Here is a 57671-nt window from a genome sequence, read left to right as displayed (position 1 = left end):
GGTAATGCCTTTATACTTCTTCCTTTTTTACAAACCAGCTTTATCCAAAATATACGAATGTTTGCTGCCACCTGTTAAACCAGTTGCAAGAATTGTTAAACCAAGTTCATCATTTATAAGATAGATCTGCTATTAGCAAAAAGAGTACTTAACTTTAAAGACAAAGAACGGTTTATTGAAAAGTTATTATTTTAACTAACATGATAAAATCAATAATTATAGATGATGAACAGCATTGTATAGATGCGCTTAAAGCCGATCTTGATAAACATTGTGGCAATGTGGAAATTTCGGCAACCTGCCTGTCAGGTAAGGAAGGCGTACTTGCCATAAAAAAAATTAAGCCCCGCCTTATTTTTCTGGATGTGGAAATGCCCTGGATGAATGGCTTTGAAATGCTGGAAATGCTGGACCACATTGACTTTTGCATCATCTTCACTACTGCTTACGACAAGTTTGCAGCAAAAGCATTTCGCATCAGCGCAATTGATTATTTATTAAAACCCGTAGATGTAAATGATTTAAAAATTGCGATAAAAAAAGCAGAGGAAAAAATTCTTGCTTCAGAAGGTACTATCAATATTGAAAACTTATTGCACAATATCAGGCAGCCCGCACAGCGCCAAAAAATTGCTTTTCCACAGCGGGAAGGTTACGAGTTTATAGCCGCTGAAAATATTTTATACTGTCATGCAGAAGGAGCATACACCAATATTTATCTTAAAGAAGGAAAAAAGATGCTCGTCTCTAAAACATTGGGAGATGTAGAAGAAATGTTACCGGCAGATATTTTTCAGCGCATTCATCATTCCATTGTTGTTAATCTCGAGCATATAAGCAATTTTATCAGGTCTGATGGCGGTTATGTGCAAATTGATAATGGTGAAAAGCTTTTAGTTTCTAAAGCTAAAAAAGAAATGCTGCTGCAACGCCTGGGTTTGAAGAAAGAATAAGTATTCGGGTTTTGCAATTGTTGTACGCCTTTATTCACCACTTAGTTTATGTGTTCAATACCGTTAGGTAAAAAAGGTACTGGTAGAAAATAGTAATATTTATAATAACCAAAAACTTCAGCCCCTGGCAAAGCTTAGCAAGCATGTAGCAGGCTTTAGCTTAAGTGCACATTTTATTTTCCGCAATATCCTACCCTCCTCTTCATGTGCACAAGCCAGGGGGACATCATTTTAATTCAAAAACTCATTTATCTCTCTTCATTCAAAAATCAAATGAACTCAGGTGCTGTTTAAACATACAATTCACCCCACTCTAATCAGCCTGTCCTTTGTTACCGCTGCCCACGAAGTACAACCTGCCAAACCTAAAGTAAGATCAACGTCCGCCAGTAAGTTACTTACTACTTCTTTTATACCTTGCTCACCACCAAGCGCGAGTGCATAAGCATAAGGGCGTGCAATAAGCACTGCTTTAGCGCCCAAGGCCATAGCTTTAAATACATCGGCACCACGGCGAATACCACTATCAAACAAAATAGTTGTTTTATCGCCAACTGCATCTGCTATGCAGGCGAGCGTATCTAATGCGCCAACGGCACCATCCAACTGCCTGCCGCCATGGTTTGATACAATGATGCCATCGGCTCCGTGGTCTATAGATTTTTTTGCATCATCCGGATGCTGAATGCCCTTTAAAATAATAGGCAGCTTAGTACAATTGCGAATAATTGTAAGATCATCCCAGGTAGAAGCAGGATTGGAAAAACAATTACCAAAAATTGACAATGCTTTTATCATATTTTTTGCAGGATTATTGCCCACCTGCGCCACGAAAACAGGATCGGAAAAATAATTTGCCAGCCCTTCTCCAAATAAAAAAGGCAGATACGCATTTTGAATATCCCGCTCACGCCATGCGAACAGCCTGGTATCCAGTGTTACTACAATGGCACTATATCCTGCCCGTTCTGCACGGTGGATAATACTACGGGTAAAATCGTTATCAGCGCCCCAGTACAATTAGAACCAATGGGCGTTATCGCCATTTGCAATGGCTATTTCTTCTATTGTTTTTGATGAAACCGTACTTACCACCAGTGGCACGCCTAATGCTTTAGCAGCGCGGGCTACCGCCAATTCCGCTTCGGGGTGAGCTATGGATAAAACGCCCACCGGGCCAAGTAAAACCGGTGAAGAAAATTTAGTACCAAACAATTCTATAGCCATACTGCGCGTAGCTATATTACCAAGCATACGAGGCACAATCTGCCATTTATTAAATGCAGCTATATTATTCAGCATTGTTGTTTCGGCACCTGCGCCACCAGCTATATATGCAAAGGCTTCGGGCTTCATTACTTCACGGGCCTTTTGCTCCAGCGCTTCATAAGATACCGGCAATTGCGGTTTTATATTTTGTGTGCCTGCAAAATAAATTTGTAACTGGTATTGCATTCCGCCGGATAGCTTTGTAATATTTGGTGTACTCATGCGTACTATTGTTTATGGCTGTACTAATTTATTATAAAAGTCTGAATGGCATTATTTTTAACCCTTAATCTGTATGATACTACGCGAGCTTACCAATGTTTCAAAAGAGGCTTATGCCCATTTAAAAAGCCAGAACCCTTTGCGGCTGGCAGGTGCCACGGCTTTTTTTACCACCTTTGCACTGCCACCTACACTCATCATTATTATTCAAACATTTGGGTTGTTTTACAGCTCCGATGCAATGCGTAAAGGCGTGTTTGCACAGCTTGCAGATGTTTTAGGCAAAGAAAGCTCTGTTGACCTGTATCAAATATTCTTCCGCTTTCAACAACTTGCAGCAAACTGGCTGATTGCTGCTGCAGGCTTTGTTTTTTTACTGTTTGTTGCCACTACTTTGTTTCATGTGGTACGCGGCTCGGTGAATGATATCTGGTGCATTAAGGTGGCTCAACATGCAGGTATAGGCTACTATTTAAAAATGCGGATGAAATCTATTATTATTATCCTGCTATCTGGCCTAATCTTATCCGTGCAACTATTTGCCTCCGGCCTGCAGGCTTTGTTAAGCAACTATATTGATGCTATATGGAGCGGTTATAGTTCTATATTGTATAAAATAATCTCACAGCTTGTTTTTGTAATCATTGCTGTTGGCTGGTTTACGATGTTATTTAAATATCTTGCCAATGCACATCCTAACTGGAAGACGGCTTTTGCTGGCGGCTTCTTCACCGGCGTATTATTCACGATAGGAAAAATCATCTTAGGCTTGCTGCTTACGTTTAGTAGTCTCAAAACCATATTTGGCGCTACCGGCAGTTTTGTGCTGATACTGTTATTTGTATTTTATACTTCTTTTATTTTTTATTACGGTGCTGCATTTACTAAAAAATGGAGCGAAAAAAACGGCAACAAAATGCGGCTGGAAAAGCACGTGTATGAATACAAAGTAGAAGAAGTAAAGCCGTAAACGCCGCCTTCCGGTAAATGTTTTTGTTAATGCTAATGGTAGTTTCAATTTCAAAAGCTTGCATTTACCAGCAAAAACAAGCTCAACCAAACAACATAAATATTTATTTAAAATCAACGATAAAGCTGTATATTTATTCCTCTTTCTAACTTCTAAATTGCTTATTATGATCAACATTATTCTTAACAAAAAGAAACTTGCTTCTTTATTGGTTGTTGCTTTTATAGCTATTGGTGCTAATGCACAACAAGGCACTTCAACCATCACTGGCGAAGTGTTGGATATGGCTTGCTACATGAAATCGGGTGCGCATGGCGACGGGCACAAAGAGTGTGCGGCAGGCTGCATTAAAGGCGGCTCGCCCATGGGTATTCTTACCAGCGATAATAAAGTGTATTTACTGGTAGAAAACCATGATAAAGCAGATGCCTATGCCGAAGCGAAAAAACATGCCGGCGAACAGGTAACGGTAACAGGAACCCTGAGTGAAAGGAATGGCATTAACGCTATTATTGCCGACGATGTAAAAAGCAAAATGTAAACTTTGTTCTTAACGCTAATACCCTTTTAAAGGAAGCTATGTGCTTCCTTTTTTTGTGCCGTAGTTACAGCATCTTCTATCTTATCATGCTGTACATCCCCTATTCTTCTAAAATTTCTTATATTTATAAATGGCTTTGGAGAATCAGAAGTTTAGAGATAAACAGGCGCAACTCAATGCAACAGATCAGTTAACATTTAAAGACCGGCTTTCTTCGCTCAGTAACCTGCCGCGCTTTTTTAAATTAGTTTGGCAAACCAGTAAAGGACTTACAATAGCCAACTGTGCCTTGCGCATAGCACGATCGGCTACACCGGTAGCTACTTTATATATAGGCAAGTTAATTATAGATGAAATTATCCGCATTAGTCATACACACGGCAGTGCCTCCCATACGCATTTGTGGACGTTAGTAGCAGCGGAATTTGCACTCGCCATTATCTCCGATGCGTTAACGCGCGCCATTACGCTGATGGATAGCTTGCTGGGCGATCTGTTTTCCAATCATACCTCCGTAAAAATAATGGAGCATGCCGCCACCCTTGATTTGGACCAGTTTGAAAATTCAACTTTCTACGATAAGTTGGAAAGGGCAAGACAGCAAACCACCGGCCGCACTGCATTGCTATCGCAGGTATTAAGCCAGGTACAGGATTTAATAACGATGGTTTTTTTGGCAGCAGGCTTACTGGCATTTAATCCATGGCTGATACTCTTGTTGCTGATAGCTATTATACCTGCTTTTTTAGGTGAATCGTATTTCAATGACCGTTCGTATGTTTTATCACGCAGGCAAACGCCGCAGCGCCGCGAATTGGATTATATGCGATACATTGGCGCCAGCGATGAAACAGCGAAAGAAGTAAAACTGTTTGATTTGTCCAGCTTCTTAATACAACGATTTCAAACATTAGCCAATCGCTTTTACACCGATAACAAACAACTTTCTATACGCCGCAGTGCATGGGGTACTTTCTTTGCCATGTTGGGTAGCGCCGGCTATTACGGTGCTTATGTATTCATTATTGTACGGGCAATTAGTGGCAGCATTACGATAGGTGATGTTACTTTTTTAGCTGGTTCTTTCCGTCAGTTGCGTACCTTGCTGGAAGGTATTTTAATTCGATTTACCTCCGTATCGCAAGGGGCTGTGTATCTGACCGATTTTTTTGATTTTTTTACTATAAAGCCACACATCACACAACCGGCAAAGCCGCTTCCTTTCCCAAATCCTATCAAAGAAGGCTTTATTTTTGAGAATGTTGGTTTTAAATATTCCAACAGCAGTAAATGGGCAAACCGGCATTTATCTTTCACCCTGCATCCAAACGAAAAACTGGCGCTGGTAGGTGAAAATGGTGCTGGTAAGACCACCCTGGTAAAACTGCTCGCGCGCCTGTACGACCCAACAGAAGGTCGCATTTTATTGGATGGAATTGACTTGCGCGAATATGATTTGAAGGAGCTGCGAATCAACATCGGCGTCATTTTTCAGGACTTTATACGCTACCAGATGAGCGTGGCGCAAAACATTGCTGTAGGACATATTCGAGAGCAAAATGACAGACCGCTTATTGTTTCCTCTGCAGAACAAAGTTTGGCGCATCCAATGATAGAAACGCTGCCTGAAAAGTACGACCAGGCATTAGGTCGCCGCTTCAATCAAGGTGTGGAATTATCGGGTGGCGAGTGGCAAAAAATAGCTTTGGCAAGAGCTTATATGAAAGACGCACAGCTATTGATTTTGGATGAACCAACAGCGGCTTTAGATGCGCGTGCCGAGTATGAAGTATTCCAGCGTTTTGCCGATTTAACAAAGGGCAAATCTGCAGTGCTTATTTCACACCGCTTTTCAACAGTGCGTATGGCAGACAGGATTTTGGTTTTAGATAAAGGGCAACTGTTAGAGATAGGCAGCCACGAAGAATTGCTGGCAAAAAATGGAAGATATGCAGAGTTGTTTCACTTGCAGGCAATGGGTTACAGGTAGTGCAAATTGTAATAATGCCAGGTTCAATTAAGTCATCTTTTGTAAACTGCAAACGACAAGCTGCAAGCGGTGAACTTCGGACTGCACACTTTAAGATAAACGTATATTATGTACTTATTTGAAAATGGTATGAAACATCCAAAAAGAATAAAAGAGCACAAAAAATATTATCTATCTTCTTCTTTGTGCTCCTTTTTGTCTTAGCGACTTTGTGGTTTAAATAAGGTTTCCACAAGTGCCCTTTTATCTTGTAACCGATACCGCTATATTCGCCGCAGGCCAATGCCTGTGTAATGCTGGTGGGGCAGGCAGGTGCGGGATAACTGTGTATATCCGTTACATCGCCTACACCAAAGCGCTCACCGCCGCTTGCCTCGTTTATCAGGCGCGAAGAATCGAGTTAGCGCAGTCCCGGCTTGCAGCCTTTGATAAGGTTGCCTGATTGAATCTGGTGTTACGTATAGATGCGTATATACCTTTCGATGGAAGCCTTCACTGCAGCCTTTGCATTATGGGTAATGTATTTTCCAAAGGCACCATACATTACATTATAATCTACATGCTCAATAGCCTGTTTAATTTGTACAATGTCTTTTTGCTGCAATGGAATCATATTAGGATAGCTATACATAAAAGAAACATCGTTACAGCCGGGTGTTACCTGTATAGTATCGCCAACAAACAATGCGCCCTTACCCACAGGAACATACATCACAGCAGCACCGGGAAAATGACCACCACAGCGTATCAGTTTTATATTATCCCATAAATGCAGTTCTTGTTCATTCCAAAGCTGTATAGCCGGTGAGCGCCTTGTCAACCAATGTTCATCCAGTGCATTTACATATACCGGCACATCATCAAATGCTTTACTCCATTCTACAATGGTAGAGAAATAATGCGGATGCGAGATAGCAATAGCTTTAATGCCTCCCAATGCATTAATAATGGCAATAGTGCTTTTATCAATATTGGTAATGCAATCCCACAAAATATTACCATCAGGCGATTGTACTAAATGCGCCCGTTGACCTATAGCAAAAGAAGGGGTAGTATAAATGGCATACACACCTTCCGCTATCTGTTCTATTATATTTTTGTATTGCTGGTTAATGCGTTGCAAAGTTGTCCAGTGCTGCCCCGAAGGCAATACATATTGCCGGTCGTCTTCGCAAATAATACATCTTTCAGGTACTTTTTCCGCCGGCGGATACTGCACGCCGCAAGTAGTACATATAAAATCCTGCATATATTTTAGTATTAAAGATAAGAAAGAGTATGAGAGCAAAATTGCATATTCATACCATCTATTACCTTCATTTAAATCCTGTTATTTACTGTTTGCCTGCGCTTGCTCTGCCGCTAATAAATAAATTAATGAAGCAGTGCCATCCATTGTAGGTTCATTGGTGCTGTAGTCACCGTAATCATCATGATACACAGCAAGATCGCTTTGAAAAGGTGCATACTCATCTTCGTTGTACAATTGTATGCCAATGAGATTTTTATAAATAGAAGTATATACCGGGCCATCAACCAATCCACCATCAATAGGATAATTTTTTAAGTGTGTAAATGCGGAGTGCGGATCCGTTGGTGCATCGCCCCACGATGGCAATCCATACACCATACTGGTGCCCCAGGGATTGCAGCCAAAGATCCAATCAAAACAAGCCTGCTCTACTTGTTGATATGTAGTATCGTATGAGAGCTGGCGATACCAATAGCATTGAATGGCAAAACTCACGGTGAGATTATTGCTGCACCAGATAAAAGGAATACCCCGGTAAAAAGCATTCTGTTTCGCTTTCCGCCACACTCTGTCAATGCCTTCTTTATAAAATTGAATGAGTGTATCTCTTCTTTTATCGTGCAGTGCTTTTGCTAACTCGTAATGCCCGGGATTGATAAATGGATACCATTGGTAGTGCCTGGCTGTATCGGCACCCAACCAGGGTGTGATAGGCTCTTGTAGGGCATATTTGTAAGCAATATTCATGTAAACCGTATCCGGTTTTGAATGTGCAACATAAGACTCTTCATTTTTTGTCCGCTCATAAGTAATCACATCATGTGCAAAGTTTGCTGCACCAGCCAGCTCCATATCATCCACCCAATTATCTTCTGCATAAATATAAGGTGATACTACAGAAGCTGTTTGACAAGCGCCGGGCTTTCTCAAACCCAATGAAAATGCAGTAATTGCTCTTTCATCCAAGCTATCTGCGTAGTTTTTGTTGATAGTATAAAATATACTGCTGCCTAATGCAAACGCACTGCTGAACTTGCCCGCAGTAGATGCCGCGCCGGTAGTATTATTCACAAACTTACCTCGCTGTTGTGGCAAGCCGCTGCAGAAGTACACGGGGCGCTCCAAACCTTTGCCGTAAAAATTAGTATCCTCTTTAGGTATGCGCATACCACGATGGTCCCGGTCATCACCCAATTGGTTAAACAACCAATCCGCTTTCGGATGCATTTTCATCAACCAGTCCAGCCCCCATTTAGCTTCGTCCAGCACATCGGCAATGTTATTTTTTTCATCCAAACCATTGGCGCTTTTTTCATCTCCAAACACCGTTGGAAAATCGTGGTAAGCAGCCAGCAAGTGATAGGTAGCATTGGCTGACGTGGTGGAATATTGCAGGTAATCACTCGCATCGTGCCAGCCGCCTACCACATCAATGTGCGTACTGTCGGGCACGGGTGCATACAAGGTATAGCCATCGTGTGTGTGGCAGGAGTCTTTCAAAAAAGGATTAAAACCACTGCGTTGCTGCCGCATATAACGCAGGCAAAAATCGGCTGTGCCGTTATATACATTGTCATTAATATTGAATGTTGGTGAAATAGCATTGCCTGCCTGTAAATAGTATTTGCCCCTTTTTTTATAAAAAGAAAAATCGAGCCGGTACGTATTGGTAAACGGTCCGTACTTGCCAAATGAACTGCCCGTACTGCCTTCAAAAACAGGTTGCTTTGTAACTGCATCCATGAGCGTAAAATGCTTAAACACTTCCGCATTTGTACTGCCAAGCACTGCCACTTTTATACCTTTTAATGGATACCCCAATTGATTGATGCGGATGTATGCAGTGGTTTGCGCATTTGCCAAAAAATACACGCAACAAATCACCAGCAGGCAACTTATTTTCTTCATATTCTGTACTGATGAGGGCCTAAGATAAGACTTACTCAGGTGCAATAAAAGGGCTGTTGCAAATAACACTTCTGCTGGAAGTGATGCGTTTTTAAGATAAAAGGGTTTAGGGAAGAAACTTATTAGTAACAGGCTAACGCCTTAAAAGCAATAGTAAAATGTATGGTGCAAATTTTCCATTTATTATCGTTCCAAACAATACCCAATTCAGGTGATTTTTTTAGCTGTATATATTAATGAAAATAGCTGCCAAACTTTGCGGATAACTCCGGGCGGCTATGGATATTCAGCTTGCTATAGATCTTTTTTACGTGTGTGGAAACAGTATCTAAGGTTATAAAACATTGTGCTGCTATTTGCTTGTAGCTGAGTCCTTCTACCAGCAACTGCAGTATTTCCTGCTCGCGCCGGCTTAAACTATATCCCTCCAACGAACTTTTACGTAAAGGGCGGTTGAAGTATTCCAGTACTTTCCGGGCTATTTTCCCGTTCATTACACTTTCACCATTCTTTACTTTAATGATTGAATCGAGAATAAGCTCAGGCTTATCTTTCTTTAATAAATATCCTACAGCACCGGCTTTCAGCGATTCAAAGATGTTATCCATGTCCTCAAATACGGTAAGCATAAAAATGTTCAGCGATGGAGATTTTTCCTTTAGCCGTATTACCGACTCAATGCCATTAATACCCGGCATTTCAATATCCATAATTACTACATCGGGCTGGATAATTTGAACAATTTGAATTAGCTTATAGCTGTTTTCATCCGAGAATATCAGCTCTATCTCAGCAGAAGTGCTGATAAGCGCTTCCAGCGATTTGCGGAATGCATGGTTATCTTCTACAACAGCTACCCGTATCATATTGCAATTGGGATTATGATAGTTTATGTAATTATTTTAATGAAGGGAATTGTTATGTCCTTATGTATTTGGATTCCTGTATTTAAAGCAATCTTCCCGTTTCACAATTGCAGCAGGTTGCTTTTAACAGACAAAAGTGAACATTTTGTGCAGCAATTGCAATACCCGGTTTATGTGATTTTAAATGTTTCCAAGGTTACATACTAAGGTTATCTGAGTACCTCTACCAGGTTCACTAAAGATGCTAAAACGTCCTTTAATTTTTCGCGCACGGTCTTGCATACTGCTTATACCATTGCGATGCAGTGCAGCCGTAGCTGCATCAAAACCATTGCCATCGTCTTTTACTGACAATGTTAGCAGTTTTCCTGCCTGCAAAATGTGAATATCGCAGTGGCTGCATTGCGCATGTTTTATTACATTATTTATGGCTTCTTTAAATATCATGTAAACATCGGTGCGCACGTTTGGCAGTAATATTTTATTCTCTTTTTCTACAGTAACATCAAAGTGGCAAACAATGTGGTTATCGCTAAGCAAAGGAACGGCAAACATCTTCATTTTATTGATGAGTTGCTCCAGCAAATCGTATTTTGGATTGATATTCCAAACCAACTCATCCAGGCTGTTCATTACCTGTGCGGTATTGGCTTGTATCATATCAATATAATCTGTTGTACGCTGTCCGTTTTTCAACAGCTGGCTGTATATATTAATGCTGCTAACAGTAGAGCCCACATCATCGTGCAGATTGCTGGAAATTTCTCTTCGCAATCTTTCCATCTTCAATAGCTGGTTCACCCGGTATTTATACAAGCCAAACAACAAGGCTGTAAGCACAACAGCTATCAGTAAATAAAACCACCATTGATTATACCAGGGTTCAATAATGGTAAAGCGATAAACAAGCAGCGAGGATGCAAGCTGAAAATTACCGTTGATGCCAGCCCGCATAGTAAGCATGTAAGTGCCCGGTGCTAAAGCATTCAGTTGAATGATACGTTCATTACGCTCTAAATTATACCACTGCATGTTGTCTTTGTGATCGTTATTTGTACTGGCAAGCCTGTAGCGGATGGCTACATTGCTGTATTTGTTATACCATGGCGTAGCGGTGTAAAAAGAGAGATTGTTTTGCGAATGCTTTAATCTTGCCCCGTTATCAAAAATTGTATCCTGGTTGTTAACGCTTACGTACTGCAGGTATAAAGACGGGGGATGAATACGCACCGCTTGCTGCACCTGGATTTTATACAAATTTCCTATTGTAGCGAGATAAATATCCTGCCCTACTTCGGTAGCATCCCATACCTCGCTGCCGTCGAGGTATGGGATGTTTTGATTGTAAATAAAAGTTTCCTTACCAATATCAAAGGTGTTTACTCCAAAGGCATTGAATATCCATAAATGATTTTGATACAGCTTCATTCTTATAACAGCACTATTAAAAGTATATTTTTCAAACTGGTACTTGCCGGAAGTATCCTCCTGAATCACTATCAGGCTGCCCGAAAACGTACCTGCATATATTTTACCACTGCTATACTCCAACGAAGAAGCATAGATAGGCAAACCATTATATAAAACCGGCTCCAGCTTGTTTTTGTGCCATCTATATAGTCCATCTGTATAAGCTATCCATAAAGCACCCGTAGCTTTATTATACTTTACTGCACGGCAACGCTGCTCTCCTTTAAGCATTAATCTATAAGAAAAATTCAACACAGCACCGGTAGCCGTGTCTATTTTCTCCTGCAGCAAACCTTTAGACGTCCCTATAAGTAAGACGCCCTGGTTGTATGCCATATCTTTTACAACTAAAATTTTGTGAAGGCAGCGCAGGTAGCCTGTAGCAGGTTGCAGCAGGTATAATCCTACAGATGCAGCTATTAAAAAAGTATTTTTCGGTAATAATTCAATTTTATCAATTGAACCTGCGCCTGCAGGCAGTGCATATAGCTTTGTTGATTTTTGCTTCTTGTCTTTTACTAACAACACACCCTGTTGACTGCCTGTCACAAAGTAATCATCACTTTGCCTTATAGATTTTATAAAATCACCCTTAGTCAAAGCGCTGTCTTTTACAATACTCCAAGACTGATGTGCATAGCTTACTAACAATCCCTTATCCAGACTGCCATACCAGGTGTTTCCATCCTTGTCTTTTAATATGCACGATAAATTGTATCCTTTTATACTTTTCCCGAATGTAAGCAATCTGCTTTCTGCTTTAGTATGTACCCATGCTTCTCCATGCCTTATAGTAACTGCATTTACAAAGCTGTTACATTGCTCAATATTTTGCAGCTTAAGTTGGTTATTTAAAAAAGTAAATGTAATAAGCAGTGCGCCAGGGTTGCTTATTGCATATATCGTATCTCCTTTAGCGACAGGCTGCAATGTAAAGTTGTCCGTACTGAGATTAGCAGAATGCACTTTAACTGCCGGAAATTGAGCAAGCCCTTTATCTTTACGATACATGTACCAAAGGCTGTCACCATGCAGCACAGCCGTATTATTCATTACGCAAAGAGAAGATGTGCCAGACACAGAGGTCATAATATATCTATACTCCATAGTTTTTGTATTGCAGACAAACAACCCCTTGGAGGTTGTTGCCAATAGTTCATCACCGCATATAGCAATCCGCGGAAAAAATCTTTCTGCAGTACCGTCGTATGCACTCAATAAATGCATTTGCTCATGCTCTATATAGAAAATCTGACCACTAAAGTTGTGGCACCATATTCTTCCCTGTTTGTCCTCTACCAAATCGGTCATACTCATAGCCGCCTGCAGTGGATGAGAATAGTTGGTAAATGCAACACCATCGTAGCGCCTTACGCCCAACTCATCAGCTATCCATATAAAACCTTTGCTATCCTGCAACAAGTCGTATATTTCTTTAGATGGAGTAGTTACAGTTTCGTCTATAGATATGCTTTGTGCAAATACAGGACAAACGGCATAGAGCAAAACGATTATAAGCCATGTGTATTTGTTCATAAGTAAGAATGCTCTAAAATTACAGTAAGCCGGTGAAATACTTAATATCCAAACCAATGATTTTTGAGTATGTAAATTTTATGAAGCTATTGCGGTAAAAGCTATTACCATTAGCCTTTTACCTACGCTATAATCATAAAACAATACAATACACGCCAACCCGCGTAACAGATAGAAAAGCATTACCTGCTTTTAATACTAAAATATCTTGTCAGAGCACCCGTTTCTACACTGCAAAATGTAAGCAACAAAGCTCTGAACAGCATTCATTTTATACAGTTATTCTGCCGGCGTAAGTTATTTACTCCCAAAAAGTAACCATTTAAAAATTGATATGAAACGTGAATAGCATAATTGTTGAAGTATATTTTTAGAAAAATCTGATTATTATGGAAACTCCTGTTTTAAATAGACGGCATGTAAAGGAATATTTTATATACGGCATTATAGCTGCAATCTTGTATCTGATACCTGTTATTTACTTATTGTTTGCAAATAAGTATCAGAATCTATACCTGCTTTTTGTTGGTAATGCGCTGTTTATGGCAGTTATATTTTATTACAACTTTCATTTGGTAAAGCATCCATACGATGGTGAAAGGGCGGTATCTATGCTTATGGCAGGGCATTTAGCCACACTTGTAGGCACTATCATATCTGCCGTAGTAGTAACTATATTAATGTTCATCTTTTTCCCCGGTTTATTCTCTGCACATCCGGCAAACGAAGTACTGTCGCAGGCTAACTCCGCGGCAAGAACACCTTATCCCTCAGGTTTTTTATTTATGATATTGCTGGATGTAATATTGGGTAATGCCAGTGTGGGTTCATTTGCCACTATAATCACCTCCTATGCTAATAAAAGAAACCAAATGCGGGATAAGCCTGCTGATGTTGAAAACCGGGTACCTATAAAAACGCATGATAAAGCATAGCGCTGAATATAAAGCAGAAACATAGAACGGTTCTCAAAAAGTAAGCGGTTCCCACCTTAAGGCTGGGAACCGCTTTGTATATACATTACTGTAATTTGGGAAGCTATTTTATTTAAATGCACAACAATCAACATATTTGTGCGTGCGTAACCTGTCAGGCTCTTGAACCGTGACAGGTTACGCTGTCAAAAACGAGTGAGGCAATATGCACTTAGTTTCCCATTATTATTAAGGGCTTATTTGATTGTATTACCACCTACAGATTGCTTCGCAATGATGAGGTTTCCTGTTTTTTCATTTTATAAATCTTCATTCCTATCTGCCGGCAGCCATGCATTATCCAAGAGTTTTTAACTCATTGTATTCCAACATTATGCTAGTTATTGCTATTTGAATAAACCTTTAAAAAATAACTTATGACAAATTTGGGTAAAGAAAGCTGCCAACAAGCAGGTTAGTGCCTTTGGGATTAAAGAAACTACAATCTTCCATTCTTTATATCTTCCACCACCGCAGGATCGAGAAGCGTAGTAATATCGCCTACGTTTTGCAAATCGCCTTCAGCTATTTTGCGCAAAATGCGCCGCATAATCTTACCACTGCGCGTCTTGGGCAAGCCTTTTACAAACTGTATTTTATCGGGTTTGGCAATCGGACCAATAATGCGGCTTACGGTAGCTGTAATATCTTTTTTAGATAATTCCAGATCGTGCGAACCGCCGCTGAAAATAACATACGCATAAATGCCCTGTCCTTTTATGGTGTGTGGATAGCCTACCACGGCACTTTCTACCACACCTGCGTGCATATTAATGGCGTTTTCCACTTCGGCAGTGCCTATGCGGTGACCGCTCACGTTGAGCACATCATCCACACGGCCGGTAATACGATAAAAACCAGTTTCATCGCGCAGTGCACCATCTCCGGTAAAGTATAAATTGGGGTACGTGCTGAAATAATTCAGGCGGCAGCGCTCATGGTCACCATAAGTAGTGCGCAAAATACCCGGCCATGGCGCTTTAATGCAGAGATTGCCACTTACATTATTACCTTCTACTTCATTACCATTTTCATCTACCAAAACGGGTTGCACACCTGGCAGCGGCAGCGTAGCAAACGTAGGCTTGGAGGGTGTAACGCCCGCTAAGTTGGAAATCATAATACCAGCGGTTTCGGTCTGCCACCAGGTATCTACTATAGGGCATCTTTTTTTACCTACATGCTCATCATACCAATGCCAGGCTTCTTCGTTGATAGGCTCGCCAACGGTGCCTAATACTTTCAAAGAAGACAGGTCTTTACCATCGAATGGCTGTAGTCCAAAACCCATGAGGCTGCGGATAGCCGTAGGTGCGGTGTATAAAATATTTACTTTGAATTTATCTACAATATCCCAAAATCTGCCCGCATCAGGCCAGGTTGGCACACCTTCAAACATGAGCGAGGTGGCACCTACGCTCAGTGGGCCGTAAAGGATGTAGCTGTGTCCGGTTATCCAGCCAATGTCTGCCGTGCAAAAGTAGATTTGGCCGGGCTGGTACTGAAACACATTGACAAATGTGTAAGCCGTATAAACCATATAGCCGCCACAGGTATGCACTACACCTTTGGGCTTGCCAGTGCTGCCCGAAGTATATAAAATAAACAGCGGATCCTCGGCATCCATTACTTCTGCCGGACAAGAGACCACGCCTTCTTTTTCCACCTGCGTTTCTGCATATTCCATTTCATCTTCCCACCACACATCTCTTCCCTTCAGCATCGAAACAGGCAGCCGGGTACGGGTATAAACAATTATTTTCTTTACTGTTTTATTGCCAATCAGTGCATCATCAACAACATCTTTCAGCGGAATTACTTTATCGCCACGATAAGCGCCATCTGCCGTTACAATGTATTGTGCCTGTGCATCTTCCAGTCTGTTGGCAATGCTTTGTGCCGAAAAGCCACCAAACACTACACTGTGTATAGCACCAATACGTGCGCAGCCCAGTACTGCATACGCCAGTTCTGGCACCATACCCATGTAAATACATACGCGATCACCTTTTTTTACACCGTTATTTTTTAGTACCTGTGCAAACTGGCAAACGCGCTTGTGTAGCCGGTTGTAAGTAACAACACGTACACGATCTTCGGGGTTGTTGGGCTCCCAAATGATAGCCGGTTGTTCCCCCATTGTTTCCAGGTGTCGGTCTATGCAGTTCTCGGTAATATTAAGTTTGCCACCGGCAAACCATTCCGCTTTTGGCTCCGTAAAGTTCCAGTTGAGCACTTTGTTCCATGGCTGGCGCCAGTAGAAATGTTGCGCAATATCTCCCCAAAAACCTTCGGGGTCATCTACACTTTTTTGATACGCTTCTTTGTATTCTTCAAATGTTTTTAACTGATAAGGATAAGACATGGTGCAAGCGATTTTTTTTGAGTGCTTAAAAATACAACATCTGTATGTATGGAAGATGGTTTTTACACTAACTAAAAGTTTAGGAGTATTTGCTTAAAACATTTGCACCTTTCTCTATTGTTATGTTTTAACCAAAGTAGCACTTTTATAAACTATGTAGTATTATGATAGGAATAAAGACATTGTACGTCAAAGGTTTTTACACAGTTTTTACTAAAAAGAACTATCGTGTTTATTAATCTTGCATGCAGGATTGAATACAGTACACGAATAATTCACCGGCACACATCTTTTTATTCTATTGCTATAAATGATAAAATGATTCAGGTAAGCAATCCTGACCTGTCTCCTTTATCTTTGAAAATCAAATACAGCGCATGTCTTTAGAAGTTAGCCACTTACTTAAAATATACGGTACGCAAAAAGCAGTAAACGATGTATCATTTCAAATAAGCAAAGGTGAAATCGTAGGTTTTTTAGGTCCCAACGGCGCGGGCAAAAGTACCACCATGAAGATGATTACCGGCTACCTGCAGCCCGATGGTGGTCAAGCTATTGTGTGTGGTATAAATACCATTGCAAATCCGCTTGCCGTAAAAAAGAAGATAGGCTACCTGCCCGAAGCTAATCCGCTGTATTATGATATGTATGTAAAAGAATACCTGCAGTTTGTGGCAGGCGTCCACCAGCTAAAAAACATAAAAGAGGAAGTAAACCGTGTAATAACACTCACCGGACTAACGCCTGAAAGTAAAAAGAAAATAGGGCAATTATCCAAGGGTTACAAGCAACGTGTGGGGCTGGCAGCCGCACTTGTGCACCACCCCGAAGTGCTGATACTGGACGAACCTACCAGCGGTCTTGACCCCAACCAGATTGTGGAAATAAGAAACGTGATTAAAGAGCAGGGAAAAGATAAAACAGTGCTATTTTCCTCACATATTTTACAGGAAGTGCAGGCTATATGCGACAGAGTGATTATCATTAATAAAGGTCAACTGGTAGCCGATGATACATTGCATAATTTACAGCAAGGCACGGGCAATGCGGTGCAGGTTACATTTAAAGAGGCAGTACCGGCAGCAGCTTTCAGAAAAATTCCATCAGTAATAAAAGCAACACCTGTTAATGAATATAGCTGGCAACTAATCACCAACAATACCACCGAAACACGCCGTGCTTTGCTGGAGTTGGCCTTGCAAAACAATCTCAATATTGTATCGCTGCAAACTGCCGGCAGCAATCTGGAAGAAGTATTTAAATCGCTGACGGGAAATGTGGCAAATAGTTGAAAAGGGTAACAGATGACAGTTGTTCGTTGACAAATGATAGAGGAACAATTTAGAATTATTTTGCCTTCTGCTGCAGGCTTTTAGCCTGACGTCTGCAGCTCGTAGCTAATAATTAAACTATATACATAATTAAAAGCCCGCAGCTCAAAACGCATCGTGGCAGTTTTAAAATAAAAATCTATGCTTCAAAAATCCACGCTCAAATTTTTAAAAGTTTTAAAACAAAATAACGAAAAAGAATGGTTCGATGCCCACCGGACCACTTATGATGCGGCGCGTGCAGACTTTACCCATTTTATAGCCAATGTGATTGAGCAATATGGAAAAGAAGATGAAGCAATTGCAGCGCTGCAAGCCAAAGATTGCCTTTTTCGCATCAACCGTGATGTACGCTTCAGTAAAAATAAAGCGCCTTACAAAACCAACTTCGGTGCAAGCATAGCACACGGCGGCAAAAAGAGCATTTATGCCGGCTATTACATTCATATAGAGCCGGGTAATGAAAGCTTTGCAGGCGGTGGCTTATGGATGCCCGAGGCAGAACAACTAAAGAAAGTACGGCAGGAAATTGATTACAATTTTGCAGCATTTGAGCAACTTGTTACAGCATCATCATTCAAAGCAGTGTATGGTGGTTTATATACCGGCGAAGACAGCAAATTGAGTCGCCCGCCCAAAGGCTACGACGATAGTAACCCGGCTATAGAATATTTAAAATTTAAAAGCTTTATTGCCTTGCACCCGCTAAAAGATGGGGAGGTTACAGATAAGGATTTACTGTCAACCATACTGCAGGCGTTTAGTGCATTACACCCTTTGGTTATTTTTCTTAATACGGCTGTAGAAGGTTAAACAGTGTATCCTATTGAATTTAGAGATGCATTGCGCTATCATTCCGCAATGGCGCACGATGTAGAATATTAAAATTGCTTACAACTTACGAGCGTTTTCCCGATAGATTAGGAAAGTGATCGCTAATTGTAAGTAAAGCAAGTACATAGTGGTGCAATTGCGGACTGACGGACTGACTCGCATCTTCTATTTTAAAGAGCATCTTATAATACATTAAAAATACGTCTGATCATCACTTCCGCATCGTAAATATCCTAAATTCAATCAGCGAACAATTGCTACTTTTTCAAAACAGCTACCTTTGCGCTCCTTATGACACAATTTGCGCATGATAAAGTAGTGCCGTACGAAAACAGTAAGCTGAAGAAGAAAGAACAGGTTGCCGAGATGTTCAACAGCATTGCTTTTCGCTACGATTTTCTCAATCGTTTTCTAACCGCAGGTATAGATGTGCGCTGGCGCAAAAAAGCCATTTTATTGCTGAAGGGCATTCAGCCACAAACAATATTGGATGTGGCGACAGGCACTGGCGATGTAGCACTGCTTACCTATGAATTATTACATCCTAAAAAAATCATTGGTATTGATATATCGGAAGGCATGCTGCAGTTGGGAAGGCAAAAAGTAGCAAAGGCAGGTTTGGAGGGAGTAATAGAACTAAGGAGTGGCGACAGCGAAATAATAAACTATCCAAACGATACATTTGATGCAATAACAGTGGCTTTTGGCGTACGCAACTTCGAGAACCTGGAAAGAGGATTAGCCGAAATGTTGCGTGTACTACGGCCGGGCGGCAAACTGGTTGTACTCGAATTTTCGAGGCCAAAAAATATCATTTTCCGGGCGATGTGTAATTTTTATGAACATATAATTGTTCCTGCCGCCGGGAAATTATTTTCCGGCAACAAGAACGCTTATGCGTATTTAAACAGGTCGGCAAAGGTTTTCCCGGAACGAAAGGACTTTACAGACATTTTGCAAAGAACAGGATATAAAAATACTTATTACAAACCGCTTAGCTTAGGAATATGTTGTATGTACTGCGCCGATAAGTAACTTAGTAAAACAAGCATAAATAAAAAATACCATAGCAATGAAATCCTGTATCTAATGGGCTTTATTCATTTTGTATTTATTTTTATTTTGCAGAGCGTGAGCCGGGCAGACATCCAGAGGATAATGTGTTTAAGGAATCTTGCTTTAACCGCTTCAAAGCAAACTGCCGCAAAATGGTGCTTTTCAAAACAGCAAAGATGTCAAACGGAGATTTCTGAGTTCATAGCGATATACTACAACACAAAACGGAGGCATTCTGCTTGATTTCAAAGCTTAAATGCAGATAACTTACTCGCCTAATATATCTAACGGATTAACCGTCCGCTGTTCTAATTTTTCAATTTCTTCCGCACTTAAGGTTTTACTGTCTGATTGCTGTTCAGAAGCTGTATCAGTATTTAATTGCAGATTATTTATATCCTCATCTGTTATGCGATCGTCTGGATTTTTCATGTGTCGCAGAATCAGTTCACGAGGCGTTAATCCTGCTTTATTTTCATCTTCACTGTTTTCTTGTTTATTTGGGGTATTGTGTTCCATATGGCATTTGTTTATACAAAGTAAAACAAAAATACAAGTATGTATTATCCTTTCCGATTATCAAAAAAGAGTTTACAATTATTTAATAGCGCCCTTTTAATGCAGTTACCTCGCACCCCTTATAAAAGCAATGATTAAACCCTGGGGCATATGAATAGCCATAATGGTCGCAAGATCATCGGTGGTGTGTATGAAGTGGTAACTTATTTAAGCAATTTGGTAATCAGGTAGTTAATGTTATAGATCACACGATAATGGGAAAAATAAAGAAAGGTGAAGTTTCGGGAATACATTATTTCAATCTCAACATTCACAAGATTATTAAAGAAACAAAAGCAGCCGAATGCCCAAAGGTATGGTAAGCAATAATTGCTAAAAAGAACAGCCGCAATAACGCCTGGATTGAAAAAGAAAAGCCATCTACCTTTTTTCCTAAAGATTGGAGTAAATCTCAATTGCTGTTAGAAATAACAGAAGCATATGAGAACAAACAAATGATCACGCCTGCTAAGGCAATTGGTATAACTTTCAACAGTATTAAAGTAGTGTTTAGCATTAAAGGAGCAAAGGTATTTTTAGTGTATCCTGAATATGAAGAAACAAAATTATACACTTAAGTAGAGTTTAGCTAAGATAGTTTATAAAATAAAACAATCACTAAACCGTTAGTATTGCAACGTTTATTTCCTGGGCGTGAATAGGTGGTTAAAATAATTTCGCTCCCTATTTGTACCAAAGCAATTCAAATTAAGTATAAATGGTTGGGATTAAATATATTATAATAATAGGCAATTACTTACTGCGGCGGCAAATAGTTTTTTTTACCTTTATTTTTTGTTGTTTATCGGCACAGGCACAGCGTGAGCAAAACCGTCCCAACCACGATTTGTTGCCTTATTATTTTGGACTATCGCTTTCGTACAACAACACGTATCTGCATCCCGAAAAGCATCCGATGTTTTTGCAAAACGACAGTATTTTGAGCGTAGAGCCGGGCACCAGCGGCGGCCTGGCATTAGGGCTGGCAGCTACCGCCAACCTCGCCAAACATTTTGAATTGCGTTTTATTCCACAGCTTATTCTGGGCGGTTCTAAATATTTTACGTATCACTTAAAATATCCAACAGAACTGGAGCCGGAATATCAAAAGAAAACTATTCCTTCTACCATCGTATCCTTTCCGCTACAGCTTAAATTCAACTCAGATCGTATTGACAACTTCCGCGTGTATATGATGGCTGGACTTAAGTACGATTACGATTTAGCCAGCAATTCCAGCGCACGTAATGCAGAGAATTTAGTAAAACTCACCAAGAGCGATTTTGGTTATGAAGCAGGCATTGGCTTCAACTTTTTTCTGCCGGTTGTTACCATTTCACCAGAGATCAAAGTAAGTAACGGCTTAAGCAATATACACAGCCGTGATGTAAACCTTAAATACTCCAATGTACTCGATAAACTGCAATCGCGCATGTTGGTTTTTAGTATAATATTGGAACAGTAGCTCTTTTAGTTTAAAGTTTAAGACTTAACGTTTAAAGTTGCGCCGGTAAGACAACGCGAATGTTGATATTAATTGCATGTTATTAACAGCATTGCAAGGCTGCAGTAAAGCAGCTTTAAACATTAAGTCTTAAACTTTAAATCTCGAATATTCCTTCTACTTACAATTACTTTCCATTTGTTTGTACATGCCTGTTTCGGGTATTTTGTTTCTTAATCCTTCGAAAAAGCAATAAGTAGTAGCAGCTATAAAGTCGGCATTGCTGACATATTCTAAGGGTCCATGTCCCTCCCCTTCATAAATATGCACAACCGCCGGCACATCAAAGCTGGTAAGTTGATTGTACATATACTCCGAGCCATATAAAGTTTGGTAATTGGGGCATTGCAAATAGGTACCCACATTTACCGGTATAACATCATCCGCGCTGCCATGATAAAAGATCGTGGGAATTGCATTGGATGCATTAATGAGATCGGAATCGAAAATACCGCCCCACATGCTGCAGATACCTTTAATCTGATACGTGTTGGTCAGGTTATTATCGGCAGTAAACAAGCTACCCAATTTATTATATGCTTTGCTGAAGCGCACACTGGCATAAGCATCGGTTAAGTAGGCACTGTTAAGTGCCGCTACCGCACCAGCACTGGTGCCGCCGGTAAATATCCATTCCTTATCAATAAAATACTTATCCGCATTAGCTGTTAAAAACCGCAACGAAGCATTGAGGTCCTGCATGGCACGGTAAGCCGCATTGTTGAGCGAAGCCGTATCGCCCTCACAATCTGCCGTACCGCGTGCATCCCAGCCCAGCCGGTAGTCAATAGACGCCACAATCATCCCTTTTTGCGCAAGTGCACCGCATATATCGGCAAGGCTTTCTTTGTTACCAGTTATAAAGCTGCCACCGTGCAACAATACCAGCAAGGGATACCTGCTTTGCGCAGAGGCGCCTTTAGGTGAATATATGTCCAGCATCAACGTCTGGCTGCCACCAAGCCAGGAAGCATTGCGGCCGTATTCGATATTTGTTGCAATGTTTACGTTATACCTATCCGGCTGCCGGGCACGCACACCCGTTTTTTTGGAGCACGAAACCATAGTAAGTACAAACAGGCAGAGTACGAATAAAAATCTATTAATCATGTATCATTATATTTTATAAATCCTTGATTGTTTTTATAGAATGTCCTGAAAGCACCTATCAGCGGCGCAAATCTCAGGTAGCTATTTGTAAAAGAATTGATAAATATTGTACCAAAATATACAGCAATAAGCACTTATATTTGTTAATTACCGTTTTAAGGAGAAGATTTTTATATAGCAACCAAAACAAGCATATACCTCCTCCATACATTTTATTCAGGTACAAGTAATACACTAAACTAAACTCATAAGCAAAGCTACCAAATGCACGCATACAATTATATTAGTCTGAAAAGCGCACCAGCTGCTCGTTTACTGGCGGCATTGATTGCAGGCATTATACTACAATGGTATGCTGCATTGTCTTTTGCGCCCCTTCTTACAATCAGCATTGTAGTAGTAGTCTTAAGCACAGGTTTTTTCTTTTTATCCCGGTATAAAAAATATACGCTGCAGTGGCTGCAGGGTATATTGGTATTGCTCTTGTTTACTGTTGTTGGCGCTTTGCTTACTTATGTGAATAATATTCAGCATCAGCCTTATTGGTTTCAGAATAATTATTCAAAAAACACCATCCTTATTGCTACTATCAATGAGCCATTGGTAGTAAAACCCAATTCTTTTAAAGCAGTTGCAAAGGTAACGGCGGTACAAAACAATCATACAATACAACAGGCAACAGGCAGCATCATTATTTACTTCAAAAAAGACAGCACTACAACAAATGGGGTTACTTATGGTTCACAGATTGCTTTTTCCAAACCGGTGCAACCCATTCAAAACACCGGCAATCCCGGCGGCTTTGATTATGAGCGGTACCTGTTATTTCAGGGCCTCACAAGCCAGGTGTATTTGCAGGCTGCTGATTATGTGGTGCTGCCGCAAAAAGATGCGGCTGCATTTTCAATCTTTCTGCAGAAAACAAGAGCATATGTGATTCGTACATTGCAGCAATATATTCCGGGTAAAAAAGAGCAGGGTGTTGCGGAAGCCTTGCTAATAGGTTACCGCAACGATTTAGATAAGCAATTAGTACAATCGTACAGCCACACCGGCGTAGTGCATATTATTGCCATCAGCGGCTTGCATTTGGGTATGATTTACGGTGTATTGGTATTGCTTTTTAAACCATTCAAAAACCGACGCTGGCACCGGTTTGTAATGCCGGTAACAGTATTAATAGTGCTGTGGTTGTTTACCTTCATTGCCGGCGCAGTGCCTTCTATCGTACGCTCGGCAGTAATGTTTAGCTTTATTGCGCTGGGCGAATGTTTGCGCCGCAAAGGCAACATTTTTAATACACTTGCGGTTTCCGCATTATGCCTGCTTATCTACAATCCATTTTACCTGTGGGATGTTGGTTTTCAATTATCGTATGCAGCAGTATTGAGTATTGTCGTATTTATGAAACCTATCTACAACTGGCTGTATTTTGAAAATAAAGCAGTTAAATTCTTTTGGAAATTAACGGCAATCAGTTTGGCAGCGCAAATATTTACACTACCTATTGTACTGTTTTACTTTCATCAGTTCCCATTACTGTTTTTAATCACCAATTTACTGGTGGTTCCTCTCTCAACCATTATTTTATTCATAGAAATATTCTTAGTGGTCATCTCAGCATGGACCTGGCTCGCAGGAATAACAGGCAAACTTGCTTACTGGCTATTATGGTTTATGAACAGCTTTATTGAGCACATAGAAAAGTTGCCTTTTGCTTTATGGCAAAACATTAAAGCCAATGTATTTCAAACTATTATTTTATATACCGTTGTATTGCTTTTAACAGTATGGCTGTTTAATAAAAAGACGAAGGCATTATTATATGCATTAGCTGCTACACTCCTTTTTACCATTTATACAAGCATTGATATATATACAACAAAACAGCAGCAAAAATTAATTGTGTATAATGTGCCAAAATCAACTGCTATTGATATTATACAAGGCAACGAATGTAAAACGCTGCTGTCTAAGGTTATTGCACAGGATACATTGCTGCAAAATTTTTACCTGCTGCCAACACGCCTGCTTTATCGTACTGCGCCCAGCCAAAGCAACATACTTTCTGCAAATAATTACCTGCTGCATGTAAATGATAAAACACTATTAATTATCGACAAATCACTTCCGGCAATATCCCACTCCGGCAAGCTGGAGGCAGATGCGGTAATTATCACCGGCAATCCAAAATTGTATATGAGCCAGATTGATGCACTTGTCAGGTGTCACGTCGTTGTTTTTGACAGCAGTAATCCGGCATGGAAAATTGAAAGATGGAAGAAAGACTGCAACAGCCTACATTTGCGCTTCCATTCGGTAGCGCAGGAAGGCGCTTTTGTAATGGATTTGTAGTAACGTACAATAAATCTGCTAATCGTAATCTCATGCAAAAGAAAATTCAGTCTGCACTTATTTCCGTCTTTTACAAAGATGGACTGGAACCACTCGTAAAAGAATTAGACCGTCAGAAAATCACTATTTATTCCACCGGCGGCACGCAACAATTTATTGAAAGTTTAGGTATTAATTGTGTGCCGGTAGAAAGCCTTACCTCCTATCCCGCTATCCTTGGCGGACGCGTAAAAACGTTACATCCACTGGTATTTGGCGGCATCCTCGGCAGGCGCGATGTGCTGCAGGATATTGATGAAATGAAGCAATACAATATTCCGGAAATTGACCTCGTTATCGTGGATTTATATCCTTTTGAAGAAACGGTGCGCACCACTACCGATGAAAAATCCATCATCGAAAAAATTGACATCGGCGGACCATCCATGATACGCGCGGCTGCCAAAAATTTTAAAGATGTAGTAGTGATTGCCGATAAAAGTGATTATGAAAAGCTGGAAACATTATTACACAATAATGTTGGCTATACCAGTGTCGAAGAGCGCAAAGCATTTGCTGCCAAAGCCTTTGAAGTAGTAATGAATTATGATATTGCTATCTCTAATTATTTCAACAAGGATAAGCCTAATAAGTCGAACGCTAAACAGCCGTTGCGCTATGGCGAAAACCCGCATCAGAAAGCTGTGTTTTATGGCGATTTATCGGAAGTGTTTGAGCAGTTAAATGGAAAAGAATTATCGTATAATAACCTCGTGGATGTAGATGCGGCTATCCAACTTATTAGCGAATTTCCAAACGAGTTAACGGCAAAGGATAATGAAGGCATCTGCACATTTGCCATTATTAAACATACCAATGTATGCGGCATTGCACAGCGCAACACGGTGAAAGACAGTTGGGATGCCGCACTTGCCGGCGACCCCGAGAGTGCTTTTGGTGGGGTGCTGGTATGCAATTGCACCATTGATAAAGCAACTGCCGAAACTATTAATAGTTTATTTTTTGAGGTGCTGATTGCACCCGTATTTAGTGGCGAGGCACTCACCATTTTAAAGAGTAAAAAGAACCGTATTTTACTGCAATTACACCGCATTCCTAAGCTCAAGCGCGAGCAATACAAATCACTGCTCAATGGCATGTTGCTGCAGGATATGGACGAAGGTAACTACAACGAGTGGCACGAAGTAGGCGGCAGACCAGCTACTGAAACCGAAAAAACGGATTTAACCTTTGCAAATATTGTATGCAAGCATTTGAAAAGCAACGCCATTGCACTGATTAAAAATAAGCAACTGATTGGCAAAGGCTGCGGACAAACCAGCCGCATAGATGCTTTACGCCAGGCTATAGAAAAAGCCAAGCAATTCAACTTCGATCTGCAGGGCGCAGTGCTGGCATCAGATGCGTTTTTTCCGTTTAATGATTGTGTGCAACTGGCACATGAGCAAGGTATTGAAGCTTTCATTCAGCCTGGCGGCTCCATCCGCGACAACGACAGCATTGCGTATTGCGTAGAACACAATTTAGCAATGGTGATGACGGGTTTGCGGCATTTTAAGCATTGATTTTATTAGAAAAATAAATAGGAAAGACACAGCGTAATTGCGCTGTGTCTTTTTATATAGTTGAATAGTAAGATGTTAATTATTCCTTTACTTGTAGTATTATATAGCTTATTAAGGATGTATTGAATTGAATAACCCTTTACTTTAGTACTCCTATTTAGTAACTCTTAACCTATCTACTATGACTAAAAAACTACATGGTCTTAAAACGCTCTTATTATGTCTATCTTTATGCATAATATATAATGATATTTTGGCGCAAAAGCAATTTGCTGTAACAATAGAATTGCCACAACAATTAGATATAAAAAAGCTCAGGCTTTCTTATGATAATGGCAAAGGAGAAATAAACATAAAAAATCCGGTTGTAAAGAATAATGTAATTTTCGTATCGCAGCCCTATTATGCGAAATATGCAGCCATTATACTTCGATACCCGGAACCTAATTCTGAATTCTCAAATTATTACAGGTACTTTTTTGTAGCAGATCAGCCAGCCATTATTACTCTATACAAATACGATTCTACTCAATCTCCTTTTGATAATTACCAGTTGAGCAATGCACTTGATTTTAAAAGTGAGCAGGAACGGATGCATCAATATGATTCTCTAGAAAGAAAGGAGCTTGATGATTATACAGTTCTATTCAATGAAGGTAAAACCGGTGCTGCAAATGACTCTATAGCTGGACAGATATTGTCCCAAAAAATTATAAATTGGAATAAAAGAGATTTAGAATTCGTCCGTAAAAATCCAAACTCTTATTACTCTTTTTGGTTTTTTAGAAAGTGGCTAATCCAGTCTGCGGCAGCAACTTCCGGTTCCCTACTCACTACTTTTAATACCACTTTTCCCGATACATTTAGGAATGGCGAAGAAGGAGCCACGATTAAGAAATTTTTACAGGGAAGAATCGGCGTTCATAAAAACAGCCCGGCGCCAGACTTTACCAGTAAAGACAGCAGCGGAAAAATTATTGCACTTAAAGATTATCTTGGGAAAAAGGATGTTTTACTTGTATTCTGGGCTACCTGGTGCGTGCCTTGTATGCAGGAAGTACCGGCAATTAAGGAAATTCATGACCAGTATCCACCTGAAAAATTAGAGATTATTTCTGTTGCTTTTCCATCAGATTATGCAACCTTTTCCAAGGTTATAAAAGAGAAAGATATGAATTGGATAAATATTTATAACGATTTAGATGTTATCAATTCCTACGGCGGTTATCAAGGTATTCCAAGAGTATATTTAATTGACAGGTCAGGGAAAATTGTTTATGAACGAAATGAGGATGACCCGGGAGATTTGCAACTAACTAAATTAAAAAAAGTTCTGAAAAGCAACACACTTAACTAACATACTTCTTCCAAGTGTATTACATCCACAACATTACATAAACTAACTTTACCCAAGTTATAATTATAATACTCTTCTTAAGCAGCTTGACGCAAGACTCAAATGTATTAGTAAAAACTCATTACCTTATGAATAACACCACTATCGCAACGGAAAACAATCTCATCATTGGCAAAAACACCAACGCACCTTTAAAAGTATATCGCATGGGCTATGGCACTATGCGCCTCACCGGCGAAGGCATCTGGGGCGAACCTGCTAACCGCAACGAAGCATTGCAAGTGCTGAAAAAAGCAGTGCAACTGGGTGTCAACTTTATTGATACTGCCGATTATTATGGTCCCGATGTTACCAACCGCCTCATTGTAGAAGCCCTTTATCCTTACCCCAAAAACTTGGTAATTTGTACAAAAGTAGGTGCAAGAAGAGCGCCCGATAAAAGCTGGCCGGCATTTACCCGGCCCGAAGAATTGCGGCAAAGCATTGACAATAATCTGAAGCAATTGAAGCTGGAACAATTACCAGTTGTGCATTTTCGATTTTCTACACACAACAATCCTACACCTTTTTCAGAGTCGGTAGATGCTATGTTTGAGTTGCAGAAAGAAGGTAAAATATTGCATGTAGGTGTAAGTAATGTGAATGTGCAGGAACTGGAATACGCCATGAGCCGCGGCAACATTGCCACTGTACAAAACATGTATAGCTACCTGCAGCGCACTACTACAAAACTGCCCATTGGCGAAACCCGCGGTGGCGAAGTATTGGAAACCTGTGAGGAAAACAGCATTGTTTTTACACCTTTTTTCTCTTTAATCACCGCTTTGCCAAAGCAGGAACAAAATATAGAACAGGTGGCTAAGAAACACGGTGCTACTAAAGCACAAATTAATCTTGCGTGGCTGTTGCACAAATCGCCTGTAATCTTGCCTATTCCCGGCACTTCTTCCGTGGCGCATTTAGAAGAAAACTTAGCGGCCATGAATATCCGTTTGGATGAAGAAGATATGGGATTGTTGGGGTAAAAATTATTGATTATTGTTTTCTTTATGAGGTGTTGCTTCAGCAGGCGTTTAAAGATATACCTGCTTTTTATGCATTTTAATTCTACAATCATTCGCTGCCTTTGTCATGCTGAGGAACAATGGATCTATGGATTTTTATAAATCAAAATTGAATATAAAATCCAATTACTTACTACCCACAGATGCTTCCTTCGCCGGTAAAACAAAGCCAAAGTTGGATTGTTTAAACAAAAAGCTTTACTTATGTTGCAACCTAAACAGATTGAGCTCAACGAAGCTTAATCGAATAATATTAGTTTATATTTTTCAATTAATCCTATAAATTAAGCTTACACCAATTGTCTTCCCTGTGTCAAGTTTATTGCCTGTTGTTTATACAATCCAAATTATAGTTTGAACTTTGCCGTCCCAAATTATTATGTCAAATACACATACCGGCAGGCGTCCATCCAAAGTATTGATAATCGCTGCTTTTGCAGCGGTATACGTTATTTGGGGTTCTACCTATCTTGCTATAGATATTGCGGTAAATACCATTCCCCCATTTCTCATGCTGGCAACGCGCTACACCGTTGCAGGTTTCTTACTCTTTATTTTTTGTTTATTGAAAGGAGAAAAAGCACCATCGCTCAAAGCTTTTATCACTATTGGATTTGGTGGTGTATTAATGATATTGCTGGGCAATGGTGCAGTTACACTTGCCGAGCAATATTTACCTACCGGCTTAACTGCCATTATAGCCGCTACGGTGCCGTTGTGGATGGTAATGCTGGACAAACGGAACTGGCATTTTTATTTTTCCAATAAAATCATTATCGCCGGATTTTTAATAGGTTTTGCAGGCGTGCTGATGTTATTTGCAGGCAAGGGAACAGCAGACTTTACAGGCAATCCAATGAAATTAGCAGGCTTCTTTATCTTACTGGTAGGCAGCATGGGTTGGGCGGCTGGTTCTTTATACTCCAAGTACAAGCAGGTGGCAGGTTCTACCACTATGAAAGCGGCGGTGCAAATGCTGTCGGCGGGCCTGGTATCGCTGGCAATAGGCTTACTGAGTAATGAGCAACAAGGATTTGCCATAAGTTATATTTCTGCACAGTCAATAGAAGCGCTTAGTTATTTAATTATAATGGGCTCGCTGGTGGGATACATGTCGTATATATGGTTGTTGAGTATATTGCCTGCAAGCCGGGTGGGCACATATGCGTATGTCAATCCGGTAATTGCGGTATTCCTGGGATGGCTGTTTTTAGACGAAGCCATTACGATGCAGCAAATCGCAGCTTTACTTATCATCTTAACCGGCGTTATCCTGGTCAATACAGCCAAAGAAGAAGTGACTACAATAGTTGTGAAAGAAATAACCGTAAAAAATGAAAGCGAAGTTGTTGAGCGATAAGCTGTAAGAGACGACCGTGCAAAACAAAAGTTCCGGATCTAAAACCCGGAACTTTTTGTAACCTAATACAAATCAGCTGACATCTTCTATTTTCTATCAGGCAAATCAGCCTACATCAGAAAACATCATTATCCAAAAATTACTTTGCTTTTGTAATAATGATATTCCTGTACTCAATAGGACCATGATCGCCCTGAATAAGCAATGGACCGGGCTCGCCTTCTTTGCTATTCAATGCGCCGCCGGTAATGCCACGTATCTCACGGTTGCAAATCACGGTTTTACCATTAAATACCACCGTTACCATTCTGCCAACCAGTGTAATATCATAGGCTTGCCATTCACCCGGACCTTTAGCCACCATCTCGCTGGGTGGGATAAACCCATAAATAGCGCTAATTACATCCTTATAAGGTTCGTCGCCGGTATCATCAATCTGCACTTCGTAGCGGCCACGCAGGTACACACCACTGTTGCTATGCTCCGGATAACGAAACTCTATGTGCAGTTTGAAATCTGTAAACGTATCATCTGTAACGAGGTTGGCGCCTGAATGCGGGCTCTTTAGCACGCCATCCTGTACTATCCATTGATTGGTGCCGAGTGCGTGCCAGCCGGTTAGGTCTTTGCCGTTAAACAGCTTTTGTGGTTGTCCCCACGAAGGTTCGCCGGTGCGTTTTAGTTCAGGTGCGCGCACCGCCGTCCAGTTGTATTGCTTGCCATCAGGATGGGTAATCGTACCTGCCAAACTATCGCCTGTAAAATTTCCTTCAACTGTTACATTGCCGTTTCCCTGCTCCCATTGTGGCGGTATGGAAAAAGATAGTTTGCCGCCGCTGAACTGATAAACAGATACGGGACGTGCACTGCCGCCAGCACCTACAAACTCACCTACCAGCGTGCGGTAACCCGAGCGATAGACTTCAAACCACGAAGGTGCCTGCCTGCCTTCCATAGCAACAGTCATATCCCAGCGGCCAATGAGTGCCGCAGTGTCTTGCTGTGCTTTGGTGGATAGCGTAAACAGGAGTAATACAATTGGAAGAGAAAGCAATTTCATTTTCATATAGCTATTCAATATTTATTGGTACAAGGTAAGTGCAAAATAAACAGCTTTTGCGAAGTGGGATAAACTTATTTAAAACAGCAAAGGCAAAACGGAAGTATATGTTTACAGTTTATCAAACATCGTATTAAGATTGCAAGTATCCGGAAAACATTTCCTCCTCATTTCGCAGTTCAATGTTACAATCAAAAAGGTACCATCGCTATGCTTTTATTAATTATGCAATCCTTAATAAGTAGTGCAGTAGTATTATGTGCAGCACATCAACCGGGCAGAAGTGCTATAGCAGTTACCGCCAATATAAAAGTATGATTATGATAAAAGCATAATTGCCAATTTTACTTTATATTCGGTACTCAAACCAAATATTATGGAACAAATAAATTCTTATCTTGGCAAAGAAGAAGTGCCGCTGTTTGCGCCTACCAGCGACGAAAAAACAATGGCTTTGCTGGCACATATTCTTACCCTTGCAGCTGGCTTTATAGCGCCGCTGATTATTTATCTGATTAAAAAGGATGAATCTACTTTTATTACCGCACACGCCAAAGAGTCGCTGAACTTTCAGATTACTTTGTTTATTGTTTTTATTATTCTTTTTATAACCGTGATAGGTATTTTGCTCATGTGGATTGTAGGCATTTTGGCGCTGGTACTGATTATTGTTGCCACCATCAAGGCAAGTGAAGGCAAGTTGTATAAGTATCCTTTGAACATCAGGTTGATAAAGTAAATCTTCTTATAAAACAATTTTTACAAGCGGGCGAAGTTTATAATTTCTCTGCTTCGGCCGGGCGGGTGAGCGGAGCAAACTTCGTTTTGAGCAACTCTAGTTTGGGGCTGATATATACCGCGCAGAAAGGCTTCTCCGGGTTGTTGTAATAATAGTTGAGATGCTCGGGCAACGAGGTTTTAAATGCTGCAAAAGGAAGTACTTGTGTAATGAGCGGCTCATTGAAATGGGATTGTAAATCTCTTATAATCGCTTTTATTACTGCCTCCTCTTCTGCATTAAACCAGTACACTGCCGAGCGGTATTTGTGGCGCATGGAATGGTTGGAAGTGGAAGCATGTGTAAAGAGATGAATGGCAATCAAATCTGTTAAAGTAATAATTGCGGAGTCGTAGGTAACGATAACTGCTTCAGAAAAAGTGTTATTGGGTGGCTGCGCTGCAATCCAGCCCTGCTTCACTTCCTGCACGCCTTTCAGGGAAAGAAATACAGCCTCTGTACACCAGTGGCAGCCGCCGCCCAAACCTATTCTCAGGATGTGTTCGTGCATTGCTACAAAATTAAACGACTTTGCATTTTGTACAAGCCAGGCGTTTTTTCAGGTAAAAGTAAGAATGTATCCTATTGTTGAAACCTACAGTTTATATGATACAATATTTATAGAATTAAAATTATAAGGTAGCAGTCGCCATATTTCTTTTGCTCAGGCAAAAGCTGGGCTTCAGGTAGGCGCAGAATTTGCATACTTCTATGCTACAGGAGCCAAAGGGGTGTTGCTATTTAAAATATATCCATTGCTGTACCTCTTCCTATAAACCATAAATAGTTAAAACAATGAGAAGATTACCCGTGTATTTGTTATTAGACACTTCCGGCTCCATGACCGGCGAGCCTATTGAAGCGGTGAAAAACGGAGTGCAGGTAATGATTAGTTCGCTGCGGCAAAATCCGCAGGCGATTGAAACCGCTTTTATCAGTATTATTACGTTCGACAGTACCGCCAGGCAGGTAGTGCCGCTTACAGACCTTGCCTCTTTTCAAATGGTGGACATCAAAGCCTCGGGCACTACTGCTTTGGGGGAAGGGCTAAAACTTGTAGCCACCTGCATTGATAGCGAAGTGACGAAAACAACTGCCGAGCAAAAAGGTGACTGGAAACCCCTGGTGTTTATTATGACCGATGGGATACCAACAGACGACTGGCAAAGCGGGCTGGAAGAATACAAAAAGCGCAAAACAGCTTATACCGTTGCCTGCGCTGCCGGCAGCGGAGCAGATGCTAACCTGTTGAAACAGATAACAGAAAACGTAGTAAGCCTGGATACTGCCGATAGCAACAGCATCTCCAAATTCTTTACATGGGTATCTGCTTCCATTGGGGTTACTTCTACCAGAATTGAAGATGCTGGTAAAGAAGTGAGTGGTCTTGGCGAATTGCCGCCGCCGCCTTCCGAACTGAATATTGTTACATAAACTATTAAAAATAGAGAACAGTACGGGTGAAAAGGTATTTTATCGGTAAATATCTTTTCATCCATGCTGCATATATAAGCAAACAGCACCGGATGGAGGATGCAAAACAATTTGTGACCAACCTGTTTAAAAGCAATAATATGCCAATTCCTGCCAGCAGGATGGATGTATTGGATGCCTTTATACAGGATGAACAAAACATAGCTGCAATTAATACTATTATTCAAAATCAGAATGGGCTTATGGCTAAATGGAAACTGGAAGACCGGATAGCTGAAATAAGGCAACAGCCCGTTCGCGTATTGAATGCTACGGTAGGAAAGCCGTACGAAACAAAGTTTGACTTTGATAAGCTGCAGTGGAAAGATATAACAACCTTTGAATGGGAAGGACTACAGGAAGTAGGCCTGCGGTATGATGAACAAACAAAACAAATTACCGGCGTCCCAACGCAAAGCGGCGATATAAAAGCAAAGTTCAAATTTAAAATAGAAGGGCAGCCGGAAGTGGCACCTTTTAATGAAAAGATCATTACACTAATTATTAATCCCGACCCTAAAAGCTTGTGGAAGAATATTGAAAGTGACAGGAATGATCCTTTTTGGAAAGAAGACAATATAACCGAGTTTGCTCCCCTGGGCGATAGACATATTCTGGTTTCTTCCAAGCGGGGGCGTTCTCATGCAAACATCGGTTCCTGCCGAGAGGATGATTTTGCTTTTAAAGATTTGGATAATGGCTGGAGCATCGTGGTAGTGGCAGATGGTGCGGGTAGTGCTAAGTTATCGAGAAAAGGTTCTGCCATGGCGTGCAACGAAGTAGTGGGCTATTTTGATGAAAGCACTTCTATAGAAAGCATGGCAGCTTTTGATGAATTGCTGCACGAGCACATGGGTAATGCCAGTGCGGACACAAAAAAAAACCTGACTCATTTTGTATATAATACACTTGGCAAATGCGCCTTGCAGGTACATAAGAAATTACAGGAGTTTGCAACAAAAGAAGGCATTACGTTAAAAGATTTGAGCAGCACGCTAATATTTACCTTGTTTAAAAAGTATGATGCCGGCTATGCATTGCTTTCGTTTGGTGTGGGTGATTGCCCGATAGCAGTGCTCAACAAAGATATATCGGAAGTAATACTAATGAACTGGCTGGATGTGGGCGAATTTGGCGGTGGAACAAGATTTATAACGATGCCGGAGATCTTTAAAAGCGACAAGTTTGCTACACGGTTTGGCTTTAAGCTACTGGATGACTTTGCTTATTTAATTATGATGACGGATGGCATTTACGATCCCAAGTTTGTGGTAGAAGCAAGCCTGCCCGATATTAAAAAATGGAAAGCATTTTTAGCCGATCTGAATGGTAAAAATGAAGATGGAGTAAGCGTTGAACTACAGCCGGATAACGAAAACATCACAGACCAGTTTTCGCGATGGATGGACTTTTGGAGTGCCGGCAATCATGACGACAGAACGCTGGCAATTGTGTTTTGAATGAAGAATCATCATTGCGAGCAGCGTGAAGCAATGACGATAGTTGCTTTACGCTAATATAGAATTCATCAATCACACGCTTATTAAGATGTGCAGTCATCTGAAGGAATTAAGAGGAAGTTTATTAATAATGGCAATTGTGTAATAAATAAAGTTTATAAATAAATCAATTTTATAAAATAACAGGTGTGAGTTACCTAAGTAATTTTACGAGTAATACAAGCCACAGGGCAACTAATATAAAGTTGGTATCATCCATTATCAATACTGGTAAAACATACGAGTATGTAGATAATGGGGAACCCATGCGGGGCGGAATGAAAGATGTGTATTTCGGTCCCGATAAGTCTTATGTTGTCGCTTTTTACCGGGACAAACAGGATTATAACTCGCGCGAACGATTGAAGAAATTGGTAACACAATACTATGATAGTTTTTTCAACCGCGAAGGCGGCGATTACTTCAAAGAACTGTATTGTTGGCCTACAGATATGGTGGAGGCAGATGGTAAAGTGGGACTGATTGTACCGGCATACAATAAGAATTATTTTTTTAAAAAAGGATATGCTGCCAGCGATGGTATTAAAGGAAAAGAAAAAGAAGGTTTATGGTTTGCATCGGCAAAGTTTAGAAATCAGAACTTTAGCTTACGGCTGGATAAAAGTGAATTAGGCAACTGGCTGAGTTACTTCCAGATTTGCGTGAAAATAGCAAGGGGCGTTAAACGCTTACACGCCGCAGGTCTGGCGCACTCCGATTTATCGTATAAAAATGTATTAATTGATCCCGTAACCCGGTCGGCCACCATTATAGATATTGATGGACTGGTAGTGCCGGGCTTGTATCCGCCGGACGTTATTGGCACAGCAGACTTTATTGCACCGGAAGTATTAGCTACCAAGCATTTGGATATACGAGACCCCAACCGTAAGCATGCCAACCGCACTACCGATTTACATGCGCTGGCAGTGATGATTTACATGTATTTGCTATACCGCCATCCACTCAAAGGTGGCAAGGTCAATTCGCTGGATACCGAGCAGGATGACTTATTATCCATGGGTAAAAAAGCACTGTTTATTGAGCATCCAACAGATACTTCCAACCGGCCTAAACTGGACCAGGGTTCTAAGTATGCATTGCCGTGGGCAGATGTAAACAAATTGCCCTACACGATTACCGGACCATATTTAAAAGATCTATTCAACCAGGCCTTTATAACCGGTTTGCATAATCCCAACCTACGGCCAAATGCCGATGCGTGGGAGCAGGCTTTGCTCAAAACCACCGATCTCATGCAGCCTTGCAGTAATCCGCAGTGCGATCAGCAATGGTTTGTTTTTGATAATACGGCATCGCCCAAATGCCCGTTTTGCGGCACGCCCGTTAAGGGCACGTTGCCGGTGCTGGATTTGTATTATCAGTTCAAGCCAACGATATGGAAGCCCGAAAACCACCGGCTGATGGTGTACAACAATCAGTACTTATTTCAATGGCATGTAAACCGGAACGTAGTACGCAACGAAAAGCTAACCGCAGCACAAAAAGTGCCGGTAGGATATTTTACTTTTTACAATGGAAAATGGGTGCTCGTCAATCAAAAATTAACCTCGCTGAAAGACCTTACAGAAAATAAAGAAATACCCATAGGTACAATGGTAGATATTACAGATGGCAAAAGACTGTTGCTGTCTAATGAGGAAGGTGGAAGAGTAGTTGTAGTTACAATGGCAAATAAGTAAGATAAAGTTGACTAAAAGTTACTTTCAATTTATTAGTACACAAACAAAAAACACTATATTATGAGACTTAAACCGGCAGGCATTATTGCCATTCTTTTAATCATAGCCATACTTGCCTATTTTGCCATAAAGCCCCGGCTATCCGGCGCAGGCAATGGTGATACTGCTACCACAGAGCAAACTAATACTGCTGCCAACGACAATAAAGATACTACAAGCAACAGCGGTGCAGCATCTTCTGCCAACAGCGCAAATACTACTTCGCGCTCATTCAATTACACACCGGAAAAACCTGTAAACGGAACCTTGCGCGGCGTGGTAGAAGTAGGTGCCACAGGCTTTAACTCGTTTGTTATAAATATGGACGATCAAAAGCGTTGGGAAATTGTATCCAAAGACTTTGGAGAATCCCTTGCTTATGAAGGCTTGGCAACTACAGAGGATATAAGAGCCGGTTTGAAAAAATATCTATCGTCTATGTTTGATAAAGGTGTTTCGGGCAAGAACATGCACTTTGTTATTTCGTCCGGGGCACAAAAAGAGCCAAAGACCACTATCATCAGCAACGAACTGCAAAAGCTGGGTTACGTAGTAAACAGGGTAACTGCCGATGAAGAGGCTAAATATGGCTTTATTGCTACTGTGCCGCCTCCTTTCAGAGACAACTCTTTTATGATAGATATTGGTTCGGGTAATACCAAAGTTTCCTGGTCGGATAATGGTACAGTAAAGACAATGGAATTACCGGGAGCCAAGTATTACGAAAAAGGTACCCCTGACGACCAGGTGTACAATGATGTAAAAGCAGGGGCAAGCAAAATCCCCCAAAACAAGCGCAATGTGGGCTTTATTATAGGCGGTGTTCCTTTTACGCTGGCAAAACAAAACCGTAACGGCGAAGAAAAATATACCGTATTAAATGCCCCCGGTGCTTACACCGCTGCCGATAAAAAAATGGCTTCGGGATTGAATATTTACAAAGGAGTAGCCGAGGCTACCAATACTGATACCTTTGTGTTTGACTGGGATGCCAACTTTACCATCGGCTTTTTATTAAGCCTAAATACCAGATAAATTATGAGCTTTTTAAAGCAGTTATTAACGCCCTTTGTTGAGTTTGATGAGGATGCTAAAAAGAAGGAAGCCGCAAAGGGCAATACACCTGCTGCCCCTGCTGCACAACCTGCTCAACCGGCAGCACCTGCAACAGTGCCGCCGGCGGGCGAAAATGCACATCATCCATTAATTGATGGGGAAAGCAAAACACCGGATATTTCCAATCAAATACCAACGTATTCGCCTTCCGGCACTATATCTAAACCGCTGCCTGAGCATCAACAGTATTTTGAAAAATTGATAGATGATGCGAATAGGACCAATCCGTTTTTTCAGGGGGCAGACTTTAAAGAATTTGTGGATAGTAAGCTGGACATTGATGATATACAGGATGAAGCATTGAAATACAAAACGGCATTTAATATTTTAAAGAACAGCGGGCTTACTAAAGAAAAGCTGCTATCTACGGGGCAGGAATACCTGAATATTATTGGGAGGGATATGAATGCTTTTCAAAGTGCACAAGCGCTGCAATACAATAAAGAAGTACGCCCCAAAGAGCAGTTAATACAGCAAAAAGCAGAAGAATTGCAGCAATTAACCTTGCGCATCAACGCCTTAAAGAGTGAGATTAATGCGTTCACACAAGACATTAATCTCGCAAAAGAAAAGCTCAGTACAACTAAGAACTCGTTTCTCTTAGCCGGCGAAAACAAGCAGAAGGAAATTGAAGCCGAATTGCAAAAAGTAGCCCGTTACTTTTAGGAACTTACGGCGCACAGATGTAAAACACTCAACATTTATACCTTTTACAGCATACCTTGTTTTGAACGGGCATTCAACATAATTTTGAAAGTTTTTTATCCTTTACTTCCGGATGTGCTAACCAATTCCGCGAAGGATGGGATTTGAAAATTTTTGAAGCGTTTTAGCATAAATAAGTGAAGTTATAGGCTTATTCAAAAAAGCAATCCTAAACAAAGTTTTATTCTTAATACAGACATATATGAAGCGATCAGTTATCATATCTTTTATTAGTTGGCTACCTGCTTTCTGTTTTTACAGTGCTGCGGCGCAAACCACGCAAATGAGTACTTATTGTAATCCTATCAATATTGATTATACCTATTCTATTTACAATGCGAATGACAATATTTCTTATCGTTCCGGCGCCGATCCGGCGGTGGTTCAATTCAGAGGGGAGTATTATATGTTTGTTACCCGCTCGATGGGATATTGGCATTCTGCCGACTTAACTAACTGGACATTTATTACACCGGAGAAGTGGTACTTCCAGGGATCCAATGCCCCGGCAGCATATAACTATAAAGACTCTGTTTTATATGTTACCGGAGATCCATCGGGCTCTATGAGTATGCTCTATACCGATAACCCTACAAAAGGGGACTGGAAGGCGGTGCCTGCTATTTTAAATGATCTGCAGGACCCGGATTTGTTTATAGATGATGACGACCAGGCATATATGTTCTGGGGTTCCTCCAACGTGTACCCTATCAGGGCAAAGAAGCTGGACAAAGACAACCACTTCCGTCCATCCGATTCAACATACGAACTTTTTAAATTGGATGGAGATAAACATGGCTGGGAACGGTTTGGTGAAAACCATAGTGATACCGTGCTGAAAGGCTATATGGAAGGCGCCTGGCTAACCAAATACAACAATAAATACTACATGCAATATGCAGCGCCCGGAACGGAGTTTAATGTATATGGCGATGGGGTGTATATGAGCGACTCTCCACTCGGTCCCTACCATTATGCACCTAACAACCCTGTGTTTTACAAACCCGGCGGCTTTATGAACGGTACTGGTCATGGCAGCACCGTAATAGGTCCCGATAACAAGTTTTGGCATTTTGCTTCCATGGCGCTTTCCGTAAATGTAAACTGGGAAAGGCGGATATGCATGTTTCCTGCCTATTTTGATAAAGATGGGCTGATGTATAGCAATACGTCCTTTGGCGACTACCCGCACTTTGCACCGGCTGTTGCCGGCAAGATGGGAGAATTTACCGGCTGGATGTTGCTGTCGTACAACAAACCCGTAAAAGTATCCTCTTACCAGGATGAGTACACAGCCCAAAACCTGGTGGATGAAAATGTAAAAACTTTCTGGCTGGCTAAGCAGAATGATAACCAGCAATGGATAGCAATTGATATCGAAAAGCCGGCAAAAGTGTATGCTATTCAGGTAAACTATCACGATTATAAATCTAACCTGTATGGCAGAGTGCCGGGGATGCATCACCGGTATGTACTGGAAGGCTCTGTAGATGGAACAAATTGGCTGACATTGGTAGATAGAAGTCAAAGCTTTAAAGATGTGCCTAACGATTATGTTGAATTAGGCACTCCGCAAACGGTAAGGTATGTCCGTTATAAAAACATTCATGTGCCAACGCCTAACCTGGCTATATCCGATTTGCGCATTTTTGGTATTGGTGAAGGAAAAGCGCCCGCGACCGTACAGCATCTTGCTGTTGACCGTCATACCGACCGGAGAGATGCAACCATTACCTGGGACCGGCAATCCGGAAGCCAGGGGTATAATATATTGTGGGGAATTGCACCTGATAAATTGTACAACTCGTGGATGGTGTACGGCAACAATTCACTGCTATTGAAAAGCCTTGCTGTTGATCAAACCTATTATTTTTCCATAGAATCTTTTAATGAAAATGGCGTGTCCGCAAGGACGAAAGTGGTGAAAGTGGAATAGCATTTTTGTACGTATCTTGAGCAAGCAGACACTTGCATCAGGAAAATAGATATTGTTGTATTACAATAGAACAAATCTTGAGTTAATTAAATAAATTAAGTTTTATCCTTGCTAAGGCACAGATTTGTGAGCGTTATTTTATATGTAATCGTTTAGATTTCCTCTTGCATAATGAGTTGGATTAGTTGCAGGCATCTTCCAGACACATCCTTTTCCTGCAATCCCTCTATTGGTTTGTAGCAAGGGATTGCAGGAAAAGGATTCGGAAAACAAATTGTCAGATTAAATGATACTTCAAAGCAATGTCAGGTAATATCTTGACTATTACAACTAAAGTAAACAATGAACTACTATTAAGAACGTATTAGCCTTTCCTTTATCAAAGTCTTTGTAGTAATTATTATTGACAGCTGTTTTCAAGTAAGTGATATTTCTTTGAAGTGCTTTACTCCTGTCTTGATTCGTGTCTTAACGAACCTCAGACTTCCAGTTGCCAAGCAATCTCCTCAATGCAATGATTTCCCCAAGATGATAGCTGTTGTGATCAAATAACACCAGTGCTTCGCGCAGCCAGCTTTGTCCGCTTCCATGTTTAAAGGGTGCATACACATCATCCACGTGTTGTAAGCATTCAATAAATGCATTTAAATCTGATTGTATCTTGCCAATGCTTTCATTCCATGCTGCTTTATCTGTTGGTGCAGCTTCTTTCACCCCAATAATCAGCAGGCCAATTCAGTTCCCTGTAATTTTTGTTGACGGAAAAATCAAGAATATCTTTTTGTGCAATGCGGATATGTTCAACCTGTTGCCAGATGCTGTAGGGAACGCCATTTGGTTTCTTACCCAAATCTTCAAAAGGAATGTCTTTAATGGCATCATCAAAAGAAACATGGGCATGACTTTTTGTAAGCAAGGTTGCCAGTTCTTTTTTAGTTGCTGAGATGTATTGTTCTGATTATTCATAGGAAACTATTTATTAAAATAATTGGAGAATAAGCATCGGCATTTTGGAGCGATGCACTCATGCTCTTCGTGGTGTTAGCCTACCTTGAAGGGGCGGATAAAAAGCATTCTTCAGAACTATTCTGCCCCTTAAGTTAAACTTCATTCTTTAATACATCACTTCTCAATAAAGTTATAAACTTCCAAATAAAAGCCGGCGAAGTTTGCACTACAGGCGTTCAAAATCTGAATTCTATATTTGAAAGGCAACATCGTCACTGCAGGCTTAAGCCAAGCAGTCTGTGCTCAACCCTAAATCAATACGTATGATTTAATTGGATTGTATTATAATCAGCAGATTGCCTATACATACAATATAAATTTACATTCCAAATGCTTTTATTTATAAAATTGCCTCGTTATCAACCAATCAAACAATTTATATAACAAGCAAATGAAAGTACATAAACAATTCATACAACTTATTTCAATCATCATTGTCATCCTTTTCCTCACCACCACAATACATTCCCAACCTGCCGACCGGCAGTTGTGGTTGCAGTACATGGATAAAGTGGCAAGGCCGGTTTTATCCAACCTGGCAGCAGATAAGCTAAAAGAAACCATGCCGGTAGCCCTTTCCGCAACTATTGATGATTCTACTGGCAGAAAAAAAGTAAGCTACCTCGAGGCCTTTGGAAGAACGCTCAGCGGTATAGCACCCTGGCTCAATGCAGAGGGAGGTAGTAAGGAAGAAATAGACCTGCGCAATCAGTACCGGCAGTGGGCACTACAAGCTATTGGCAACGCTGTTGATCCTGCTGCTAAAGATTATATGCAATGGAATGGCGGGCAACCATTGGTAGATGCCTCTTTTTTGGCTTTAGGGCTCGTGCGTTGTCCGTGGTTGTGGCAGCATTTGGATACCAGTGTACAACAGCAGGTAATTACGGCTTTTAAAACCACACGCAGCACGGTGCCTGTGTATTCCAACTGGCTGCTTTTCTCCGGCATGATAGAAGCTTTCTTTTGCAAATACCGTCTTGCGTATGACGCCGTACGTATTGACTATGCCGTGCGCGAATTTGCAAATCACTGGTATGTAGGCGATGGTTTTTTCTCCGATGGTATGGATTTTCATATGGATTATTACAATAGCATTGTTATCCATCCGTATCTGCGGTCAATTGTTGACATCATCAATGGCACCAATAAAAGGTATCAGTGGTTTGCACCAAAACTGGATACCATCAATAAGCGATATGCAGAGATATTGGAGCGGCTAATTAATACCGATGGCTCTTACCCGGTCATCGGCCGGTCTATTGCTTATCGCTGCGGGGTAATGCATCATTTGGCGGATGCAAGTTACCGGAAAGATTTACCACGGTCGTTATCGCCGGCACAGGTGCGTAGTGCGCTCACTGCCGTTATCAAAAAAACACTAAATGCGCCCGGCACTTTTAATGAAAAGGGTTGGCTGAACATTGGTTTGTATGGCACGCAACCGGCATTGGGGGAGTTTTATATTACCAGCGGCTCTTTGTACCTGTGTGCCGATGTATTTCTTCCGTTAGGATTGTCTGAGGAAGATACATTCTGGAGCGCACCGGCAGCACCGTGGACCTCGGTAAAGGTATGGAGCGGGCAAAATGTACCAGCCGATCACGCGATGGATGTACACTAATGATTGGATAGGTGTTCACACGGGTATGTAATATCTCCGATTTTTTTTGTCTTTATAAGAGCGGAGCGAAACAACCGGGTGTAATAAAATAAAAATAAGTTTAAACCTCTAAGGCAGCGATAAAAATACCAGCACGTGCAGAAACGAAAAGAAAGTTGTTGTTGAAAAACATTGCTGCCAGTAACAACATCTAATTTCCATTTAAACAAAAAGGACTTAAAAAATTTAAGTCCTTTTTGTTTGTAGCGAGATCGGGAGTTGAACCCGAGACCTTTGGGTTATGAATCCAACGCTCTAACCGCCTGAGCTACCTCGCCATTTGGGGGTGCAAATATAGTATTCTCATAGTAATGAAGAAACAAATAATTCTTATAAAAGAAAAACCCATTGTAGATACAACGGGCGTTTTCGATTGCTTGCCATATAAAAAAGGTGAACTGTATATTATTATAATTATTTAATTATTAAAATAAGGTACAAATTTAAAATAATTGAACTTGCATAAAACATTATTTAAAACATATTTTATTATACAATATTAAGCATTATACTCCACCAACGCCTGCTCCAAACAAGCTACCGCAGCACTAATAGCCTCTTTATTAAGCACATACGCTAGTCTTACTTCATTTTTGCCTAGCTCCGGTTTGCTGTAAAAGCCACTTGCAGGCGCCAGCATTACCGTAGTATTATTATATGAAAAATCTTCTAATATCCATTTACAAAAGTCATCGGCATTATCCACCGGCAATTTTGCCATGGCGTAAAACGCACCGCCGGGGTTTGGACAATACACGCCGGGAACCTTATTCAATAATTGCACCAAAAGATCTCTCCGGCTCTTATATTCTGCTTTTATAACATCAAAATAATTTGCCGGCAAGTCCACAGCCGCTTCGCCCAGCATTTGCTCCATTGTGGGCGGACTTAATCTTGCCTGTGCAAACTTTATCACCGTTTCAATCAGCAATTTATTGCGTGATACCAACGCACCAATACGCGCCCCGCAGGCACTGTACCGCTTGCTGATAGTATCTACCATTACTACATTATTCTCCACACCCTGTAACTGCAATGCACTAAAGTGTCCACCCTCATAGCAAAACTCGCGGTATGCTTCATCAGCTATAAGATACAGGTTGTGTTTTTGTATCAGTTGCCGCAAAGTATCCAGCTCCTGCTGCGTGTATAAATACCCGGTTGGATTGTTGGGATTGCAGATTAAAATAGCCTTTGTTTTGGGCGTAATTACTTTTTCAAAATCTTCAATTGGGGGCAAGGCAAAACCGTTATCAATGTACGATGCAACAGGTATAATGGTTACGCCGGCTTCTACCGCAAAGCCATTGTAGTTGGCATAAAAAGGTTCGGGAATAATAATTTCGTCGCCTGGATCGAGGCAACTCATCATAGCAAACAAAATGGCTTCGGAGCCACCGGTAGTAATTACAACATCGGTATAATTTATTGCAATGTTATATCGCCTGTAATACTCCACCAGCTTTTTACGGTAGCTTTCATTGCCTGCACTATGGCTGTATTCCAGTATTTTAAAATGCGCATCCCGCACCGCATCCAGTATTTGTGGCGGCGTTTCAATATCAGGCTGACCGATATTCAAATGATATACATGAATTCCCTTTTTTTTTGCAGCTTCGGCGTAAGGCACCAGCTTGCGTATGGGCGATGGCGGCATTACTTCGCCGCGTTGACTGATAGCAGGCGTTTTCATGCTGCAAACGTACAACTTAACGAAACACGGATAACACAGACTAAAGCACGGATGAAAAAGGATTGATTTGATGTGTTCTGCTAGGTAATGTTATTCAATGTACAAAATATGATTTATGATGTGCGATGTACGATGTGGTTGAGCATTGCTCAAAACATGGACCTATGCTCTTGTAAAGAGATATTCAGGCGCGCCAAAATCTTTCAAATACTACCATTATCTGCTGCCCGCGTGTATCCGCATGCATCGGAACAAAGCCAGGTTTAGCAAAGGTGAACAGCAAGGATTCATTTCTTAAAATCCTGCGTGTTTTCGTGCCTTAGTGATAAAACAAAATTTAGGAACTTGTTATAAACTTCTGTTTATCAAATATATTTTTATTATTGTGTAGATGCGTTATTTTGTTCACCGTAAGGAGCTAACTTATGAATATACAAAAAGAAACCGGTGATAGTTTTGTAAAGCTGATGCAGATAATGCTGGAGCTGCGCGAGCAATGCCCCTGGGACAGAAAACAAACCATTCACACACTGCGCTCAATGACAATAGAAGAACTGTATGAACTGGTAGACGCAATAGATACTAATAACTGGCAAGGCATTAAGGAAGAACTCGGCGATGTATTGCTGCACCTTGTATTTTATGCAACTATTGCTACAGAGCAACAGCAGTTTACGATGCGCGATGTGATAGAAAGCATTTGCGCAAAACTCATTCACCGGCATCCGCATATTTATGGCAATGTAGCAGTAAAGGATGAAGAAGAAGTAAAAAGGAACTGGGAAAAAATAAAAATAAAAGAGGGCAAGAAATCGGCGTTAAGCGGTGTTCCTACATCGTTGCCGGCCATTACCAAAGCGGTACGCATACAAGAAAAAGCAAAGCAAACCGGCTTTGAATGGAACAACAAAGAAGAAGTGTATGCTAAGATAAAAGAAGAACTGGAGGAATTGCAGGAAGCCGTACAATCGGGCAATCAGCAGCATACCGAAGAAGAGTTTGGGGATGTAATGTTTAGTATGCTGAATTATGCACGTTTTTTAAAAATAGATGCAGACGCTGCGCTGGAAAAAACAAACAAGAAATTTATTGCCCGCTTTACTGCAATGGAACAAAAAGCTGCTGAACAAAACAAACAATTAACCGACATGGATCTTGCTGAAATGGATGCGATATGGAATGAAATAAAAAAGCACGCATGAAATCTTTCATCCAGGTTATAAAAGATGCTGCTTACCGCCACGGCTACCTGCTGCTGATAGCTGCATGGCTATATACTATTTCTTTTGTATTCACCAATTATTGGTCGTATAGCGCCTCGCCGCAAAAAGTAAAAAACAGCCTCGAAAATTATATTTCAACACAAGAGCAATCTTTTCAGTCTATTATAACCGATAGTGCTTATCTGCACACCATTGTAAACAGCCGGCAAGGTTTCAATAACGAGCATTTACAATCGTTGCCAATCGGGTTATTTGCTTATCGCTTAAATAATGCCGGCACTCAGGCGCAGGAAATATTTTGGAATACTTCGCAGATGGCGGTGGATAAAAATGATCTTACCAAAAGCGATGGCAACTATGTAGTAAAATATCAGAATGGTTTTTTTGAACTACTAAAGCGAACCGTTGTAATAAACAATCGTCCATACACCATAGCAGGATTAATTCCATTGTACTGGCAATATTTTATCCATAACAAATATCTCCGCTCGCAGTTTGCCTCCTTCGGCAACATAGATAAATTATACAGGTTATCCAGCAACGACAATGCACTTGCTATAAAAAACAGCAATGGCGCTACTTTGTTTCATATTGAACCAATCAGCAATATACAAACGGAGCAGACAGATGCTATATCTGTAACATTAAAGCTGGTTACTATTCTGTTGCTGCTTTTCTTCTTTAGTGCTATTGCCAAAGAATTGTACCTGCGGCTATCGTTTTATCGAGGGTTACTTTTCTTAGTAAGTACGTTGCTGCTTTTCAGGCTGTTTGTCTATTACAGCCCCTTTCCTTTTTACCTGCATACACTCAGCCTGTTTACACCGCCGGCAGATAATCTGGTTATTTTTAAGATGTCTTTGGGCGACCTGTTGCTCAACCTGGTTTTACTTTTTCAGGTATTATCTTTTATTTTCTTTTACCGTACCAAGCCAAACTTTATCAAGCCAAAACAAATGCAGGTCGTAGCGGTAGTATGCCTTGCAGTACAGGTTTTGGTAACTATCTTGTTTTGCGATATAGTAAAAAGTTTAATTGACAATTCAAACATCTCTTTTGACGTTAATAATTTCTTTAGCCTCAGCATTTACACCATAACGGGGTTGTTTATTCTTGCTGTCTTTGTACTGTGTTTTTACCACTTTTCGTGGCTGATGGTACTCCCCTCTTTGCTTGCAGGTTTTAGTCTTTTCAGACGCCTTGTCATTACGGTTGCGGCGGGCTTACTGATGCTTAGCTTTTCTATACAATCCAGCACTTTAAGCCAAAAAATAGTAGCTATTATATGGCTTTCGATATTGCTAATTATGCAGGAATATCGTCAGTCCGATAAACGCGTTGCTCTTATCAGGTCTCCTTTTCTTCTTATTTGGGTAATGTTATTTTCGTTTTCGGTATCGGCCTTATTTGTAGTGCTAAAGAAAGATTATGAGCTGGTACAACGAAAAAATTTAGCCACCCAACTGGCAGAAGAAATAGATCCTTACAGCGAAACCGGTTTAAAAATGGCAACAAATGGGCTAAAGGGCGATTTTTTAAAAGCAAATATTGCACGGCTGTATGATGAGGATGAGAACAGGGCATTCAAAGACAGCCTTATCAACACTAACTTCTCGGGTTACCTCAGCAAATACGATACGCATATTTATACTTACGACAGCACCGATCAGCCGCTGTACAATGATGATAATATTGCGTATTCTACTTTTTATAAACTACTGCACAATTTATCGGTAAAACAAAAAAGTACTGATATACCAGGCTTGTATTTTATTGATGATAAATCATCCGATTTCAGGTATGTGTATGTAAAGGATATTACGAATGCAGGCAGCAGCTTGTTGGGGCGCCTTGTAATAAGTGCACGCCCCAAACCATTTAAAAGAGAAGCCATCTACCCCGAGTTATTCCGCCAGCCAAATGCTGCCGATGATGCGTTGGCAGGCACTTCGTATGCCATATACCAGGGGCGCCACCTGTTGGATTATTACAATGATTTTCCTTTTACCGATACCTTGCGGCCTTCGCAGATACCTATCTTGCAGTTTGAGCAACAGAAAGACCGCGAAAACAATCAATTATGGTACAAAAGCGGCAACAATAAAATAGTAATCATCGTAAGCAGCAACACTGCTTTTGCAGAGTTTCTTACGCTTTTTGCAGCTTTGTTTACCATTATTGTTTTGCTATTGATACTGCTTGAAGTAGGCTCTTTTATTTTGCGTGCACGGTTTGAGAAGAAGGATTTTAAAAAAGCAGTCTCGCTAAACATCCGCAACCAGGTACAGATTACCATCATCGGCATCAGTATTTTTTCTTTTATTGTAATTGGTGCTGTCACCATCAATTTTTTCATTAACCAGTTCAACAAAGCCACCAAAGCAAAGCTGGCAAAGTCGGTGCAGATAATGGTAAATGAAGTGCAGGAAGCCATACAAAGTAATATGCTGTTTGATAACTTTGAGAACCTTGACAATAACAGCGATCTTGAAAGAAGAATAATAGAAATAGCCAACCTCAACAACACCGATGTAAACCTCTATGCAACCAATGGCGACCTGCAGATAAGTACACAACCCGACATCTACAATAAGCAGATATTAAGCAATAAAATGCATCCTACTGCCTTTTATCACCTGCATCAGTTGCATAATATTTTATTTACACAAAAAGAATACATCAAACATTTTTCTTTTGAAAGTGTATATAAACCTGTCAAGAGCGATGATGGTAAAGTGATGGCTTATCTCAACATTCCTTATCTCAACTCGCAAACTGAAGTAAACGGCGAAATATCCAATTTACTCGTTACGCTTATCTTTTCCAATGCGGTCATCTTTGTGCTTGCAGGCATTATTGCATTATTGCTTACACACCGTATTACTTCTTCGCTGGCACTGATTGGTAATAAACTAAAAGCCTTGCATTTGGGTGGAAAAAACGAGCAGATAACCTGGCACCGCAAAGACGAAATAAGCGTATTGGTAAACGAATATAACAAAATGGTACGCGAGCTGGAAGCGAGTGCACAGGCATTGGCACGCAGCGAGCGAGCGGGTGCCTGGCAGGAAATGGCGCGGCAGGTAGCCCACGAAATCAAGAACCCGCTTACGCCCATGAAGCTAAGCATACAATACCTGCAAAGGGCTATCAATAACAATGCAGCTAACGTAAAGGAACTATCACAACGGGTAGCAGAAACCCTGGTAGAACAAATAGACCAGTTGGCAAAAATAGCCGGCGACTTCAGCCAATTTGCTAATATTAATCATGTGCAGCCGGTGCATTTTAATATATCTGAAATGCTGGAGTCGCTGGAAACGCTCCATGAGTCAGACAGCCATGTACGCATTACGTATATACAGCCGGCACAACCTTGTTATATTTATGCCGATAAAAGCCAGATTAACCGTTTGTTTACCAATTTGATTAAGAATGCAAAAGAAGCATCCTCGGGCGAAGTGGCCGAAGTAAAAATAAAACAACACAGCATTAATAAAAGTGTGGTGATTACCATTGCTGATAAAGGCACTGGCATTCCGGCTGATAAACAAGCGCATATTTTTGAGCCTAATTTCACCACCAAATCGTCCGGTACCGGGCTGGGCTTAGCTATTTGCAAAGGCATTGTAGAAAAGGCACGCGGCAAAATATGGTTTACCACCAAAGAAGGAATTGGTACTACTTTTTATGTGGAATTACCGCTCAGCACAAATACATTAATTGCTGTGTGAAAAAGGAGATATTACTGTGTATTTATTTGTTGAATAATTTACCAGGGAAAAAACTCAGGACTTTAATTTAAGAACCTTTAATAGGGAGAAAACCCTGTACAACACGATACCTTTTACCACTTCGGGGTTGAGTGATGTAGCACTAAAATATAATATGGTAAGTATTGTATCACTTTGAAAATCAGAAAGCCTGAAGAACTGATAGGATGTTAGCAGTTAATCATTAATGAAATGCCCTTATACCCTAAAGAATAATAGAACAAACTATATTCTTTGAAACAGCAGTTTACCGTTAATATAAATCTATATTATACACTTATTTATTTGTTCAATTACCTATATAAAAAATCCCCGATTCAAATACTATGAAGTGGGGATTTTAATTTAATAATATCCAATTTTATAAAAAGAAGCTTATGCTTCTTTGCCGTGGCATTGCTTATATTTTTTGCCGCTGCCGCAAGGACAAGGATCGTTTCGACCAATTTTTGGACCTACTTTTATCGGCTCCTGTTTTACAGAAGTGGAAGGTTCGAAATAATCGTTTTCGTTAGTAGCATAATCGCTGCCGGCAGCTTCTACCTGCGCTTTGTTGCTGCGCATTTTGCTCATGTCGGTCTTTTGCTCAGCCGGCGCTTTTTGTACTTGTATAGGCGCTTGCGGTTGCTGTTGTTCCACCGGAATTTCGGCATGGCAGAGAAAGTTGACAATACTTTTATTTATTGTGCTATCCATTTGCCTGAACAAGGTAAATGCTTCCTGCTTGTAAATAACCAGCGGATCTTTTTGCTCATAATAAGCCGTTTGCACGCTTTGTTTCAAATCGTCCATCGCACGCAGATGCTCTTTCCAGGCATCGTCTATAAAGCCCAGCGTTACCGTTCTTTCAAGTGATTGTACCAATTCCAATCCTTTGGTACCTATGGTTTTATCCAAATGTGCGAGCACCTGTATAGCCCTCCTGCCATCGGCAAAAGGCACCACAATATTCTCGATGTGCGGTCCCTGCACTTTGCGCAGACTCTGGAAGACCGGCAATGCTTGCTTCATCAGTTCGGCGCGGTGTACCTGATAACTGTTAAATGCTTCGTTATATAGTTTCTCAGCCAGCGTCTGTTCATTTCCATTGTTAAATTCCTCTTCATTGATGCTGGTATCCAGCCCAAAGTTCACAATCACTTCCAGCTTGAAACCTTCAAAATCATTTGCTTCTTTAAAGTTGGCAACCAATGATTCTGCAACATCATAAAAGGCATTGTCTAAGTCTAACGCTAAGCGTTCGCCAAACAAAGCGTGGTTGCGTTTAGCATAAATAACAGTGCGTTGTTTGTTCATCACATCATCATACTCCAGCAACCGCTTACGTATGCCAAAGTTGTTTTCTTCTACCTTCCGCTGTGCACGTTCAATGCTTTTAGTAATCATGCTGTGTTGTATCACTTCGCCTTCTTTATAACCGGCAAAGTCCATCACTTTGGCAATACGCTCACTGCCAAACATGCGCATCAAATCGTCTTCGAGCGATACAAAAAACTGCGAAGAACCGGGATCACCCTGGCGGCCGGCACGACCACGCAACTGCCTGTCCACACGGCGGCTTTCGTGCCGTTCGGTACCCAAAATTGCTAAACCACCGGCTTCTTTTACACCTGGTCCCAGCTTAATATCGGTACCACGACCAGCCATGTTGGTAGCAATAGTTACTGCACCAGCCAAACCAGCTTCCGCAACAACCTGTGCTTCGCGGGCGTGCTGTTTTGCATTCAATACATTATGGGGAATTTGTTTTTGGCGAAGCATACGCGAGAGCAATTCACTTACTTCCACGGAAGTTGTACCTACGAGTGCCGGACGACCAGCATTGCGCAGCTCTTCTATTTTTTCAATTACCGCACTGTATTTTTCACGGCGTGTTTTATATACCAAATCCTGCTCATCATTGCGGGTAACCGGGACGTTGGTTGGAATTTTCACTACGTCTAATTTGTAAATATCCCACAACTCTGCTGCTTCTGTTTCGGCAGTACCGGTCATACCGGCCAGCTTGTGATACATGCGGAAATAGTTTTGCAGCGTAATGGTAGCATACGTTTGTGTAGAAGCTTCAATCTTTACATTCTCCTTTGCTTCTAATGCCTGGTGCAAGCCATCACTGTAACGGCGACCTTCGAGGATACGACCTGTTTGCTCATCCACTATTTTTACACCACCATCCATTACCACATATTCCACATCTTTATCAAACAGGGTATATGCTTTTAGCAACTGTTGTACAGTATGTATGCGGTCTGCCTTTACAGAATAGTCATTCAGCAAGGCTTCTTTTTTATGCCTTTTTACATCCGCATCTTCCAGGTTATCTGTATCTATTGCAGCCAGGTCAACACCAATATCGGGTATAATAAAGAAATTCGGGTCTTCACCGGCGCCGGTAATCATCTGGATACCTTTATCGGTAAGCTCTACGGAGTTATTTTTTTCATCTATATAAAAATATAACTCTTCATCTGCTTTGCGCATTTCACGCTGCTGGTCGGCAAGAAAATAATTCTCGGCTTTTTGCAGTTTTACGCGGATGCCCGGCTCACTTAAATATTTAATTAAAGCAGAGTTTTTTGGCAACCCGCGGTATGCACGGAAGAGTGCCAGACCACCACCTTCTTTCGCGTCGTCGTTGCCTTCGGCAATCTTCTTTTTAGCTTCGTTTAAGAAATTATTCACAGCACGCCGTTGTGCTTCTACCAGTTTTTCTATACGTGGTTTTAAATCAAAAAACTGTTGTGTATTGTCGCTGTGACCAACAGGACCAGAAATGATTAACGGCGTACGTGCATCGTCAATCAGCACGCTGTCCACTTCATCCACCATAGCATAATGGTGCTTTCGCTGTACCATTTCGCTGGGGTTATGCACCATGTTGTCGCGCAGGTAGTCAAAGCCAAATTCGTTGTTGGTGCCGTAGGTGATATCTGCCATATAGGCATTGCGGCGGGCAGCAGTATTAGGCTGATGCTTATCAATACAATCTACGCGCAAGCCCAGCCATTCAAAGATGGTTCCATTCCACTCGCTATCGCGGCGGGCAAGATAATCGTTTACAGTTACAATATGTACGCCCTCACCGGCCAATGCATTGAGGTAAGCAGGTAACGTAGATACCAGCGTTTTACCTTCGCCGGTTGCCATTTCGGCAATTTTGCCCTGGTGCAATACCATACCACCAATCAACTGCACATCGTAGTGCACCATGTTCCAGGTAATAGTACTGCCGGCAGCATCCCAGCTATTTTTGTAGGTAACTTCATCGCCATTTATGGTAATGTAATTTTTACGAACGCTCAATTCCCTGTCCAATTCTGTTGCGGTAGAAACCAACTCTGTATTATTGGTAAAACGGCGGGCTGTTTCTTTTACTACTGCAAAAGCCTCAGGCAATATTTGCTCTAAAACTTCTTCCAGCTTTTTGTCCTTATCTTTCTTCAGTTCATCTATGTCTTTGTAAATGGCATCTTTGGTCTGAATGTCCGATTCATCCAATTCTTCGGCTTGCTTTTGCAGCGAAAGGATTTCGTCATCTACGGGTTTTACATACTCCTGAATGCGCTGGCGAAACTCCACCGTTTTACCCCGCAATTCGTCGTTGGTAAGGGTCTCGTATTGCTGAAAATGCTCGTTTATCTGTTTTACCAGCGGCAGCATTTGCTTTACATCTTTTTCAGATTTGTTGCCACCTAATAATTTACTTAAAAAACCTATCATATAAAATGATTGATATTATTTAAATTGATTTGTAAGAATAAAACACCGCTCAAAAAAAATGCTACCAATCGGTGAATAGCCAAATTGTCAGCAAAAAAGAGAGCGGCTGGCAAATGTAGCGTATTTGTATAAGGATTGTATAGGCTATTGCACTAAAGCGGCGTTAAGAAAAGCCATAAAAGGTTGGTTAAAAGAGTTGTTTGAACCACAAAGGCACAAAGAACACAAAGGTTCGCTGAAGTTTAATAAAGAATAGGCTATGTATCTTATTTTTTGGACTTTAACAAGTAGAATTGAACCTTAATAGTTAAGACATTCTGCATTCTTAATTGATTCTAAATAAAAACTGGTGAAGGTTGATTGTAAGTGCATACCCGATTTTTGCAAGGATATCACTATCCATCACTTTCGTTTTTCTACAAAATACATATCTATCAACCCCTTGTGTTTTGCTTCTATTTTGCCGCGTTTGGTGCATGCAAACCGGTGCTTTATTAGATCGTGGGTAGTATTGGAAATATTTATTTTACCCGGCTCGCTGCATTGCTGCATACGGGCTGCCGTATTTACGGTATCGCCCCAAATATCGTACGCAAACTTCTTCACTCCTACCACGCCGGCCACCACAGGGCCGGAGTGAATACCAATGCGAATGTCGAAACAGATTTTGCCCGCTGCCCTGCATTGCTTTTTTAGCTGCTCCACTGCCTCCATCATCTCCAGCGCAACATCCACCATGAGTGTTGGATTGCTACTATTTACTGAAGGCAGCCCCGAAACACATATATAAGCATCGCCCACCGTTTTTATTTTTTCCACACCAAATTTTTCAACAATCGCATCAAAAGTTCCAAAGTAAGTGTCAATGCCAGCTACTAGTTCTTCGGGTGGCAGTTCTTCAATAATGTTTGTAAAATTTACAAAATCGGCAAAAAGCACGGTAACCAAATCGTAATTGTGTGCCGTGGTTTTGCCCGTTTCTTTTAGCTCTTCCATTATTTCTGCAGGCAAGATGTTCAGCAGCAGTTCATCGGAGCGCTTCTTTTCTTCTTCAATAATTTTATTTTTCTCTTCCAGTTTTTTCATTGAGCCGGTGTAAGCCGTTTCCATTGCAGCAGCTATCACAAAAACAATAACAATAAAGCCGGGAAAGCTATTGAAGAATAACAGGTCCATATATTCCTGTTTAACTTCTGTAGGAAATGGAAAGTGCATCAACTGTAATGTTCCAACCACGATAACTGATACCAGTGAAATAAACATCCATACAACCCCGTTGCGAACGGACGTAATAAGTAAAGCAAGTATAGGAACGATAGCTAACCAGGGCAATACGCTGGAATACAAACCACCGGAGTAGTAAATATCGTAGATAGCGGAACTGTAGAATAAAAAGCTAAAAATGTTTCCGCAGGCAAATAAGCTAAGGCCGCCTCTCAGGCAAAACAACAATGATAAAAATAATATGCTATAAAGCCCTATTTGCCACATGATATGACTCATTGCCAGCAAAGTAGAGTTAACGACATAAATGAGCGAGAATATAAATGTGATGGCAACTGTATTAACAAAAAGACGCGCCTTTCTGAAGAGCAGCTCATCTTCATGATACTTTTGTGGAATAAAATAGGTATAAAGCCAGCTTTGAAACTTCCTCATTCTGTTACAGATAAAGAGAGCGTACCCTTCAATTTTTTCTCCATCAGGATAATATACAACACATCAAAGCACGCTACAGCAATATACATAATAGTAAGAAAATAGTTGGACGGGTACTTTGTAAAAAACATAATACTGATAATGCCTGTACCTAAAAATTTGCTCCATTTTGCAACACGTGAATAGCCTGTAAAACCGGGCACAAACAACAGGTACAGGAAAGCTATGGACATGATAAGATTGATGATGTAACCGGAAATGGGCGCCATAGGCAAATCGTACTGAACCATAAATGCAGCCTGCGATAAAAAAGAAATAATAATACCGGAAAGGATAAAATAATGTGCATTCCGCCTGAAGTAATCTATGCGCATCTGCTTGTAGCCATATTTAAACAGAGAATAAAATATAAATAAATCGCAAAGCATCCATGCCCAGTATGCTGCAACCAGCAGTTTACCCATATCGGGCACAAAAAATATACATGCGGCTATTTCCCAGCCAAAGTTTAGAATTACGGCTGATGCCGGTATGTCAACCGTTTTTTTCTTCCTGATATCTCTTAGTGTAGCTATATAACATGCAAGCCACAGCATGGAGCCGGCAAAAAAGAGGGTTACCTGCCACCATGTATATCTCGTAAGATCTATCCACGGGTGCGGCTCTTTTAAATATTGAAAAATAGTTGTTCCTAAAACAGGCATATATATTATTTAACAGGAGGATTTATTTCGGTATTTTTTGCTTCGGTTGTTGCATGCTTTTTAGTAAAAAGATGCTCTAAAAATTCTACTGCTTTCAAACCAACCTGCAACCATTCCGGTTCGTACAACTCCCAGGGAATACCTTGCTTATACAGCTTCTCATCGTGCATTCTGAACGGTGTCAGCAATAAAGGCTCGTGCAGGTTCCAGATTTTACATACATCCGCTTTACTTTGAGATGCGTGAATAATACCGTTTACAGCGCGGCGTGCTGCCTCATTGGCGCCCTCCATAGTAGCGAGGTCGGTATAGGTGCGCACATAATCGGATGCTAAAAATAAATTGGGTATAAAAGTGCTGGCTTCGGGGCGTAAGGGCCAGGAGTTAATAGTATTTACCAGCAGTGGTTCTTTATCAGTGTCATCATCCGGCTTTACAGTATGTATGTCGTGATCGAGATACCATTCCTGCAACATATCATCACTCAGAACCGTTTGCCCATCTACATTGAGGCTTGTTTTCAATTGCAGCCATACTTCTTCTTTTATCTCCTCATAAGTGCATTCGCTTGCTTTTTTACCATTAAAGCCCGGCGTTTCCCAGTTAGATATATCAACCGATAAAATACTCCTGATGTTACCATCTCCCCTCACCTGTATATCATAATTATTCCAAAACTGCAGTTGCGAAATGGACGTTAGTGCCCACTGGCTATCGGCATAAATACAATGCCCGTGTACTACATCTACTTCGTGCGATAAATAAAATTGCATTCCGTTCATCCAGGCTACGCTTGGCGCCAGTGTTAAGATGCCTTGCATTGTTGGATCAGCAGCCAGCATATCGGCATTAATAAGTTGTGCCGCGCGTTCTACCGGTATAGCCAGTATATGATAATCGCCGGTTGCTTGTATTGTTGCTCCGGTTGTTTTGTTCAAGATGGTGGCCCCCGATATGCGTCCATCTTTCATGCTAATGCTTTGCACTTCGCTGTCGAAGTGGTACTGAACTCCTTTTGAAGCCAGGTAGTTTATCCATGGATTTAGCCAGGCATCGTTGGTGGGTCCATTCAATACCCTGTCTGTATGCACATTCGGATCAGCCATATTGAAGAGTAACTGGCAAAAAATATCGCCGCCGGTTTTGGTGCTTGCATATTTTGCGTTTGCTGCTACCAACGTGCGCGTTAAGCCATCTACCAGCAGCGATTCGTAAGGCTGTTCTTTACTTGGTTTTCCATCTGCATCTCTTCGTATAAATTTATCTGCCTGCAAATATTCGCGCCAGCCAAGTTTTTCATAATCATTTACCCGCCTGTCCATGCAACTGGTCATCAACTGCCATACGCGAGCAGCAAAAAAGGTTTTTTCTTCTTCCGTTAGTCCGGTATTTGCATGAAAGGCGTTAATAGCATCTTTAACGTCTGCCCACGACTGCGGAAAGTTTACTATAGAATTAATAGAAGCTGCTCCAAAGCGTGCAATACGTACACGGTTTACTTCTACCAGG

Annotated in this window: 41 protein-coding genes, 1 tRNA gene and 1 pseudogene (1 of these 43 only partly in view); 25 read left to right on the top strand and 18 right to left on the bottom strand. The window is 41.0% G+C overall.

Going from position 1 to position 57671, the window contains the following annotated elements; all coding sequences use genetic code 11:
- Positions 1-200: 200 nt before the first annotated feature.
- Complete coding sequence (locus FC093_RS08355; protein ID WP_137261311.1) at positions 201-953, top strand: LytR/AlgR family response regulator transcription factor; 753 nt, start codon at positions 201-203, stop codon at positions 951-953.
- Positions 954-1256: 303 nt separating this feature from the next.
- Here FC093_RS08355 and FC093_RS24030 read toward each other — a convergent pair.
- Positions 1257-2309, bottom strand: a pseudogene (locus FC093_RS24030) (alpha-hydroxy-acid oxidizing protein).
- A 208-nt stretch (positions 2310-2517) separates the two neighbouring features.
- Between FC093_RS24030 and FC093_RS08345 the strand changes: the two are divergent.
- The 3 genes from FC093_RS08345 (at position 2518) to FC093_RS08335 (ending at position 5945) form a co-directional block, all read left to right on the top strand.
- Positions 2518-3414 carry a YihY/virulence factor BrkB family protein gene (locus FC093_RS08345; RefSeq protein ID WP_137261310.1) on the top strand — a complete coding sequence of 299 codons (897 nt, stop codon included), beginning with the start codon at positions 2518-2520 and terminating at the stop codon, positions 3412-3414.
- A 166-nt stretch (positions 3415-3580) separates the two neighbouring features.
- Positions 3581-3955 (top strand): hypothetical protein, encoded by a 375-nt coding sequence (locus FC093_RS08340; RefSeq protein ID WP_137261309.1) that lies wholly within the window; start codon positions 3581-3583, stop codon positions 3953-3955.
- Between the two features lie 130 nt (positions 3956-4085).
- Complete coding sequence (locus FC093_RS08335; RefSeq protein ID WP_137261308.1) at positions 4086-5945, top strand: ABC transporter ATP-binding protein; 1860 nt, start codon at positions 4086-4088, stop codon at positions 5943-5945.
- 454 nt (positions 5946-6399) lie between these two features.
- On the opposite strand, the gene FC093_RS08330 is transcribed toward FC093_RS08335, so the two are convergent.
- From FC093_RS08330 to FC093_RS08315, 4 genes are all read right to left on the bottom strand, one after another.
- Positions 6400-7194 (bottom strand): MBL fold metallo-hydrolase, encoded by a 795-nt coding sequence (locus FC093_RS08330; protein ID WP_137261307.1) that lies wholly within the window; start codon positions 7192-7194, stop codon positions 6400-6402.
- A gap of 81 nt (positions 7195-7275) precedes the next feature.
- A complete protein-coding gene (locus tag FC093_RS08325; RefSeq protein WP_137261306.1) occupies positions 7276-9105 on the bottom strand; it encodes a glycoside hydrolase family 9 protein in 1830 nt (609 codons plus the stop codon).
- A 233-nt stretch (positions 9106-9338) separates the two neighbouring features.
- A complete protein-coding gene (locus tag FC093_RS08320) occupies positions 9339-9971 on the bottom strand; it encodes a response regulator (RefSeq protein WP_137261305.1) in 633 nt (210 codons plus the stop codon).
- 180 nt (positions 9972-10151) lie between these two features.
- Positions 10152-12977, bottom strand: coding sequence for a sensor histidine kinase (locus tag FC093_RS08315; RefSeq protein WP_137261304.1), 2826 nt, complete (start codon positions 12975-12977; stop codon positions 10152-10154).
- 389 nt (positions 12978-13366) lie between these two features.
- On the opposite strand from FC093_RS08315, the gene FC093_RS08310 reads away from it, so the two are divergent.
- Positions 13367-13912 carry a hypothetical protein gene (locus FC093_RS08310; protein WP_137261303.1) on the top strand — a complete coding sequence of 182 codons (546 nt, stop codon included), beginning with the start codon at positions 13367-13369 and terminating at the stop codon, positions 13910-13912.
- A 478-nt stretch (positions 13913-14390) separates the two neighbouring features.
- On the opposite strand, the gene acs is transcribed toward FC093_RS08310, so the two are convergent.
- Positions 14391-16316: an acetate--CoA ligase gene (acs, locus tag FC093_RS08305; protein ID WP_137261302.1), complete on the bottom strand. Its 1926-nt coding sequence runs from the start codon at positions 16314-16316 to the stop codon at positions 14391-14393.
- 377 nt (positions 16317-16693) lie between these two features.
- Between acs and gldA the strand changes: the two genes are divergently transcribed.
- The 3 genes from gldA (at position 16694) to ubiE (ending at position 19516) form a co-directional block, all read left to right on the top strand.
- Positions 16694-17608, top strand: a complete 915-nt coding sequence (gldA, locus tag FC093_RS08300) for a gliding motility-associated ABC transporter ATP-binding subunit GldA (RefSeq protein WP_137261301.1) — start codon at positions 16694-16696, stop codon at positions 17606-17608.
- Positions 17609-17788: 180 nt separating this feature from the next.
- Positions 17789-18460 carry a DUF2461 domain-containing protein gene (locus FC093_RS08295; RefSeq protein WP_137261300.1) on the top strand — a complete coding sequence of 224 codons (672 nt, stop codon included), beginning with the start codon at positions 17789-17791 and terminating at the stop codon, positions 18458-18460.
- A 312-nt stretch (positions 18461-18772) separates the two neighbouring features.
- Positions 18773-19516, top strand: a complete 744-nt coding sequence (gene ubiE, locus FC093_RS08290) for a bifunctional demethylmenaquinone methyltransferase/2-methoxy-6-polyprenyl-1,4-benzoquinol methylase UbiE (RefSeq protein ID WP_137261299.1) — start codon at positions 18773-18775, stop codon at positions 19514-19516.
- A gap of 288 nt (positions 19517-19804) precedes the next feature.
- On the opposite strand, the gene FC093_RS08285 is transcribed toward ubiE, so the two are convergent.
- On the bottom strand, positions 19805-20056 hold the full coding sequence (locus tag FC093_RS08285) for a hypothetical protein (RefSeq protein ID WP_137261298.1): 252 nt from the start codon (positions 20054-20056) through the stop codon (positions 19805-19807).
- A gap of 365 nt (positions 20057-20421) precedes the next feature.
- Between FC093_RS08285 and FC093_RS24585 the strand changes: the two genes are divergently transcribed.
- Entirely contained in the window at positions 20422-20673 is a 252-nt protein-coding gene (locus tag FC093_RS24585; protein WP_137261419.1) for an EndoU domain-containing protein, read from the top strand.
- Between the two features lie 140 nt (positions 20674-20813).
- Entirely contained in the window at positions 20814-21560 is a 747-nt protein-coding gene (porT, locus tag FC093_RS08275) for a type IX secretion/gliding motility protein PorT/SprT (protein ID WP_137261297.1), read from the top strand.
- A gap of 156 nt (positions 21561-21716) precedes the next feature.
- Here porT and FC093_RS08270 read toward each other — a convergent pair whose 3' ends face one another.
- The gene (locus FC093_RS08270) at positions 21717-22709 is read right to left on the bottom strand and encodes an alpha/beta hydrolase (protein ID WP_137261296.1); all 993 of its coding nucleotides are present in this window, start codon (positions 22707-22709) and stop codon (positions 21717-21719) included.
- Positions 22710-22973: 264 nt separating this feature from the next.
- Between FC093_RS08270 and FC093_RS08265 the strand changes: the two genes are divergently transcribed.
- The 5 genes from FC093_RS08265 to FC093_RS08245 all read left to right on the top strand — a co-directional run bounded on the left by FC093_RS08265 (position 22974) and on the right by FC093_RS08245 (position 30410).
- Positions 22974-25064, top strand: coding sequence for a ComEC/Rec2 family competence protein (locus tag FC093_RS08265; protein ID WP_137261295.1), 2091 nt, complete (start codon positions 22974-22976; stop codon positions 25062-25064).
- 32 nt (positions 25065-25096) lie between these two features.
- Positions 25097-26629, top strand: a complete 1533-nt coding sequence (purH, locus tag FC093_RS08260) for a bifunctional phosphoribosylaminoimidazolecarboxamide formyltransferase/IMP cyclohydrolase (protein WP_137261294.1) — start codon at positions 25097-25099, stop codon at positions 26627-26629.
- A gap of 181 nt (positions 26630-26810) precedes the next feature.
- Positions 26811-27986 (top strand): TlpA family protein disulfide reductase, encoded by a 1176-nt coding sequence (locus tag FC093_RS08255; RefSeq protein ID WP_137261293.1) that lies wholly within the window; start codon positions 26811-26813, stop codon positions 27984-27986.
- Positions 27987-28114: 128 nt separating this feature from the next.
- A complete protein-coding gene (locus FC093_RS08250) occupies positions 28115-29011 on the top strand; it encodes an aldo/keto reductase (RefSeq protein WP_137261292.1) in 897 nt (298 codons plus the stop codon).
- Positions 29012-29429: 418 nt separating this feature from the next.
- Positions 29430-30410 (top strand): EamA family transporter, encoded by a 981-nt coding sequence (locus FC093_RS08245; protein WP_137261291.1) that lies wholly within the window; start codon positions 29430-29432, stop codon positions 30408-30410.
- Positions 30411-30549: 139 nt separating this feature from the next.
- Here FC093_RS08245 and FC093_RS08240 read toward each other — a convergent pair whose 3' ends face one another.
- Complete coding sequence (locus tag FC093_RS08240; protein ID WP_137261290.1) at positions 30550-31476, bottom strand: 3-keto-disaccharide hydrolase; 927 nt, start codon at positions 31474-31476, stop codon at positions 30550-30552.
- Positions 31477-31846: 370 nt separating this feature from the next.
- On the opposite strand from FC093_RS08240, the gene FC093_RS08235 reads away from it, so the two are divergent.
- On the top strand, positions 31847-32209 hold the full coding sequence (locus FC093_RS08235) for a DUF4870 domain-containing protein (protein ID WP_137261289.1): 363 nt from the start codon (positions 31847-31849) through the stop codon (positions 32207-32209).
- Between the two features lie 37 nt (positions 32210-32246).
- Here FC093_RS08235 and FC093_RS08230 read toward each other — a convergent pair whose 3' ends face one another.
- Complete coding sequence (locus FC093_RS08230; protein WP_137261288.1) at positions 32247-32759, bottom strand: peptide-methionine (S)-S-oxide reductase; 513 nt, start codon at positions 32757-32759, stop codon at positions 32247-32249.
- Positions 32760-33043: 284 nt separating this feature from the next.
- Here FC093_RS08230 and FC093_RS08225 point away from each other — a divergent pair, with 284 nt between their 5' ends.
- The 6 genes from FC093_RS08225 (at position 33044) to FC093_RS08200 (ending at position 40719) form a co-directional block, all read left to right on the top strand.
- Positions 33044-33682, top strand: coding sequence for a vWA domain-containing protein (locus FC093_RS08225; protein ID WP_137261287.1), 639 nt, complete (start codon positions 33044-33046; stop codon positions 33680-33682).
- Between the two features lie 92 nt (positions 33683-33774).
- Complete coding sequence (locus FC093_RS08220) at positions 33775-35181, top strand: PP2C family serine/threonine-protein phosphatase (RefSeq protein WP_137261286.1); 1407 nt, start codon at positions 33775-33777, stop codon at positions 35179-35181.
- A 245-nt stretch (positions 35182-35426) separates the two neighbouring features.
- A complete protein-coding gene (locus FC093_RS08215) occupies positions 35427-36923 on the top strand; it encodes a helix-hairpin-helix domain-containing protein (protein ID WP_240743242.1) in 1497 nt (498 codons plus the stop codon).
- 60 nt (positions 36924-36983) lie between these two features.
- Positions 36984-37997: a hypothetical protein gene (locus tag FC093_RS08210; protein WP_137261285.1), complete on the top strand. Its 1014-nt coding sequence runs from the start codon at positions 36984-36986 to the stop codon at positions 37995-37997.
- A gap of 3 nt (positions 37998-38000) precedes the next feature.
- The gene (locus FC093_RS08205; RefSeq protein WP_137261284.1) at positions 38001-38744 is read left to right on the top strand and encodes a hypothetical protein; all 744 of its coding nucleotides are present in this window, start codon (positions 38001-38003) and stop codon (positions 38742-38744) included.
- A gap of 241 nt (positions 38745-38985) precedes the next feature.
- The gene (locus FC093_RS08200; RefSeq protein ID WP_137261283.1) at positions 38986-40719 is read left to right on the top strand and encodes a family 43 glycosylhydrolase; all 1734 of its coding nucleotides are present in this window, start codon (positions 38986-38988) and stop codon (positions 40717-40719) included.
- A gap of 468 nt (positions 40720-41187) precedes the next feature.
- On the opposite strand, the gene FC093_RS24020 is transcribed toward FC093_RS08200, so the two are convergent.
- Entirely contained in the window at positions 41188-41433 is a 246-nt protein-coding gene (locus tag FC093_RS24020) for a hypothetical protein (protein ID WP_206106533.1), read from the bottom strand.
- The gene (locus tag FC093_RS24015) at positions 41408-41635 is read right to left on the bottom strand and encodes a hypothetical protein (protein WP_206106532.1); all 228 of its coding nucleotides are present in this window, start codon (positions 41633-41635) and stop codon (positions 41408-41410) included. Before FC093_RS24015 ends, FC093_RS24020 begins: the two co-directional genes overlap by 26 nt.
- Positions 41636-42118: 483 nt before the next feature.
- On the opposite strand from FC093_RS24015, the gene FC093_RS08190 reads away from it, so the two are divergent.
- Entirely contained in the window at positions 42119-43351 is a 1233-nt protein-coding gene (locus tag FC093_RS08190) for a DUF2264 domain-containing protein (RefSeq protein ID WP_137261282.1), read from the top strand.
- 243 nt (positions 43352-43594) lie between these two features.
- On the opposite strand, the gene FC093_RS08185 is transcribed toward FC093_RS08190, so the two are convergent.
- Positions 43595-43668, bottom strand: a tRNA-Met gene (locus tag FC093_RS08185).
- 221 nt (positions 43669-43889) lie between these two features.
- Positions 43890-45083: a pyridoxal phosphate-dependent aminotransferase gene (locus tag FC093_RS08180; protein WP_137261281.1), complete on the bottom strand. Its 1194-nt coding sequence runs from the start codon at positions 45081-45083 to the stop codon at positions 43890-43892.
- A 425-nt stretch (positions 45084-45508) separates the two neighbouring features.
- Here FC093_RS08180 and mazG point away from each other — a divergent pair, with 425 nt between their 5' ends.
- Together mazG and FC093_RS08170 are read left to right on the top strand one after the other, a co-directional pair.
- Complete coding sequence (gene mazG / locus FC093_RS08175; RefSeq protein ID WP_137261280.1) at positions 45509-46285, top strand: nucleoside triphosphate pyrophosphohydrolase; 777 nt, start codon at positions 45509-45511, stop codon at positions 46283-46285.
- Positions 46282-50040: a sensor histidine kinase gene (locus tag FC093_RS08170; protein ID WP_137261279.1), complete on the top strand. Its 3759-nt coding sequence runs from the start codon at positions 46282-46284 to the stop codon at positions 50038-50040. Before mazG ends, FC093_RS08170 begins: the two co-directional genes overlap by 4 nt.
- A gap of 414 nt (positions 50041-50454) precedes the next feature.
- Here the strand turns inward: FC093_RS08170 and secA are convergent, their stop codons facing one another.
- From secA to FC093_RS08150, 4 genes are all read right to left on the bottom strand, one after another.
- Positions 50455-53799: a preprotein translocase subunit SecA gene (secA, locus tag FC093_RS08165; RefSeq protein WP_137261278.1), complete on the bottom strand. Its 3345-nt coding sequence runs from the start codon at positions 53797-53799 to the stop codon at positions 50455-50457.
- Between the two features lie 402 nt (positions 53800-54201).
- Positions 54202-55458, bottom strand: a complete 1257-nt coding sequence (locus tag FC093_RS08160; RefSeq protein ID WP_137261277.1) for an adenylate/guanylate cyclase domain-containing protein — start codon at positions 55456-55458, stop codon at positions 54202-54204.
- A complete protein-coding gene (locus tag FC093_RS08155) occupies positions 55455-56162 on the bottom strand; it encodes a transmembrane-type terpene cyclase (RefSeq protein WP_137261276.1) in 708 nt (235 codons plus the stop codon). Before FC093_RS08155 ends, FC093_RS08160 begins: the two co-directional genes overlap by 4 nt.
- Positions 56163-56167: 5 nt before the next feature.
- Positions 56168-57671 carry the 3' portion of a hydroxysqualene dehydroxylase gene (locus tag FC093_RS08150; protein ID WP_137261275.1) on the bottom strand. Its footprint extends 287 nt past the window's final position, so the window shows 1504 of its 1791 coding nt (coding positions 288-1791); the start codon falls outside the window, past its right edge; the stop codon is at positions 56168-56170.

It is taken from the genome of Ilyomonas limi (assembly GCF_005233845.1).
In the GTDB taxonomy this organism is placed as follows: domain Bacteria; phylum Bacteroidota; class Bacteroidia; order Chitinophagales; family Chitinophagaceae; genus Ilyomonas; species Ilyomonas limi.
This window is presented reverse-complemented; position numbering and strand designations above follow the sequence as displayed.

Coding starts and splice junctions, on each gene's coding strand:
- FC093_RS08355 (WP_137261311.1), top strand. CDS start 201: ATGATAAAATCAATAATTATAGATGATGAACAGCATTGTATAGATGCG.
- FC093_RS08345 (WP_137261310.1), top strand. CDS start 2,518: ATGATACTACGCGAGCTTACCAATGTTTCAAAAGAGGCTTATGCCCAT.
- FC093_RS08340 (WP_137261309.1), top strand. CDS start 3,581: ATGATCAACATTATTCTTAACAAAAAGAAACTTGCTTCTTTATTGGTT.
- FC093_RS08335 (WP_137261308.1), top strand. CDS start 4,086: ATGGCTTTGGAGAATCAGAAGTTTAGAGATAAACAGGCGCAACTCAAT.
- FC093_RS08330 (WP_137261307.1), bottom strand. CDS start 7,194: ATGCAGGATTTTATATGTACTACTTGCGGCGTGCAGTATCCGCCGGCG.
- FC093_RS08325 (WP_137261306.1), bottom strand. CDS start 9,105: ATGAAGAAAATAAGTTGCCTGCTGGTGATTTGTTGCGTGTATTTTTTG.
- FC093_RS08320 (WP_137261305.1), bottom strand. CDS start 9,971: ATGATACGGGTAGCTGTTGTAGAAGATAACCATGCATTCCGCAAATCG.
- FC093_RS08315 (WP_137261304.1), bottom strand. CDS start 12,977: ATGAACAAATACACATGGCTTATAATCGTTTTGCTCTATGCCGTTTGT.
- FC093_RS08310 (WP_137261303.1), top strand. CDS start 13,367: ATGGAAACTCCTGTTTTAAATAGACGGCATGTAAAGGAATATTTTATA.
- acs (WP_137261302.1), bottom strand. CDS start 16,316: ATGTCTTATCCTTATCAGTTAAAAACATTTGAAGAATACAAAGAAGCG.
- gldA (WP_137261301.1), top strand. CDS start 16,694: ATGTCTTTAGAAGTTAGCCACTTACTTAAAATATACGGTACGCAAAAA.
- FC093_RS08295 (WP_137261300.1), top strand. CDS start 17,789: ATGCTTCAAAAATCCACGCTCAAATTTTTAAAAGTTTTAAAACAAAAT.
- ubiE (WP_137261299.1), top strand. CDS start 18,773: ATGACACAATTTGCGCATGATAAAGTAGTGCCGTACGAAAACAGTAAG.
- FC093_RS08285 (WP_137261298.1), bottom strand. CDS start 20,056: ATGGAACACAATACCCCAAATAAACAAGAAAACAGTGAAGATGAAAAT.
- porT (WP_137261297.1), top strand. CDS start 20,814: ATGGTTGGGATTAAATATATTATAATAATAGGCAATTACTTACTGCGG.
- FC093_RS08270 (WP_137261296.1), bottom strand. CDS start 22,709: ATGATTAATAGATTTTTATTCGTACTCTGCCTGTTTGTACTTACTATG.
- FC093_RS08265 (WP_137261295.1), top strand. CDS start 22,974: ATGCACGCATACAATTATATTAGTCTGAAAAGCGCACCAGCTGCTCGT.
- purH (WP_137261294.1), top strand. CDS start 25,097: ATGCAAAAGAAAATTCAGTCTGCACTTATTTCCGTCTTTTACAAAGAT.
- FC093_RS08255 (WP_137261293.1), top strand. CDS start 26,811: ATGACTAAAAAACTACATGGTCTTAAAACGCTCTTATTATGTCTATCT.
- FC093_RS08250 (WP_137261292.1), top strand. CDS start 28,115: ATGAATAACACCACTATCGCAACGGAAAACAATCTCATCATTGGCAAA.
- FC093_RS08245 (WP_137261291.1), top strand. CDS start 29,430: ATGTCAAATACACATACCGGCAGGCGTCCATCCAAAGTATTGATAATC.
- FC093_RS08240 (WP_137261290.1), bottom strand. CDS start 31,476: ATGAAAATGAAATTGCTTTCTCTTCCAATTGTATTACTCCTGTTTACG.
- FC093_RS08235 (WP_137261289.1), top strand. CDS start 31,847: ATGGAACAAATAAATTCTTATCTTGGCAAAGAAGAAGTGCCGCTGTTT.
- FC093_RS08230 (WP_137261288.1), bottom strand. CDS start 32,759: ATGCACGAACACATCCTGAGAATAGGTTTGGGCGGCGGCTGCCACTGG.
- FC093_RS08225 (WP_137261287.1), top strand. CDS start 33,044: ATGAGAAGATTACCCGTGTATTTGTTATTAGACACTTCCGGCTCCATG.
- FC093_RS08220 (WP_137261286.1), top strand. CDS start 33,775: ATGGAGGATGCAAAACAATTTGTGACCAACCTGTTTAAAAGCAATAAT.
- FC093_RS08210 (WP_137261285.1), top strand. CDS start 36,984: ATGAGACTTAAACCGGCAGGCATTATTGCCATTCTTTTAATCATAGCC.
- FC093_RS08205 (WP_137261284.1), top strand. CDS start 38,001: ATGAGCTTTTTAAAGCAGTTATTAACGCCCTTTGTTGAGTTTGATGAG.
- FC093_RS08200 (WP_137261283.1), top strand. CDS start 38,986: ATGAAGCGATCAGTTATCATATCTTTTATTAGTTGGCTACCTGCTTTC.
- FC093_RS08190 (WP_137261282.1), top strand. CDS start 42,119: ATGAAAGTACATAAACAATTCATACAACTTATTTCAATCATCATTGTC.
- FC093_RS08180 (WP_137261281.1), bottom strand. CDS start 45,083: ATGAAAACGCCTGCTATCAGTCAACGCGGCGAAGTAATGCCGCCATCG.
- mazG (WP_137261280.1), top strand. CDS start 45,509: ATGAATATACAAAAAGAAACCGGTGATAGTTTTGTAAAGCTGATGCAG.
- FC093_RS08170 (WP_137261279.1), top strand. CDS start 46,282: ATGAAATCTTTCATCCAGGTTATAAAAGATGCTGCTTACCGCCACGGC.
- secA (WP_137261278.1), bottom strand. CDS start 53,799: ATGATAGGTTTTTTAAGTAAATTATTAGGTGGCAACAAATCTGAAAAA.
- FC093_RS08160 (WP_137261277.1), bottom strand. CDS start 55,458: ATGAGGAAGTTTCAAAGCTGGCTTTATACCTATTTTATTCCACAAAAG.
- FC093_RS08155 (WP_137261276.1), bottom strand. CDS start 56,162: ATGCCTGTTTTAGGAACAACTATTTTTCAATATTTAAAAGAGCCGCAC.